Here is a 57,671-nt window from a genome sequence, read left to right on the forward strand (position 1 = left end):
GCGACCCGCTGTAGCCCAGGGCGTCGAGACGCTGCGTCATGCCGGCGAGCATCCGGCGGACGTCGTCCGCGGTGGGATGGACCGTCGTCCGCCCGTCGGCCACCCGCAGCAGCGGCGCGGTGAAGTACGCGGCGGTGGCGTCCGGGTCGCCGCGCTGGAAGCACGCGACGTAGTCCGTGTACGCGGCGCGCACCGACCGTTCGACCGCCACGGCGTCGGCAGGCGTGGTCATCGTCGGCTCCCTCCGTCGGTGGACGGTGTCGGTGAGCGGTGGCGGGTGAATGGCCTCGACGAAGGGGGCGCGGTCATCCGGTGCGGGCCCGCACGGACGGCCTGTCGGTGCCGGGCGCCGGGAACCCCAGCCACTGCCGGATCTCGGCACCCGCGGTGCCCAGGTCGGGCGGGCCCGACCGGTAGGTGGGCGGGGTCTCGGACATCCGGAGCGGGTTGCGCACCATGGGCACCCCGTCCACCGTGACGACGGGCTCCAGGCCGAGCCGGTCGGCCAGCTCCACGCCACCGGCGACGTCGTTGATCGGTCCGCACGGAAGACCGGCCGCCGACAGCAGCTCGAACCAATCCTGCGCGGACCTGCGCGACAGCGCGCCCGCCAGGATGCGACGCAGCTCGACCCTGTTCTCGTTGCGCAGGCGCATCGAGCGGAACCGTGGGTCGGCGCCGAGCTCGTCGAGGCCGAGGACGCGGCACAGCGTCGCGAACTGCCGGTCGTTGCCCGCGATGATGACGAGCTCGCCGTCGCCGGTGGCGATGGGCTCGTAGGGGTACAGGCTCGGGTGCTCGTTGCCCATGCGGCGGGGCACGACCCCGCCGGAGACGTAGGCGGAACTCTGGTTGATCATCGACGACAGCGCGGCCGACAGCAGGTCGATCTCGACGAGCTGACCGGTGCCCGTGCGGTCCCGGTGGCGGAGCGCGGCCTGGATGCCGACGGCCGCGTGCAATCCCGTCATCACGTCGAAGGCGGCCATCCCGGCCCGCAACGGCCGGCCGTCCGCCTCGCCGGTCAGGCTCATGAGGCCGGACACGGCCTGGATGAGCAGGTCGTACCCCGGCAGGTCCGCTCCGCCGCGGGTTCCGAAGCCGCTGATCGCGCAGTAGACGGTGTCCGGCCGGCGGGCGGCGACGTCGGCGTACCCCAGCCCGAACCGCTCGATCCCGCCCGGCTTGAAGTTGTGGATGACGACGTCGGCGCGCGCCGAGAGCGCATGCGCCACCGCGAGGTCGGCCGGATCGGCGAGATCGAGCGCGATGGAGCGCTTGTTGCGGTTGACCGCCTGGAAGTAGGTGGAGACGCCGTCCCTGACCGGTGGGGTGAAGGCCCGGGTGTCGTCACCGGCCGGGGACTCGACCTTGACGACGTCGGCCCCGAGGTCCCCGAGCAGCATGGCGCAGTAGGGCCCGGCGACGATCCGTGAGAAGTCGGCCACCACCAGGCCGGACAGCGGCCCCCGCGGCGTGGGCGCCGGGTGGAGATCGGACACCGGCGCGCTCACTCGAACTCGAGCCCGGCGTACTCGCCCGAGGACCGCCACTCCGCAAGCAGCTTGCTGAACGGCAGGATGCCGCGTGCGTACGGACCGTTGCGCCGGAACAGGGCCAGGTTGGGCTGGCCCTCGTTGTTGTAGTACGACGGCGTGCACGACTCGAGGAAGTCGGCCGACGCCGTCGACGAGCTGATGACGGTCTGCACCCACTCGTCCTCTGCGGCCTCGGTGATGTCGACCGTGGTGGCCTGCCGGTCGCGTGCCTCGCGGATGATGTTCGAGATGTGCTTCGCCATCTCGTCCAGCGGGTGGGTCTGGTTGGACGCGACGCCGGTCTGGAAGTACGACACGACGAAGAAGTTGGGGAAGTTGTGGGTCTGGGCCCCGAACAGCGTCGAGATCCCGTCCTTCCACTTGTCGCTGAGCGCCTGGCCGCTGCGCCCGAAGACGTCGTAGCCGAGGCGGGTCTTGAGGTCCTGCCGGATGCTCGCGAAACCGGTCGCGTAGACCAGCGTGTCGATCCGGTACTCCTCGCCCGCGACGACGATGCCGTTCTCGGTGACCCGGTCCGGGCCCTTGCCGTGGGTGTCCACGAGCGTGACGTTCGGCCTGTTGAACGCCTGCAGGTACTCGTCGTGGAAGCAGGGGCGCTTGCACAGGAACCGGTAGTAGGGCCGCAGTGCCTCCGCGGTCACCGGGTCGTGGACGATCTCCCCGACCCGGGCACGTATCGACTCCATGTGCTGGAAGTCGGCCAGTTCCATCGCCTCGGCCTGCGACCCGGTCACCGGCCTGGTCTTGCGCAGGTGGTGGAAGACGCGGGTCCAGGCGTCGTCGACCAGGTCGACGTCGGTCTCCTCACCGGCGATGCACGCAGAGAAGTTCTCGATCCGCGCGCGCTGCCACCCCGGCTCGAGCGAGGCGACCCACTCGGGATCGGTGGGCCGGTTCTCCCGGACGTCGACGATCGCCGGCGTGCGCTGGAAGACGAAGACGTGCTCGGCGTCCTTCGCCAGCATCGGGACGCACTGGACGGCGGTGGCGCCGCTGCCGATGACGCCGACGACCTTGTCGCGCAGCTTGTGCAGGTTGCCGTAGCTGTCGCCGCCGGTGTGCTCGTAGTCCCACCGAGACGTGTGGAACGACGTGCCCCGGAAGTCCTCGATGCCGGGGATCCCGGGCAGCTTCGGGTGCAGGAACGTCCCGAAGGTCATGCAGACGTACTTCGACCGGAACCTGTCACCGCGGTCGGTCGAGACGATCCACACGCCGTCGTCCTCGTTCCACCGGACGTCGGTCACGCGCGTCTGCAGCAGCGCGTCGCGGTAGAGGTCGAAGTGCCGCGCGAACATCTGGCAGTACCCGAAGATCTCCGGCCCCTTGGCGTACTTCTCGGTCGGCATGTAGCCGACCTCCTCCAGGAGCGGCAGGTAGACGTAGGACTCGACGTCGCACGCGATCCCGGGGTAGCGGTTCCAGTACCAGGTCCCGCCGAAGTCCCCACCCTGTTCGACGACGCGCAGGCTCGTGATGCCGGCCTGCCGCAGCCGCGCGCTGAGCAGCAGGCCCGCGAAGCCGCCGCCGATCACGGTGGCCTCGACCTCGTCGGAGACCGGCTCGCGCTCGATGCGCTCGACGTACGGGTCCTTGACGTACTCGGCCAGATCACCGTCGCGCGAGATGAACCGGTACTGGTTCGGACCGTCGGCGCGGATCCGCTTGTCGCGCTCCTGCTTGTACTTGCTGCGGACGGCGTCGACGTCGTAGCCCTCTACCGTCCACGCCGCATCGGCGTTGATCTCTGCCATTCCGTCTCCTCTGAACTGGCTCTCGGCCGCATGCGTCCATCCGTGCCGGGACGACCAGTGCGATACGAGCGTGGCCTAGAAGGATACATTCGATAGCTAGTTGGATCCAAGGGATTGCCGGACCCGGGGCGCTCCGGGATAGCACTTCGACAGTACGTAAACGTTTAAGGTTGTCGGTCACGCTACCGCAGCCCCGGTGGGAAACCAAGGACGCCCGTGAGTGAGGTGCCGGCTCGTCGCCACTCGCGGTGTGGGCTCGTCGCCACTCACGAGGTGTCGGCCCGTGGGAGCGTGGGTCGTGTGCGGGGGTCGCGAGGCCTGCGCACGTCCCGGGTCGGCCGGCACACTCGGCCGCCGCGGTCGGTGGTGGCGGACTGTCGGCAGTGGGCTCGATGCGTCGTCCTTGACCTGTGACGCGGCCCGCCCTACTCTGCCTTAAACGTTTAGCCCACATTGCCCAGTGTCGAGCCCCACCCACGAGCGGGCTCCGACCGACGACAGAGCGGGAGCCGGGATGACGGACGTGTCACGCGACGAGGCCGATGCCGTCGTCCGCGCGCTGGCGGAGTTCCGGCGCGGCCGGATGATCCTCGTCGTCGACGACGAGGACCGCGAGAACGAGGGCGACCTCATCATGGCGGCCCAGTTCGCCACGCCCGAGGCGATGGCGTTCATGATCCGGCACACCAGCGGCCTGATCTGCGTCGCGGTCACCGACGAGCGCGCGGACGAGCTCGACCTGCCCCTGATGACCACGGACAGCAGCGATCCGCGCGGAACCGCGTTCACCGTGACCGTCGACAAGACGGTCGGCACCACGACCGGTGTGTCGGCGACGGACCGCGCGGCGACGGTGCAGGCACTGGCCGATCCGGCCACCAGGCCCGCCGACCTGTCGCGGCCGGGTCACGTCTTCCCGCTCCGCGCACGCCGGGGCGGGGTGCTGCAACGGGCAGGACACACCGAGGCCGCCGCCGACCTGTGCCGCCTCGCCGGCCTGGAGCCCGCCGGTGTCCTCGCCGAGGTGACCAACCCCGACGGCACGATGACGCGCGGACACGACCTCGAGGCCTTCGCCGCCGAGCACGGCCTGACGACGATCGCCGTCGCCGACCTCGTCCGGTACCGCAGGAGCAAAGAGTCGCTGGTGCACCGCGAGTCGACCGGTCGGGTCCCCATCGGCGACCACGACTGGGCGGCCGTCGCCTTCCGGTCGGTGACCGACGGCGTCGAGCACGTCGCCTTCGTTCTCGGCGACGTCGACCAGCGGGGTGCCGACGGCGCCGGCTCGCCGGTACTGGTGCGCGTCCACTCGGAGTGCCTGACCGGCGACGTGTTCGGCTCCCGCCGATGCGACTGCGGCGAGCAGCTGGGCGTCGCGCTCGACCGGATCGGACGTGCCGGTCGCGGCGTCGTGGTCTACCTGCGCGGTCACGAGGGGCGGGGGATCGGGCTGGCGCACAAGCTGCGTGCCTACACGCTGCAGGATCGCGGGCTGGACACCGTCGACGCCAACCTCGCTCAGGGCCTGCCGGTCGACTCGCGCGAGTACGGCGTCGGCGCGCAGATCCTGCACGATCTCGGCGTCCGCGACGTCCGGCTGATGACCAACAACCCGGCCAAGTACCGCGGGCTGTCGGGCCACGGTGTGCGTGTGGTCGCGCGCGAGTCGATCGACGTCGCGCCGAACACGGCCAACCTCGCCTATCTCACGACGAAGCGGGAGCGGATGGACCACGCGTTGCGGCTGCCCGAGCACTCGAGCGTCGACGTCGCCACCGGAACCGCGTAGGTCGATCCTGTCCCGCGCCGCTGCGTCCGTCCCGGGCGGTAGTTAAACGTTACAGGCGGGCCGCCCCCTTCTCTGCCCGGCACCCGGGTGCCGGACCTGCTCATCGGAGGTTGACTGTGGAACTCACCGACCGGATTCCGGCGGCGGACGCGGTGCACGACGTCGTCGTCATCGGAGCCGGGCCGGGAGGGATCTGCGCGGCGATCCTGCTGGCGCGCCGGGGCATCACCGACGTGGTCGTCCTCGAACGGTCCGCCGGGATCGGCGGTACCTGGTACAACAACCGCTACCCGGGCCTCGCGTGCGACGTGCCGAGCGATCTCTACTCGTTCAGCTTCTTCCAGGACTTCGACTGGCCCCGCACGTTCGCCCGTCGACACGAGATGTGTGCCTACGTCGAGGAGGCGGCCGCACGCTTCGGCGTGGCCGACCGCGTCGTCCTGAACGCCGGCGTGGAGTCGGTGCGCTGGGATGACGCCGCCGGCCGCTGGACCCTCGTCACGTCCACCGGCGACACCGTCCGCGCGCGGACCGTGGTGGGAGCCGTCGGCATGTTCAACGAGCCGGTCCGGCCCGACATCCCCGGCCTCGACGACTTCGCGGGCGTACTGGTGCACACCGCCGAATGGCCCGGCGACGACGTCTCCTTCCTGGAGGGGAAGGCCGTCGGCGTCATCGGGGCCGCGGCCAGCGCCATCCAGCTCGTCCCGGCCGTCGCCCCGATCGCCGAGCGGCTCGAGGTCTTCCACCGCACCCCGCAGTGGGTGTTCCCGAAGGACGACAGGGTGTTCGACGACGCCGAGCGGGCCGCGCGGCGCAAGGACCCCGCCATCGTCGCAGCGCTGCGGAAGGAGAGCACCCAGTTCGTCGACAGGCTGTGCGACTACAACAACGAGGCCCTCATGGCCGAGCTCCGCGAGAAGGGCATCGCGAACCTCGACGCCGTGCGTGACGAACGGGTGCGTGCGGCGATGCGGCCCGTGCTCCCGATCGGCGCCCAGCGCACGCTGTTGTCGTCCGAGTACTACCCCACGTTCAACCGGTCCGACGTCGCGCTGGTGACCGACCCGATCGTCCGGGTGGAACGGGACGGGGTCGTGACGGCCGCCGACGGCCTGCACCGGCTCGACGTGCTGGTCCTCGCGACGGGGTACGCCGCCCACAAGTTCCTGTCGGTCGTCGACGTGGTCGGCCGGGAGGGCACGGCGCTGCGCGAGGTCTGGAAGGACGGCGCGTACGCCTACAAGGGCATGACCGTCGACCGGTTCCCGAACCTGTTCATGCTGTACGGGCCGAACACCAACGGCGGGTCGATCATCGACAAGCTGGAGACCCAGTCGCGCTACGTGGTCGGCAAGATCGCCCACATCCTGGAGCACGACCTCGCGGCGCTCGAGGTGCGCACCGACGCGGTCGTCGCCTACAACGAGAAGCTGGCGCGCGACCTCGACCGCATCCACGCCTGGCGCGTCGACGGCAGCCGCTACTTCCGAGCACCCTCGGGCCGGATCGTCACACAGTGCCCGTACAACCCGACCGAGTACGACGAGCTGACCCGGGTCGACGACCTGGACGACTACACGGTCACGCCGCGCGACGCCGTCGCGTAGCGGCTCTCGCCGTGTTCCCACGACCCGTTCGTCTCGCCCGGCGCGGCGTCGTTCGGGAACCGGTCCCCACTGGTGTCTGGAAAGGAATGTCGTCATGAAGATCGGTGCCTTCTTCAACTGGCAGAACCACCTGGACTGGGAGCGCTACAACTCCCGGGGCAGCGAGCCGCCCAAGGTCGCTGACGCCCAGATCTACGAGGAGGAGCTCCATCTCGCCGACCTCGTCGAGCCGCTCGGGTTCGACACCTACTGGGCCATCGACCACTACGTGACCCCGTACGGCATGACCGGCGGCGTCATGCAGCACCTGTCGCACATCGCGGGCCGCACGAAGCGCATCGACGTGGGCACGATGGTGCTGGTGCTGCCCTGGTACCACCCGATGCACGTCGTCCACCAGATCAGCGCGCTGGACAACCAGCTGCAGGGGCGCGGGCTGACCCTCGGCGTCGGGCGTGGGGCGGCGGTGCGGGAGTTCAGCTCGTTCGGCATTCCGATGGGCGATGCGCGCGGCCGGTACAACGAGACGCTCGAGGTCATCAACCTCGCGCTGACCCAGGAGTTCTTCTCCTTCCAGGGTGAGCACTTCACGATCCCGGAGACCTCGGTGCGCCCGCGCTTCCGCAACCCCGAGCGGCTGCGCGCCGGCATGAAGTCGGGCTGGGCCAGCCCGCCGAGCCTCCCGCTGGCCGCCAACGCGGGTCTCGGGATGCTGCTGACCAACCAGAAGAGCTGGGAGGACTACCGCAAGGACGTCGCGATGTTCAACGGCATCCGGCGCGAGAACGGCTGGGAGCCCGAGCAGCCCACCGTCGTCGTCCGCGCGGCGTGTGCGGAGGACTCGGCCGAGGCCTGGTCGCTCATGGCCACGTACGCGCTGGAGGGGCAGGCGAGCAGCTCGAACCACTACCAGCTCGACGACACCGAGCGGCTGCGCAACACCAAGGGATACGAGCAGTACGCGGCGGTGGGCGCGCTCACCTTCACCGACGAGCAGATTCTCGAGGCCGCGGCGAAACCGCAGGCGTGGGGGACACCGGACGAGGTGTACGAGCGGCTGCTGCACATCCAGGCGATGACCGGCGCCTCCGAGTTCGTCCTGAACTTCCGCTTCGGCACCATGCCGGTCGAGGCCGCGGAGCGGTCGATGCGGTTGTTCGCGCAGGAGGTGCTGCCCCGGCTGCACTCGCTCGACGCGAAGCTCGGCCCGGAGCTCGACGGAAGCCAGCCGGTCGAGTAGCGCGGCGGGCCGACGGGTCGTCGTGGCCCCGGTCGCGCGGACGGCGCAGGCACGCCGTCCGTGCCGTGGCCGGCCCGGCGGACGGGCCAGGGCCCGTGCCACCCGTCGCCCTCCCGTGTCCCGGGTGATCGTCGGCGGATCGGGAGGGCCCGCACAGTCGTGCGACATCGAACGAGCAGACCCCGCGGTCGAGGGCCGCGGCATCCCCGCGGACCGGCGTCGGCGCCGGCGCCGCGCGCCCGACGTCCGGCCGAAACCCGGACCGACCGACCCGACCGGAGGAACCCCGAATGACACCGGAACTGCTGCTCGACGGCCTCAGATTCGCCGAGTGCCCGCGATGGCACGACGGGAAGCTGTGGTTCTCCGACATCTACGCCCGTCGGGTCGTGACCGTGACCCCGGCGGGGGAGTCCGACGTGGTCGTGCAGCTGGGCGACGACGACCTCCCGGCAGGCCTGGGCTTCCTGCCGGACGGGCGGCTGCTGATCGCGAACCTGGCACGACCGGTCGTCCTTCGGCTCGACGCCGACGGCTCGGTCTCGACCCATGCCGATCTCTCCGGGATCGCCGTCGGCCCGCTCAACGACATGGTCGTCGACCCGGCCGGCCGGGCCTACGTCGGGGCCAGCGGCGTCGACGAGCTGAGCGCCCCGCGCCCGCTCGTCGGGACCGGGAGCATCATCCGCGTCGACCCGGACGGGTCCGCCCGCATCGTGGCGCCCGAGATGGACTCCCCGAACGGCCCCGTCATCACCGCGGACGGGAAGCAGTACGTGGTCGCGTCGCTGCCCGCGCGCGAGCTCACGGGATTCGACATCGCCGCCGACGGATCGTTGTCCGGACGCCGGGTCTGGGCCGATCTGCAGCCGGCCGCTCCCGACGGGATCACCGTCGACGCGGAGAACGGGGTGTGGATCTGTGCCCCGCTGCAACGGGAGTGCCGTCGCGTCCTCGAGGGCGGCGAGGTCACCGACGTGATCGCACTGCCCGACCGGCTCCCCATCGCGCCGTGCCTCGGTGGGGACGACGGGCGGACGCTGTTCATCCTGAGCGTGACGACGGACGCCTCCACCATCGCGGACATGACGTGCGAGTCCGTGATCGAGTCGGTGCGCGTCGACGTCCCGGCCCCCCGCTGAAGGAGCTCCGGTGGACTTCGGTCTCTCCTTCGCGCTCCAGCTCCCGAGGCCATGGACCGAGCACTCCGAGTCGGAGCTGTTCGGCTCGGCCCTGGACCAGGTCGAGCTCGCCGAGGAACTCGGCTTCGACTACGCCTGGGTGCTCGAACAGCATTTCCTCGAGGAGTACTCGCACTCGTCGGCACCCGAGGTGTTCCTGGCCGCCGCGAGCCAGCGGACCTCACGCATCCGGCTCGGCCACGGAATCGCGCTCCTGCCGCCGGCCTACAACCAGCCGGCGAGGGTGGCCGAGCGCATTTCCACCCTCGATCTCGTGTCCGGCGGACGTGTCGACCTCGGCTTCGGTGACTCGAAGTCACGCATGGAGCTGGAGGGCTTTTCCATCGAGCCGGCGGACCGGCGCGAGATGACGGTCGAGGCGGCCGAGCAGATCGCCGACATGATGGCGCTCGAGCCCTATCCCGGGTTTACCGGCCGATTCTTCGCGATGCCCGCCCGCAACGTCGTCCCCAAGCCGGTGCAGAAGCCGCATCCGCCCTTGTGGATGGCCTGTTCCGACGACGAGTCCGTCCGGGCGGCCGCCCGGCTGGGAGTCGGTGCGCTCATCCACACGTTCTTCGACGCGGACGAGGCCGAGAAAGTGGTGCGCGACTACTACGACACGTTCAGGAACGAATGCGTCCCGATAGGTCGTGCGGTCAATCCCGCGGTGGCCACGATGGAGCCCTTCTACTGTCACCGGTCGGCCACCGTCGCACACGACCGGGGGCGGGCCGCGCACGGCTTCTTCACCTATGCGGCACGGCACTATTACGCGTTCGGTCGGCACCGCCCGGGATTCACGAACCTCGCCGACAACTTCCGACGTGTCGAGAAGCTGGTCGGTGGGGACATTCCGGTGCGCGGCGGCCATTCCATCGGCACTCCCGGCGCAGTGGCCGACCGGCTGCACGCACTGGAGGCGGCCGGAGTGGATCAGGTGATCCTGTTGCACCAGGTCGGCGACCTCACCCACGAGCAGGTCGCCGACTCGTTGCGGCTCTTCGCCGCCGACGTGCTGCCGGGGTTCGCTCAGGACCGGGACCGGCTGCGCCCGCGGCAGGAGGAACTGGCCCCGTACGTGCGGGCGGCGTTCGAACGCAAGAGCTGGGCGAGCGCTCCCCGGCGTGCCGAGGTCGAGGTGTGCGACGCCTACGGCCTGTCCCGTCCCGATGTGGAGATGGCGATGCTCGAAAGCCTGCCGCCCGCGACGCGGGAAATCATTCTCGATCTCCAGAAGCTCAAAGCGGCGGCATTGCAACTCGACCCGTAACGCGCATTCGCGGACCCGGCAAAGCGGCGAATGGTATCATCCGCACGTGCCAGAACCTGCTTCCCGGCCGCGAACTCGCCGGAAGTCGCCGACCAAGGTCGCCACGCTGCACGCGGTGGCCGAACTCGCCGGGTGTTCGACCGCGACCGTCTCCAAGGCATTGAACGGGCTGCCGGTCTCGGCCGAGAACCTGCGCCGGGTGTATGCCGCGGCCGAGCAGCTGGGCTACGTACCGAACCTCGCGGCCCGCTCGATGCGCCAGGAAAAGACGATGACCCTCGGCATGGTGGTCAATTTCGAGGGTCATCCGCGCAGCGAGCTGTTGTACGTGTTCCAGGACCTGATCGCCAACATGGAATCGGCCGGCTACAGCGTCCTGCTGTCGATCGTCCGCAACGAGGGGCTGGACCTCGACACGTTGTTGCAGCGTTTCCTCGCGCACCGCGTCGACGGACTGTTCTACTGGCAGGCCCGGCCGTCGAACACGCTCGCCTGGTACGAGCGGTCGAACATCCCGGTGATCGCGGTCGGGTTCCGGGACCCGAGATGCGCGCAGCTGCCGTTCGTCACGGTGGACGGTGCTCCCGCGTTCGCCGCCGCCTGCAGGGACCTGAAGGCGCACGGGCACCGGGACTTCGCCGAGATCGTGGTCGACCGGGTGGCCCCCCTCCACAAGCTCTACCCGCGGATGCGCGGCGTGCGGTGGCGCGAGATCCGGATCGGGCACGACGAGCAGGACGTCCGGGACGCCGTCGAGGAGCACCTGACGGGCCCGGACGCGCCGACGGCGGTGTTCGCCGCGCCGCCGACGGCGACGACGCTCCTGTCGGCGGCCGGTGAGCTGGGGCTGCGCGTCCCGGAGGACCTGTCCGTCGTGTCGTTCTTCGACCTCGAGGACGCGCCACTGTTCCGGACTCCGCTGAGCGCGATCCGTACCGACTACGACAAGCTCGGAGCGGCCGTGGCGACGGCCATGCTCGACGCGCTGGCCGGCCGGGAGGTCGGCGACGTGCTGATCCCGGCGTCGACCCATTACATCCCGCGCGCCTCCACCGGCCCGGCCCGGGAGCGCGCCTGACGGGCAGGGATCACGCCGGCGCCGTGTGGGTCACCCCGTGATCTCGGTGAGGGCGGGCGCGAGCCCTTCCAGCTGCTGGATGCCGGTCTCGTAGCCGGGCAGGACGCAGTTCACCAGGACGTGGTCGGCACCCGCGTCGAGGTGCGCCCGGGCCCTGGCCGCGATGTCGTCGGGACGGCCGTAGGCCATCACCGCGTCGACGACCCGGTCCGCACCCGCGGCGATCTCGTCGCTCGTGTAGCCCAGGCGGGCGAGGTTGGCCCCGTACGGCGACCCGGGAAAGCCGAGTGCTCCGACGACGAACTGCCCTGCGGCGTCGCGGGCGGCCCGGCGGTCGGCCAGCGCGACGACCGTGAGCGCGACGACGAGCAACTTGTCCGGGCCCAACGTTGCGCGGACGGACGCGGTGTACTCGACCGGGATCAGCCCGGGGTGCGCGCCGTCGGCGGCGGACGCGGCGAGCTCGACCATCTTCGGACCGTTCGCCGCGATGATGCGCGCGTAGGTCTGCTCGGCCGTGGGCAGGCCCGGCACGGGGGTGGTCATCGCCCGGAGGTAGTCGCGCATGAGCGAGTAGGGCCGGGCGTAGCGCAGCCCGAGTGCCTCGGCCTGGTACGCCATGCCTGCTCCCAGCCCGAGGACGAACCGGCCCGGGAAGGCCTCCCCGAGTGTGGCGGCGGCGGCGTGCAAGGTGACGGCAGGACGGGCCCACATGTTGGCGACCGCGGAACCGAGGACGAGCTGCTCGGTGGCACCGAGCAGCGTGGCGATCTCGACGAGCGCGTCGTGGCCGCCCACGCCCTCCCGCGCCCAGGCCGCCCGGTACCCGGCCTTCTCCAGCCGTCGGATCCCTTCGATCTGCTGCGGCATCGGGACCGTCTCCATGCCGGTCGTCGGCACGCTGACCCCGATCGGTCCGAGTGCCGCGCGGGCGGCCTTCACGCGCCCCCGGCTCGCCTCGTGTGTCGTCTGCCCCATGACGGTCCTTCCCGTACCGAGAGTCGTGTCCAGCGCGCCGGAATGGTGCCCGAACGATTCCTGCGGCATCGACGTCGCAGATCGTGCGACCGTGATCGGGGACGCGCCGCGGATCACCGAATGTCACGAGTCTAACGGAATATCGGATCCATTTCGGGCCACTACGGATATTTTCATGAGCTGCCGTGCGCGACGACGCCGGTTCCCGCGGCGAATCCTCGGTACGCCGAACGGAGGATCGGCGCCCGGTGCCGTCGGGGTTGCGAACTCGGCTGCCGGGACCGCTCAATCGTCGTGAGCGCGTCGCCTCTCGTCCGCCGACGGCCCGAACGCGACGAGGAATCGGTCGACGAGCGAGTCGGCGAGCTGGTCGTCGATGGGCAGCAGGTTCGCGAGGTGGGCGATCATGAGCGGCCCCTGCAGGTGGGCGATGGCCTCGTCGACGTCGACGTCACCCTCGACGAGGCCCTCCTCGGCCGCCTGCCGGACGAGCTTGGCCAGCACGTTGTTGTGCTGCCACTCCATCCGCTCGCTGATGGCGCGGATCTCGGTCTCGTGCTGGCTGAGCATGATGAATGCGGGAAGCATGCGCGCCCATTCGGTGTGGCGCAGCGTGTCGACCGAATACCGCATCGCGGCGCGCAGTGAGGTCTCGACATCGGCCTCCGGGTCGGGTTCGGGTAGCCGGGGGATGGCGGTCTCGATGACGGCGGCCAGCAGGTCGTCGCGCGACTTCCAGTGGCGGTAGATGGTCGTCTTGGCGACACCGGACCGCAGGGCCACGGCGTCCATGGTGAGAGCACCGGGCCCTCCTTCCACGAGGAGGTCGGTGGCGGTCTGCATGACAACGGATCGCGTGCGCTCCACACGGGGGTCCATGGTGGAGACGGTAGCGGGTGTCGAACCCTCGTTCCGACCACGAGTCCGCCCTTGACAGGAACAACGAACACTACGCTACCGTAGCGTAGTGTTCATCCGCCGCGGCAGCCGCGGACGTCGAGTTACAGGGTGGTAGTCGATGACAGCAGTGGGAGAGACGACGTCGCTGGGAGCCACGCCCGAGGAGGTGACGGCGTCGCTGCAGAGGCTCTGGGACGAGCGCGGCGCGGCCGTGGGCCGGACGTTCACGGTCACGCCGTGCCCGTACTCGGCCGAGGAGATCGCCGCGCTCGAGGAGGACGGCCGGCGGCTCGCCTACCTGCCCCCCGAGGTGGCCACCCGGGCGGGCCGGCACTGGCTCGGCAAGATCTGGCCGTTGATGGAGTGCTTCAGCGTCCTCGAGGACAACGTCGTCAGCAATGTCGTCAACCCGTCGGGCTGGTTCGACTACGAGTCCCAGATCGACGCGCCGAACGTCAACCTCGACCAGGCCGCGCTGCTGGCCGAGGTCGAGCGCCAGGGTCGCACGCTGCTCACCGTCAACCAGTGGATCGTGGCGGCGCAGGACTCGCGCGTGCTGACCGGCAAGTACCTCGACGAGACCCGCTCCTGGGTCCGCGTCAACTCCGGCATCGACCCGGGCCGGATCCTGGCCGTGCACATCGACGGCCCGAACATGGCGGTCGACCTGACCGATGAGGACGCGGTCGACGGCTCGATGATCATGGCCTACGACCTCAGTCCACACGATGCCGTGGAGGGCTGCGGTGGTCGCACCTCGAGCGTGCCGCCGGAGCGCCAGAACCTCGTCGAGGAGCCGGCCGAGCGCGTGGCACGCTGGACGATGACCCCGTACTTCGCCACCCTCGACCTCGACAAGGAGTGGCAGCGCCAGGTCGACAAGTACCTGGAGCTCGGCTTCCACACCGCGATGCACTTCACCGAGGAGCAGTACGTCCGCACGCTGCCGAAGTTCGAGCGGCAGCCGAAGGAGTACCGCGGCCGGTTCGACATGCCGATGCTGGTCGACCCCCGGCTGTTCTGGCGCAACCAGTGTGTCCTGGGTGGCGTCCGCATTCCGCACTTCGATTACTGCACCGAGCCGATCCCGGCCGATGAGCGCTTCCGTGTCCCCGCCCGTCCCTACGCCGCCTGGTTCGGAGCGTGGGACCAGCGCTTCCCCGAGCGCATCGCGCCGCCGGACGCGCGCGCCCAGCTCGCCGAGGACGAGATCGGCGGCAACTCGTGGGAGATGGCGGCCGTCGAGATCCTCTGGCCCGAGTACGACCTGCGCGGTCAGTACTGGGACATCATCGGCTACGTGGTGCACGATGCCAAGATCAAGAACATCCCGGACACCGACTACGAGCGCACGCTCTCCTGCTACCACTACCGCCGTTCGGCGGAGATCCACCCGAACCTCCACCAGTGGGCCTTCGAGGTCTTCCGCCCGCTCGTGCGCGGTAGCAAGATCGTCACCTCCCCCAACTCCTGAGGGCTGATCTCGTGGAGACCAAGGTCTCGTACTGCCGGACCTGCGGTGCCAACTGCGGCATGCTGGTCGATGTCGAGGACGACAAGATCGTCCGCGTGAGGGCGAACGCGGAGAACTCCTCGTCGGCCGGTTACACCTGTGTGAAGGGCCGCAACGCGGTCGCGGGGCACAACAGCTCCGATCGCATCCTGCGCCACCTCCGCCGGAGACGGGACGGCGGTTTCGACGAGATCAGTCTGGAGACGGCTGTCTCGGAGATCGCGGACCGGCTCGGGTCCATCATGACCGAGACGGGACCCGAGTCGGTCGGCATCTACTGGGGCACCTATGCCTGGATGGCGTCGGCGACCATACCGGTGGCCAAGGCGTGGTGGCGGGCCATCGGGTCGCACAAGTCGTTCTCGCCCATCACGATCGACCAGGCGTCCAAGACGATTTCGTGGGAGCGGACCGGCTTCTACACGGGCGGCTTCCAGCGGGTCGAGGACGCCGACGTCTGGTTGGAGATCGGCGGGAACCAGCTCATCTCGCTGCAGAGCGTCGGCTGGTCCAACACGAACCCGTTCGTGACGCTGAAGGAGCACAAGAAGCGCGGGCTCAAGCTCATCGTCATCGACCCGCGCCGCACCGAGCTGGCCAAGGCGGCCGATCTCCACCTGCGTCCGCGCCCGGGCACGGACGCCGTGCTGCTCACCGCCATCCTCAACGTCATCTTCGACAAGGGCCTCGACCGGCCGGAGTTCTACGGCCGGTACGCGGACAACGTCGAGGCTCTCAAGGACTACGTCCGGGGGACGACGCCGGCGATGGCCGCGGAGTTCTGCGACGTCCCGGAGGAGGACATCATCACCGCCGCGGTGATGTTCGGCGAGGGCAAGGTCGGCGCGGCCAACGGCCACACCGGCACGGACATGGGGCCCGGCGGGAACCCGTGCGAGCAGCTGATCCTCTCCCTCAACATCATCTGCGGCCGCTTCGTCCAGGAGGGCGAGCAGGTGCAGAGCGATGCGATCGTGGGCGACTCCCCGCCGCGGCACGCCCAGGTCATTCCGCCCTCGCGGCACTGGGACAAGGGCTGGCGCAACCGTTTCGGGTACGGCCTGATGCCGAGCCCGTTCTCGGGTTTCGGGGAGGTCCCGTGCGGGCTCTACGCCGACGAGATCCTGGAGCCGGGCGAGGACCGCGTGCGGGCGATGTTCTCGATCGGCGGCAACCCGGTCAACGCCATCCCGGATCTGCCGCGGCAGATCGAGGCGGCCAAGGCACTGGACCTGCTCGTCAACATCGACCCGTACATGACCGAGACCTCGCGGCTCTCGGACTACATCATCGCGCCGACGATGATGTACGAACGGCCCGACGTCAACGTCATCTTCGGCCCGTTCGGCATCTACACGCCGGCCCTGGTCCCGCCGCCGGGCGACACGGTCGAGGAGTGGCAGTTCTTCTGGCTCCTCGGCCAGGCGATGGGGCTCGACATGGAGCTCGGCGTGCCGAACGACGCCGGCTTCGGTTGCTTCGGGTACGTCCCCCCGGGCAGGCCGGTGAAGCTGACGGGCCCGTTGCCGTCGAGCGATGAGGTGCTCGCGATGGTGGCCGACAACGACGCGCTGCTCGAGGAGCTCAAGAAGCACCCGAACGGCCTTGCGGCGCCGAGGCGGTCGGTCACGGTGCAAGGTCCGGCCCCCGGCATGGAGGACAACCGTCTGGACCTCTTCCCGCCGGAGTTCCCACAGGAGATGGAGGCGCTCAGGTCCATCCTGCAGGACTCGGAGCGCCGCCACTACCGACTGATCGTGCGGCGGGCCAAGGAGCTCTTCAACAACCAGGGTCGGAATCTGCCCGAGATCACCAAGGGGAAGACCAACCCGCTGTACATCCACCCCGACGATCTCGCGTCGCACGGGCTCGGGTCGGGCGACCGGGTGACCGTCACCAGCGACCACGGCACCATCGCCGTGGTGACGAAGGCCGACGACACCCTGCGCCGGGGGGTCGTCGCGCTCACGCACGGCTGGGGCGGCCTGGAGGGGGACGACCCGTTCGCCCCGGGCGTCGGCGCGAGCGTCAACGCCCTGATGAGCACGCGCGGCCCTGTGCAGCAGGTGCTGCACATGCCGATCATGACGGCCCTGCCCGTCGACATCGAGCCGCTCGCGGACGCCCCGGCGTCGCGGACGGACCCGGCCTGAAGGAGGAGCGATGGCTGAACACGAAGGCCCGTCCCCGGTCCGCGCAGTGCCGTTCGAGATCCATGTCCCGGACGCGGAGCTCGACGACCTCGCCGCGCGGCTGCGCGCTACCCGATGGGCGCCGGAGGCGGGTAACGAGGACTGGAAGTACGGCGCGACGGGGGAGTTCCTGCGCGAGCTCGTCGACGCCTGGCTCGCCTTCGACTGGCGCGCCCAGGAGAAGAAGATCAACGAGCTGCCGCACTTCCGGGCGGACTTCGACGGGACGCCGATCCATTTCGTCCACCAGCGGGGGAAGGGCCCGGCGCCGCTGCCGCTGATCCTCTCGCACGGATGGCCCTGGACCTTCTGGGACTGGTCGGAGGTCGTCGGGCCGCTCACCGACCCCGCCGCGTACGGCGGCGACCCGGCGGACGCCTTCGACGTCGTCGTCCCGTCGATGCCCGGGTTCGCCTTCTCGAGCCCGCTGACGGAGAAACCGGTCACGGTCCGCTGGATCGCGGAGCTGTGGGACCAGCTGATGACCGACGTGCTGGGCTACCCGCGCTACGGCGCCGTCGGCGGCGACTGGGGCGAGGTGGTCACGACCGAGCTCGACCGCGTGGCCAGGGACCATCTCGCCGGGCTCTACCTGTCGACCGCTCCGACGACGCTCATCGGCGGGATGCAGACGCTCAAGCCCGAGGAGTACGCCCCGGACGAGGCCGGCTGGTTCGACCACACCCAGCAGATGATGAGGACGATCCTGAGCCACGGGCACGTGCACATCCTCGACCCGCAGACGCTGGCGTGGGCGCTCAACGACTCGCCGGTCGGCCTCGCGGCGTGGCTGATGGAGCGCCGACGCGCCTGGAGCGACTGCAACGGTGACCTGAGCTCGACGTACTCCACGGAATTCCTGCTCACGACCATCAGCCTGTACTGGTTCACGCACAGCTTCGGCTCCTCGGTCCGCATCTACGCCGACGCCACCGCGGCGCTCGCGGACGGCACGGAACACGTCGAGACGCCGGTCGGCGTCGGCGTGTTCCCAGCGGACGTGTTCCTCGTTCCGCGCGAGAGGGTCGCCGCGGCGGCGAACCTGCAGCACTGGTCGGTCCAGCCGAAGGGCGGCCACTTCGCCCCGGCCGAGCAGCCGCAGGCCGTCGTCGAGGAGCTGCGCACCTTCTTCCGCCCGCTTCGCCACCGCAGCGAGTGACGACCCAGCGCCGACGCGCCGAGTAGCCGCTGCCGTCGTCGGGCGCGTCGCACACGTACGGGGTACGGCTCACGACCGGGCGCCCGGCACCTGGAGCACAGCGCTCCACCGGGCCGACCGATGATGAGCGACATTCCCGTTCGAATCGGTCCGGCCGGAAACGAAGGACAGCGGGTCGTATCGCCACCGGGCGCAGGACCGCGATCGGGAGGAGACGGGAGCGCCCGGGCCCGCCCGTCGGAATCGGCCCTGTGCTCACGCCGCCTCGCGGTGGCGCGGCGATACCGGACGAGGCCGTCTCAGGAACCCCGTGACAGCGGCCTGACCAGCCAAGATCCTCGACTCGTGTCGAATAGGATCCATCCTTGACGCTTTCGTATCCTGCGACTACTGTGCACCCCACCGTCGGGCCGCGTCAGAGGTCGAGTCGCTGCGGAGTACGCCCCAACTTCAATCGCGCGGGCGAGTTCTGTTCGCCGTGCGAGAAACGGAATGTGGCAGGCCATGAGAATGAGGACGAACTGTGTCGCCCTTGCGGCATTGGCAGTCTTGCTCGCCGGCTGCGGTAACGGCGGTGGCGCGTCGAGCGGATCGAGCGCGTCGGAGATTTCCGCGCCGGCTGTGAACGCCGTCGCCGCGGACTCGTCGAAGCCGCCGGTACTGGTCGGTTTCGAGAACACGATGACCGGCACGTTCGCGTTCCCCGCCTTCGCGGACGGTTTCGCGGCGGGTGTGAAGTACGTGAACGAGGAGCTCGGCGGGATCAACGGGAGCCCGTTGACGTCGACCCTCTGCGCGTCCGACGGCACGCCGGACGGTGCGGTCAACTGCGGCAACCAGTTCGTCCAGAGCGACGTCGTGCTCTCGGTCCTCGGGTTCGACTACGGCGCGGACGGCATCCTGCCGGTCCTCAAGGCCGCGGGCGTCGCGGAGTTCGGCTACCAGGCCATCACGCCGGGGATGAACAACGCGGTCGGGCAGGCCTTCTTCGCCTCCCCGTCGACCCAGGAGGCGTACTCCGCCGCCGTGGTCGCGCAAAAGGGCCTCGGGGTCAGGTCGCTGGCGACGGTCATGCCCGACCTCCCGCCGATGCACGACTACTTCGCGACGGTCGTCGAGCCCGCCGCCCGGAAGGTGGGGATCGCGATCCGCGCCTTCTACTACCCGGCGACCGGACCGGACTGGGCGAGCTTCGCCTCGTCGGTCGTCGCGACGCAGCCCGAGGGCATCACCCTCTATGTCGGTGACGCCGACGCGCTGGCGGCGATCCCGGCGTTCCGGGGCACCGGGTTCACGGGTGTCATCGACGCATCGACGTCGACCTCGGTCATCCCGAAGCTCTCGCCGCAGGTCCTCGAGAAGGTCATCTTCGTCAACCCGTTCTTCAACAACCTGTACGCGGACTCGGCGCTGAGCCCGAAGGTGAGGGCCGACCTCGCCGCGTTCAACCGGCACATCAAGCCGGACCCCGCGAGTTACACCTTCGCCCAGGCGGGCTTCTTCGACGCCGTGCAGGCCGCGGACATGCTGCGGCAGGTCGCTGCCAAGACCGGTGCTCCGCTGACCAGGCAGACCGTCCTGCAGAACATCGCCAGCACGAAGGGCGGGATGTTCTTCCGGGACGGCACCTACGACTGCTCGACGCCGAGCTGGCCCGGGACCACGTCGTGCACCAGCGGCTTCAACTACGCCGAGGTGGGAGCGGACAAGAAGCTCACGCCACTGGCGAACTCGCCGGTGGACGTCTCGTCGGTCCGGGTCACCGGCTGACGGCTCGTGCACCACGGCCGAGGTCCGGCCCGCGCGCCGCGAGGCGGGCGTGGCCGGACCCCGGGGAACGCGCCGGCGCCCGGGCTGCGGCACCGACTTCGTCCTGATCCGAACCGCAGGGAAGAGACATGACCCCCTATCTGCTGTTCCTGTTCCTCGGGTTGAGCCTCGGCGCGGTCTATGCCTCGATGGCGTTGAGCATCACCCTGACCTACCAGGGCTCAGGCGTGATCAACTTCGCCGCGGGTGCGATGGCGACCGTTCCGTTGTACGTCTACGACGACCTGCGCAACGGTCTGTTCAGCCTCCCCCTGCCGGGCGTGCCCTCGATGGAGGTCGGTGAGCAGCCGGTGTGGCTGGCGATCCTGCTGGGCATCGCCGTCGCCGCCGTGCTGGGCCTGCTGGTCGAGGTGCTGATCTCCCGCCCGCTGCGCAGGGCGCCGGTGCTGGCGAAGGTGGTCGCCGCCGTCGGCGTGATGCTGACTATCCAGGCCTGCGTCGCGCTCAAGTTCGGCAGCGACGCCCGGTCGCTGACGGCGGTGCTGCCCACGGGGACCATGCGGATCGCCGGGATCCAGGTGCCGACCGACCGGCTCTGGTTCGCGGGGATCGTCGTCCTCGCGGGCGTCGCCCTCGCGATCTGGTTCCGCCGGTCGCGCGTCGGGCTCGCGGTGCAGGCGGCGGCGGAGAACCAGCGCGCGGCCGAGTTCGCGCGGCTGTCCCCCAACGTTCTGGGGATCGTCACGTGGGTCGTGTCGTCGGTGTTCGTGGCGCTCTCGATGATTCTCGCGGGGCCGGCGATCGGCGTCCTGACCCCGGGCAACATGACCCTGCTCGTCGTCCCCGCCCTCGCCGCGGCGCTGATCGGTCGGATGAGCTCGCTGTGGGCGGCGCTCGCGGGTGGCCTCGCCATGGGCGTACTGGTCGCCGAGCTGCAGTTCCTGTCCCAGACGAAGACCTGGTGGCCGGAGTGGGCCAAGCAGGGGCTGACCGACGCGGTGCCGTTCGTCGTGATCGTGGTCGTGTTGTTCGTGGTGGGCCGGTCCATCCCCATGCGCGGTGACGACGAGCAGTTGAAGCTGCCGGCCGTCCGGCTGCCGCGGAACCGTCCGCTCGTGATCGCGGCGCTGCTGGTCGGCGGCGTCGCGCTCGTGACGCTCACGGACGGCAGCTACCGGTTCGGCGTCATCAACAGCCTGGCCCTCTCGCTCATCGCCTTGTCGCTCGTCGTCCTCACCGGGATGGTCGGGCAGATCTCGCTGGCCCAGGCCGGGCTGGCCGGCGCGGCCGGGCTGGTGGTGTCCAAGCTCGGCACCCACCTCCCGTTCCCGCTACCGATGATCATCGGGGCCCTGGTGGCGATGGTGATCGGCGTGCTGATCGGCCTGCCCGCGTTGCGGATCCGCGGCGCGCAGCTGGCCGTCGTCACGCTGGCTGCGGCCGTCGTCGTGCAACAGTTCGTGCTCGGCAACCGGCTGTTCGTCTCGACCGAGAACGCGATCCCGGATCCGCAGCTGTTCGGCCTGGACCTCGGCGTGCGCGAGGGCACGACCATCGCGCGGGTGCCGTTCGGGCTGCTCGTGCTCGCGGTCGTCGCGGTGACCTTCGTCCTGGTGTGCAACGTGATCCGCAGCGGGACCGGGCGCAGGATGCTGGCCGTGCGGTCCAACGAGCGCGCCGCGGCGTCGGTGGGCATCAACGTGTCCGCGGTCAAGCTGACGGCGTTCGCGCTGGCGTCGTTCCTCGCGGGGCTGGGCGGCACGCTGATCGGCTACAGCCGTGGAGTGCTCTCCGTTGAGTCCTTCGGCGTCCTCGTCGGCCTGTCGATCCTCGCGGTCGCCTACATCGGTGGCATCGCGAGCGCGAGCGGTGCCTTCGTCGCGGGCGCGATGGGCGCTGTGGGCATCGTCTTCGTCATCCTCGACCGGAACCTGGATCTGGGTCCGTACTACTCGGTGATCACCGGACTGGGCCTGCTCCTCGCGGTGCTGTTCAACCCGCTCGGCGTCGCCGGTGGGATCCGCGCCGAGTACGACAAGCTCCGTGCGCGACTGCGGCGGGGCCGTCGCCAGGACCCGCTCGTCCCCGTCCGCGACGTGACGCGGGGGGACCCGGTGCTGCGCCGGCCCGCCACCCGGACGATCGGCGAGGTCTGCCTGCGGACGTCGGACGTGCGGGTCACCTACGGCGGGGTGAAGGCGGTCGACGGGGTCGACATCGAGGTCCGCGCCGGCGAGATCGTCGGCCTGATCGGCCCGAACGGCGCCGGCAAGACCAGCTTCATCGACGCGATCTCGGGGTTCACCCCGGCCACCGGCACGGTGGAGCTCGGCGGCCGGGACGTCAGCTCGTTGCCCGCCCACCGTCGGGCCCGGCTGGGGCTCGTCCGCACCTGGCAGTCGATGGAGCTCTTCGACGACCTCTCGGTGCTCGGCAACGTCCGCGTCGCCGACGACGTCCGGCACCGGTCGTTCGCCTTCGTCCGTGACATGTTCCGGCCGTCCCGGACGCCGTCGGGGACCGTGACCGACGCGATGACGCTGCTGTCGATGACCGACTCGAGCGACGGCCGCCCGGAGGAGCTCCCGCTGGGACGGCAGAAGCTGCTCGGCGTGGCGCGGGCGCTCGCGCTGACGCCGCAGGTCCTGCTGCTCGACGAGCCGGCCGCGGGCCTGGACACCCCCGAGAGCATCGAGTTCGGCAACGACCTGCACCAGATCGCGGCGACCGGCGTCGGCTGCCTGCTCGTCGACCACGACATGCACCTGGTGTTCGGCGTGTGCGACCGGGTCTACGTGATCGAGTTCGGCAGGCCGATCGCCGTCGGCACGCCCGAGGAGATCCGGAGGAACCCGAAGGTCCTCGCCGCCTACCTCGGCGGGGAGCACAGCGAGCTCGACGACGTCGAGCCCGTGACGCCCGAGCCGACCGCGATCGGAGGACTGTGATGAGCACCGTGATCCGGGCGAGCGGCCTGCACTGCGGCTACGGGACGCTGCCGGTGGTCCGGGATCTCGATCTGACCGTCGACGCCGGTGAGGTCGTGTGCCTGCTCGGGGCCAACGGCGCGGGCAAGACCACGACCCTGCTCACCGTCGCGGGTGCGCTCCCGCCGCTGGGTGGCGACCTGCAGGTACTCGGCAGCCCGGTCACGAAGGCGCGGCCCTACGCGGTCGCGCGCCGGGGCCTGAGCATGGTGCCCGAGGGCCGGGGCCTGTTCTACAAGCTCACCGTGGCCGAGAACCTGCGGCTGCGCCGGCACCGCGGGTCCACGGTCACGATGTCGGAGGTGCTCGACCGGTTCCCGGCGCTGCGCCCGCTGACGAACCGGCGCACCGGGCTGCTGTCGGGGGGAGAGCAGCAGATGGTCGCGCTGGCGGGGGCGCTCATCGCCGACCCGCAGGTGGTGCTGCTCGACGAGATGTGCCTGGGGCTTGCGCCGATCATCGTCGAGCGGCTGCTGCCGATGGTGCGGCGCATCGCCGAGGAGCACTCGATGGGCGTCCTGCTCGTCGAGCAGCACGTGCTCGCGGCGCTGCGGATCGCCGACCGCGGCTACGTCCTGGCCCACGGCCGCGTCGTCGCCGAGGGTTCGGCGGCCGAGCTCCGCCGCGACGCCGAGCAGCTCGAGGCGAGCTACCTCGGCGACGACCCGGCCACCGCGCCCGCCGACCGGGCGACGCCGGTGACCGTGAGCGCGTCCGAGACGACCTCCCGTGAGCGGCGATAGTCGCCATGGCGACCATCGCCGCTCACGAGCCTCGTCGTGCACAAGGCGAGGCCCGTCCATCGTGAACAGAGGACAGACATGAAGATCGGAATCCAGGCCTACGTCACCGCGTACGGCATCGATCCGGTGACCCTCGGCAAGGCGATCGAGGACGCCGGGTTCGACTCCTACTGGGCGCCGGACCACGCCGCCGTCCCGGTCGCCCCCGCGACGCCGCTGCCGCTACCCGGAGGGCGGTTCCCCGACGTCTACGGGCAGATGGTCGACCCGTTCGTCTCGCTCAGCGTGATGGCGACGGCCACGACCGCCCTCCGGCTCGTGACCGGGGTCTGCCTGGTGCCGGAGCGGAACCCGCTCATGCTGGCCAAGCTCGTCAGCAGCCTGGACCTCTTCTCCGGCGGACGGGTGATCTTCGGCGCCGGCACCGGGTACGTCCCCGAGCTCACCGAGGTGTTCACGCCGCACCACGCCACCCCGTGGAAGCTGACGATCGAGTCCATCGAGGCGATGAAGCTGCTGTGGACGAACGGCCGCGGCGCCTACGACGGCGACCTGGTCAGGTTCCCCGAGGTCATCTGCGACCCGCTGCCGGTGCAGCGGCCGCATCCGCCGGTGGTGTTGGGGGCGCGGCCGACGCCGGTGTCGGCGCGGCGGGTGGCGGCGGTGGCGGACGGGATCTATCTGACGGTGGTGACGCCGGAGGAGGTGGCGGGGGCGCGGGCGGCGATCACGGCTGAGTGTGAGCGGATCGGGCGGGATCCGGCGGAGATCGAGATCTCGGTGAGTGTGCATGATCCGAGTCCGCGCTTCCAGCGGGAGTTCGGGGAGGCGGGGGCGGATCGGCTGGTGGTGATGTTGCACAACCATGACGGCAAGCCGTTGCCGCGGGAGGAGTGGGCGGGACGGCAGATGGAGAACATCCTGGCCCCGGCGCCGTCCCCGGAGGAGACCCTGCGCTCGCTGGAGCGGGTCCGCGAGCTCGCGGAACTCTGATCCGCCATGCCCTTTGCTGTTCGGCCGATACCTGTGAAGGACGGGACAGATGACCGATCTCGATGACCTGCCCTCGCTCGCTGCGGAGGGGCCGGCGCCGATTGCCGGTGTCCGCGGGAGGCCGCCCGCGGAGCTGCGGGCGCTGGAGGACGCGATCGTCGAGCGTGTCCGCGAGTGCGCCGCGGCCGACGACTTCGCGGAGCGGGCGCGGGTGGCCGACCGGGACGGCGCGCTCGCCGTCGAGAACCTGCGGCTGATGCAGGAGATCGGTGTGACGGGCATGCCGATCGACCCTGCCCTGGGGTCCTCCGGTGCTTCGCTCTCCGCGGCCGTGCGTGTCATGGAGGAGCTGGCCTACCGGGACGCCTCGACGGCGCTGGCGATCAACATGCATTGGGGTGGTGCCCGCGGGCTGGCCCAGATGCCGTCCTTTCCCCGCAGGGACGAGGCGTGCGCGGCGATCGCGCGGCACGAGGCGACGATCTGCGGCGGCTTCTCGATATCCTCCGAGGGGCTGGACTCCCGCAAGTCCGGGGTGGTCTGCCGCGACGAGGGCGACGTCTACGTGTTCAACGGGCGCAGCGGATACGCGTCGATGAGCGAGGCGGCCGGCTACGCCATGCTCGGCGCGATCCTCGAGGGCAGCGATCCGGACGATCCGACGTATGTCCTGACCGTGGGTCGGATGGGCGAACCAGGGCTGATCAACCACCACAACTGGAACGCGATGGGCATGCGCGCCACGGGCAGCAGTGATCTCGAGTGCCGGGACCTCGCCGTGGTGAAGGACGACTGCCTCGTCGGCCAGATGAAGACGTTCCAGTTCCGGCGCCCGATCGACACCGCGTACAACACGTTCGGCATCGGGGCCATCTGGGTCGGCCTGTCGCGGGCGGCCTTCGACTTCACGGTCGACCACGCGAAGCGGCGCTACGGATACATGGCCAGCAGCTCGCTGGAGTCGGTGAAGGCGTCCTACCGGGCCGACGAGCCGTGGGCGCAGGCCGCCATCGGGAGCATGGACCACTGGCTCGGCACCGGCCGGGCGCTGCTGCGCGACATGGTGGATCGGCTCGACGATTACGACGACGACGAGCTGATGGGCCGCGACCATGTGCGGACCCTGTACCACCTGCGCCGGATGTCCGAGGAGGTCGCCCTCGGCGCGATGAAGACCTGTGGGGCGCACGGGTACGTGAAGTCCCGGACGCTGGAGCGCATCTTCCGCGACCTGATCGGGGGCGTCGTGATGGCGTGGAAGACCGACGACCTCCAGCACAAGCTCGGCGTCGGCGCGCTGGGGCGGCCGATCATGATCAGCGGCCCGGGCGGGACCTAGTTCCTGGATGGTATGGATCCAATATTGACCAATATGTATACATTAATCTAGGGTGGGGGCATGGAACCAGGGGCCGGCGTGGCCAGACCGACACCGCGTGCGAGTGCGACCACCCGCCCGTTCTGGGACGGCTGTCGCCGGGGGGTGCTGCTCGTCCAGCGCTGCCGCGCGTGCGCGGCGCACACGTTCACCCCGCAGGACTTCTGCCGGACCTGCCTCAGCTGCGACCTCGACTGGGTCGAGTCGGGAGGTGAGGGGGTCATCGTCACCTACACCACCATCTGGCGGCCGCAGACCCCGGCGTTCGAGGTGCCCTATGTGGTGGCGGTCGTCGCACTGACGGAGGGCTACGAGATGCTGACGAACATCGTCGACAGCGAGCCGGCGGAGATCCAGGTCGGCGCCAAGGTGCACGTCGCGTTCCGCGACGTCGCGCCGGACGTCACGCTGCCGTGCTTCACGGTGGTGGCCTCGTGATCTCCCCGGGCACGGCGACGATCGTCGGCGCGTACAACACCAAGCAGGCGCGGGTGCTCCCGGGCGAGACGTCCTACAGCATCACGCTCAAGGCCGTCCAGGGCGCGCTGGCCGACGCCGGGCTCGGGTTGAGCGACGTCGACGGGCTCAACGTGCTGCCCGGGCTGCAATACCGCAACGGGTCCGACGCCTTCGGCTACGCGTTGGGCATCCCGACGTTCTGGGTCGGCACCGCCGCTCCCGGACCGGCGTCGGTGGCCGAGGCCGCGCTCGCGATCGAGGCGGGGATGTGCACCACGGTCGTGATCGCCAGCGGCCAGGCGCAGGTGCACACCGACAAGGACTCGGTCGCGCCGTGGACCCGGCCGGAGAACGAGTTCGTCGAGTGCTGGGGCCTGATGACGCCGGCCGAGTTCGCGCTGGCGGCCCGCGAGTACATGCACCGGTTCTCGGTGACGCAGGAACAGATCTCCTACGTGGCAAGCGTGATCCGCAACAACGGTTCGCGGAACCCGGAGGCCGTCTACTACGGTCGCGGTCCGTTCACGACCGAGGACATCCTCGCCTCCCGCATGATCGCCGACCCGTACCACCTGCTCGACTGCTGCACCACGGGCGAGGGCGGTTCGGCTCTCGTGCTCACGAGCGCGGAGCGCGCCCGGGACCTGCCGAACCGGGGGGTCCGCGTGCTGGGCGGCGGCTGGGACAGCTGGGGCCCCACCTACACCCACCCGCCGACGTACGACCAGACGGCGATGTGGGGCCGTAAGGCCGCCGACGCGGCGTTCGCACGGGCGGGGCTGGAGCGCGAGGACATCGACGTCTACGAGTTCTACGACAACTTCTCGTGGGAGATCATCCGTTACTTCGAGGCGCTCCGGTACTGCGACGTCGGCGAGGGGGCGGACCTCGTCGCGAACGGTGCGATCGAGGTGGGCGGGCGGTACCCGGTGGTGACCGACGGGGGCACGATGTCGCACTCGCACACCGGTGAGTCGCAACGCATCCAACGGGTGGTGCAGGCGGTGCGCCAGCTGCGCGGGACCAGCGCGGCCAACCAGGTCGAGGGCGCCGAGACCGCGGTCGTGGCGCAGATCGGCGACGTCGTCGTGCTGGGCGCGGCGTAGCGTCCGGGCACGACCACGACGGCCCCCTGGTCCTCGGTGCGGACCAGGGGGCCGCGTCGTGCGGGGGGTGCGGCCGGGCGGCGCTCGGGCACGCCGGCGGCCGGAGCGCAGGCCGGCCGCCGGTGGTTCACGCCTCCTGGCGGATCAGGTCGGCGGCGCGCCAGGCCAACGCCATCGTCGGGGCCGCGGTGTTCCCGGCGGGCTGGGCGGCGAACACGGAGGCATCGACGATCCGCAGGCCCTCGACGCCGCGCAGCCGCAGGCGGTCGTCCACGACGTCGTCCGGGTCCGGGCCCATGGCTGCGGAACCGATCGCGTGGTAGATGCCGAGCGGGCTGTCCTGCGCCAGCCGGACGACCTGCTCGGCGGTCGAGACCGCCGGCCCCGGCTGGTCCTCACCCTCGATCAGTTCGGCGAGCGGGTCCTGCGCGACCATCTCCCGTCCCCAGTCCAGGATCCGTGCCGTCGCCGCTCGGTCCTCGTCGGTCTCGACGTATCGCGGTCGGATGACGGGCCGGTCCTCCGGGAGCGGACCGCCGAGGTGGATCGAGCTCCGTGTGGTGGGCCGGATCGGGTACCCGACGAACGTCGCTCCGGCGTAGCTCGCCAGCTTCATCCTGTCCGCGGCGGTGTCGAGCGCCATCGGCATCCAGATCCCCTGGACGTCCGGGCGGTCCAGGTCCGGGGCGGTCCTGAACGCGCAGACCAGGTCGTACCCGGCCGTGGCGATGGGCCCGCCCCGGGTGAGGAGGTACCGGGCGCCCTGCAGGGCCTGCTTCGGCACGCTGTTGAGCTCGTGGGTCCGGCCGATCCGGCCCTTCAGCCGCACCTGCAGCTTCACGCCGCGCTGCTCGATCACCCGCTCGCCCACGTTCGGGCTTTCCACGCGCAGCGCGACGCCCGCGGCCGCCAGCGTCTCGGCGCGGCCGATGCCCGAGCGCTCCAGGAGCAAGGGGGTCTCGATCGTCCCCGCGGACACGATGACCTCGCGCCGCACGATGTGGTCGCGGTAGCCGGACCGGCCCCGGGCACGGACGCCGACGACGCGGCGTCCGTCGAAGAGCAGGTATCCCACGCGGGTACCGGTGAGCACGGTGAGGTTCGGCCGCTTCGCGGCGGGCCGGAGGAACGCGGTCGCCGCGCTGACCCGGATCCCGTTCTTGATCGTGGACGGGGTGAACCCGATCCGTTCGCTGTCGTCCTCGTTGAAATCCCGGGTGTACCGGAGTCCCATTTTCTCCGCGGCACCGACGATGGCGTCACAGACGAGCTCACTCCGATCGCCGATCGTCACGCCCACCGGGCCACCGACGCCGCGGACATCGGATGCGCCGATTCCGTGGTCTTCCATCGCCGTGAAAACGGGCAGCATTTCGTCCCATCCCCAGCCGGTGTTTCCGCGCCGGGTGATGGCGTCGTAGTCCGGCTGCGCACCGCGGATGTACATCATTCCGTTCACGGCGGTGGAACCGCCGCGCACCTTTCCGCGGGTCCAGGACTCGCCGTTCTGACCAGGGCCGACGGGCTGCGTCGGGTAGTGGTAGCAGTAACGGCTGCTCTGCAGCGTGAAATAGAATCCCTTCGGAACGTGCAGCATCGGGTTGCGGTCATGGCCGCCGTACTCCACCAGGAGGACCTCGACCGAGGGGTCTTCGGTCAACCGATCGGCGAGAACACAGCCGGCCGCTCCCGCGCCCACGATGATGTAGTCGTAAAATGTCACGAGTTACAGCCTCCAACGATTCCTGTGGGCAATCCGTGGATCGCCCCGACCGCTCGACGCGCCATTCGTGATCGTCGGGTCGGATGCCGGACGGCGACGGTAGCGCATGGATTCAGCGACGGCAATATTGGATCCATCATGGCGGTGGCGCTCCGTACGGCGGCCGACCGCGGCGGCGCGATGGAGCTGCCGGGCGACCCTTGACCTGCAGGCGGGGCGCGCCTAGTCTCCGACCTTAAACGTTTACCCAGGACGCGCGAGCCGGGTGCGGCAGCACCCGGCACATCTCGGGCGCGACCACCGCGCGGTTGCGGAGCCGACCCGGGGCGCGAGGCGACGGACCACGCGACGCGAGCTTTCCACGTCGGACACCGGTACCGGCGGATGTCGACCGATGCCGGTCCCGACCGGCGGGCACGACGTCCGGATGCGAAGAAGTGCAGGGGAGAGGGAGCTCGATGAGGCGGTTCACGATGACGATCGACGGTCGTGGAGTCGAGTCGGCGCAGCACTTCGACGTGATCGACCCGGCGACCGAGCAGGTCTGCGGCCGCGCGCCCGAGTGCTCACCCGAGCAGCTGGACGCGGCGTTCGCGGCCGCCTCGACGGCGTTGCGTGGCTGGAGCGGCCTCGCGCCGGAGCGCCGCGGGAAGGCGCTCGCCGCCGCAGCCGACGCGCTCGAGCGTCAGACGGCCGAACTCGCCGCCGTCCTCACCGCGGAGCAGGGCAAGCCGCTCGCACAGGCACGCGCCGAGATCGGCTCGGCGGTCCGCTGGCTTCGCCACTTCGCCGGGTTCACGCCGAACCGCGAGGTCGTCCAGGACGACGACGTGGCGTTCGCGGAGGTGCTCCGCCGGCCGCTCGGTGTCGTCGCAGCCATCACCCCGTGGAATTTCCCCGTCAGCCTGGCCTTCTGGAAGATCGCCCCGGCGCTGGCCGCGGGCAACACGGTCGTCGTGAAGCCGTCGCCGTACACCCCGCTGACCACCCTGCGCATCGGCGAGCTGCTGCGCGGTGTCCTCCCCGACGGCGTGCTCGGCGTCGTCAGCGGCGGTGACGCGCTCGGCGCCCGGCTGACCCGGCACCCGGCCCCGCGGAAGATCAGCTTCACCGGGTCGACCGCGACCGGCCGGAAGGTCCTGTCCGCCGCGGCGGACGACCTCAAACGGGTGACCCTCGAGCTCGGCGGCAACGACCCCGCGATCGTCCTCGACGACGTCGACGTCGCCGAGATCGCACCGAAGCTGTTCCGCACGGCGTTCGCCAACAGCGGGCAGGTCTGCGTCGCCGTCAAGCGGATCTACGCGCCGCGACAGCTGTACGCGGACCTGGTCGACGCGCTGGCGCACGAGGCGGTCACGGCGCGGACCGGTGACGGGCGGGACCCGGAGACCCTGCTCGGGCCGGTCAACAACCGTCCACAGCTGGACCGGGTGGCCGCGCTCGTGTCGGACGCGCTGAGCCGTGGCGCCGTCGCCGCGGCGGGTGGGTCCCGGCTGGCCCGCGACGGCTACTTCTTCGCGCCGACCGTGCTGGCGGGCGCGGAGGACGGCATGCCGGTCGTCGACGAGGAGCAGTTCGGCCCGGCGCTCCCCGTGGTCGCCTACGACGATGTCGACACCGTCGTGGAGCGGGCGAACGCGTCGCACTTCGGGCTCGCGGGCTCGGTGTGGGGCGAGGACGTCGAGCGGGCCGCGCGGATCGCCGGCCGGCTCGACTGCGGAACCTCGTGGGTCAACGCGCACATCGCGCTGGCACCCCACATCCCGTTCGCCGGCGCGAAGTGGAGTGGCGTCGGGACCGAGAACGGGCGGTGGGGCTACGAGGAGTTCACGCAGCTCAAGGTCGAGTACGTCGCCGGCGGGTCCCCGGCGCGCCGGCGCAGGAGCGAACCGACGACGGCCGCGGGCCGGCACTGACCGGAACCGCATGGATCCGATCCGGCGTTGACAAATTCCCATCAATGAACCCTCGGGTTGACTGACGAAAGGTCGTCCGGTGTCAGAACGGAACCTGCCGAAGATCATCAGTGTGGACGACCACGTGGTCGAGCCCCGCAACCTGTTCGAGACGTGGTTGCCGACGAAGTTCCACGACCGCGCGCCGCGGGTGGAACGTCGGTGGATCGACATGACGACCGACGCGTACCACGACACCGAGGCCGCCGAGGGCGAAGGCCTTCCCGGTGACGTCTGGATCTACGGCAACTCGATGTACGTGCCCCGCCGGCCCGTCCTGATCCTGAAGGACGTGGAGACCTCCGCGGAGCTGCGCGACAAGGAGCCGGTCACCTACGACCAGATGGACCCCGCCTGCTACGTGCCGGAGGAACGGCTCAAGGTGATGGACTCCCAGCACGTCGAGGCCTCGCTGGGATTCCCGTCGTTCCCGCGGTTCTGCGGACAGGCGTTCAGCGAGCAGTTCCCCGGGGACCGCGAGCTCGGCCTGGCCTGCGTGCGCGCGTACAACGACTGGATGGTCGAGGAGTGGTGCGGGGACTCCGGCGGCCGCCTGGTCCCGGTGCAGGTCGTGCCCCTGTGGGACGCCGAGCTGGCCGCGGCCGAGATCCGGCGCAACGCGGCGCGCGGCGTGCGGGCCGTGACCTTCAGCGAGATCGTGGGTCATCTCGGGTTCGACAACATCCACCACCGCAACTGGGACCCGTTCTTCGCCGCGTGCGAGGAGACCGGGACCGTGGTGTGCATGCACATCGGGTCGGCGTCGCTGATGATGACGCCGCCCCCGGACTCCGCGACCGTGGTGGTGCCGATCCTGCAGTTCACGAACTCGTTGTCGTCGATGGCCGACTTCGTGTTCTCCGGGGTCCTCGACCGGTTCCCGGCCCTCAAGCTGGCGTACTCCGAGGGCCAGGCCGGCTGGATGCCGTACGCGCTGGAGCGGATGGACCACGCCTACAAGCACCACACGTGGGCACTCGGCGAGCACGAGCTCCAGGAGCTCCCGTCGACCTACGTCCGGCGCAACATGTACGGCTGCGTGTTCGCGGACCGGCACGCGATCAAGAACGCCCGGGAGATCGGGATCGACCGGCTCATGTTCGAGGTCGACTTCCCGCACGCCGACGGCCCCTACCCACACACCTACGAGCACCTGGCCTCGCAGTTCGAGGGCATCGACGAGGAGACGACCTACCAGATCGTGCGCGGCAACGCGATCCGCCTCTTCGAGCTCGATCTGGACAGGGACCGCGCCGGGGCAGTCGCCGTCGCCGCCGCCGGATCCTGAGACCCGGCACGGCGCCGCACCCTCGAACGGAAGGGACGTCGCCCGTGGGAACGCTCATGGGCAGCCCGGTGTTCGGGCTCGACCTCGCCCCGAGTCCGGCCCAGCAGTCCTCTGCCGGGCACAGCGCGGGCGCGGGCCTCGCGGCGGGTGTGGCGCTCCTGATGTGCCCGATGCTCGACGACCGCGAGCGCACTCCCTCGAGCACCGCGCTCGACGGCGTGGGCGTAGGGGCCGGACGGCGAACCGGGTGGGATGGACGGCGCCGCTGGGCGAACGGTGGGGCGGGACGGACGTCGGCCCGTACACAGCGCCGGCGCGGGCGGGGGACTTCGCCCGGGGTTGGCGCCGGCGTACCCGGACGTCGGCGCGGTGGGGACGTTCCGGGACGAGGTCGTCGAGCACGCGGGGCGGATCTGGCCGGAGGGTGGGGACGCCGAGCTGCACGTCCGGCCCGGTGGCTACCACTGCGTCGAGATCGTCGCACCGAGGCGGAGGTGTCGCGCCGGGCGCCGGCGGCCCGCGCGGAGTGGATGGCGCGCAACTTCGCCAGGTCGCGGTGACGTGCCGTCGGGCGCGACCGCAGGGCAGGACAAGAACGTCCGCACGGAGTCGAGGGAGTGAACGAATGAGCGGCAGTCCCTACAGCAGCGCGATCGGTTCGACCGTGCTGTTCGAGAACGACCGGGTCCGGGTCTGGGAGATGATCCTGCAGCCCGGGGAGCACTGCGAGTTCCACGAGCACCACAACGACCACGTCATCCTCTACGCGCAGACCGCGACGATGCGCGGCCAGGAGCTGGGGGACGACGACTGGGGCATCGTGCAGGACACCGAGCCGGGTTTCGTCCTGTACCGCACGGTGGGCAGCGGAGGCCCGCTGCCGCCGCACCGGCTCAGGAACCTCGGCGAGGCACCGGTGACCCACTACATCGTCGAGCTCCTCGAGCCGTCGCCGAGCCCGACGTCGCAGCCCTGGCTGCACAACGACCGCGGCGCGTTCCGGCCGGTCCCGACGTCGTCGTGATCGACGTCCGCGGGGTCCATCATCTGGGCCTGACGGTCGGCGACCTCGCCACGGTGTCCGCGTTCTACGCGTCCGCCGGCTACCAGCCGGCCGACCGCATCTCGCTCACCGGACCGGACGGCGCGGTCGGCAACGGCCTGGACGCCGCGAGCCTGGAGATCGCGTTCCTGCTCGGGCCGACGCTGATGCTGGAGCTGGTCGAGTTCGACCCACCGGCACCCCGGCGGGTGTCGGCCGCGGACCCCGGGTTCGGCAGCGTCCCGATCGGACGGCCGGGGGCCGGTCAGGACCCGGACGGGCGGCCGGTCACGTTCGGCACGGCGGAGCGCGGGCTCTTCCTCACCAGCGCCGCGCCGGAGCGGACGGTTCGCCTGCTCGACGCGCTCGGGTTCGACCGCGACGGCGACGGTGCGGTCGCGGGACACGGCGTCCACGTCGACGTGGTCGGCGTGGCGGCCCCGGGCCGGACGCCGGCCAACGCCCCCGGTCGGGTCCACCTCTGCTGCGAGGTGGCCGACATGCAGAAGGCGTGCGACGAGCTCGCTGCGGCGGGCTTCGACCTCGTGTCGGCACCCCGTGTCAGCGGCCACCTGTCGTGGGTGTTCGTGGCCCACCCCGAGGGCCCCGGCGTGGAGCTGCTGGAGATCGGCACTCCCTGACCCGGCCGCACCGCGGCAGGGCGTCAGCCCGCCTGGGCGGGGGTGTCCGCGTCGTCGTCGGCGATCCCCGCCGGCGACGACGTCGTCTCCTCGGTGACCTGCCCACCCGGGTGCAGCAGCGCCGCGACCAGCGACACCGCCAGCGCGATCGCCATCCCGATCAGCACCGCCCTGGTCGCGACGGCGAAGTCCGCGGCGACGGCCGCCTCGATCTGCTGCCGCAGCGCGGCCGGGACACCCGCCAGGTCGCCGCCACCGCCCCCCGTCCCCGAGGAGGCGAGGCGCGCCGCCGTCGCCGGCGGGACGCCGAAGGCGCCCAGCGAGGTCTCCAGCCGGCTCACGAACACGTTGCCCAGCACCGTCCCCAGTACCGCGAGGCCGAGCGCCGAGCCGTAGTTCCGGACGGTCTGGGTGACGCCGGTGACCTCGCCGTACGACGCGTCGATCGCGCGGTTCGTCGCATCCGTGCTCGCGGGGCCGAGGAGCAGGCCGATGCCCGCGCCGGCCACGACGATGCACCACCACTGCGCCCCGAGGCTGAGGTCGGTGACCTTCCAGGCCCAGCACAGGAACCCGACCGTCGCGACCACGCAGCCCGCCACGACGGCCGGCTTCGCGCCGCGGCTGTCGAGGATCCGCCCGCCGACCTGGGCGGCGGGGGCGAACCCCGCGAAGAACACCAGCAGGTAGAGCCCCGCGTTGCTGGCGCCGTAGCCCAGCGAGACCTGCGAGTACACACTCGCGAAGAAGAACACCGGGACGAACGCGATCATCGAGAAGAACAGCACGAGGTTGTCGGAGAGGAACGCACGCTCCCGGAAGATCCGCACCTTGATCAGCGGCACCGGCGTGCGCAGCTCGAGCACGACGAACAGGCCGAGCGCCAGCAGCCCACCCACGATGCAGACCCAGGTCAGCGGGCTGTCCCAGCCCCAGCTGCGCGCCTGCTCGAAGCCCAGCACCGACAGCGCCATCCCGATGGCGACGACCGCCGCCCCGCGCCAGTCGATCGGCTCGCGGCGCACCACGGGGACGATGCCGGCGGCCAGTGTGAGCGCCAGCGCGACGACGGCGACCGGGATGTTGATCCAGAAGATCGCCCGCCACGTCCACTGCGTGAGGTAGCCGCCCGCGATCGGGCCGATGGCGGTCAGGCCGCCACTCACGCCGAAGAAGATGGCGAGTGCCTTGCCCCGCTCGCGCAGCGGGAACGCCGCCACGACGACCGCCAGCGCGGCGGGGATCATCAGCGCCGCGGACAGCCCCTGGGTCGCCCGGAAGACGATCATCCAGGTCTCGGCGAACGAGCCCTTCGGCGTGAACCCGCACAACGTCGACGACACCGCGAAGCCGACGATGCCGATGAGCACGATGCGGCGCGACCCCAGGACGTCGGCGAGCCGCCCGCCCAGGGCGAAGCCCGCGGCGAGTGCGAGCAGGTAGCTGTTGACGGTCCACGTGACGCCACTGCTGGACAGCGAGAGCTCGGACTGGATGTTCGGCGCCGCGATGGCGACGATCGTCTGGTCGATGAACGTCATCGCGACGGCGAACATCATCGCCGTCAGCGCGAGCCACTTCGAGCGCGCGGCCGAGCTGCCCACGGGTGCTGCCATCGCCATCGTCCGGAGCTCCGATCCGTCGTGGAGAAGGGTGCGTCCCCGAGGATCTCGTTCGGGCCGCCGATTCCGTGACGGTGCCGAAAAGATGTGCGGCCGCGCAAGGCCGTCCGGCGCACGGTGCCGACGCCACCGGGACGCCCGGGCCCGCCCGCGCCGCGGGGACCGCGTCGCGGACGGGCGTGCGGTCGTGCTCAGGGGCCGGCGCCGCCGGTCCCGACGGTGTCGTGGCCGGGTGCGGGGCCGGTTCGCGGCAGGACGGTCAGGGCGACGACGACCGCGCCGACCAGCAGCGCCGCGGCGACCGTCAGGCCCAGCGCGTAACCGTCGGTCAGGGCGGCGGGCGTCGAGCGGGGCCCGGTTCGGGCCTGCGCCAGCGTCCCGACGACCGCCAGCCCGAGCGAGGCGCCGATCTGGCGTGAGCTGGTGAGCAGCCCGGACGCGACGCCGGCCGCCCGCGGTCCGACGCCGGCGGTCGCGGTCGAGACGACCGGACCGAGGCAGAGCCCGAAGCCGATGCTCGCGACGATCGAGGGACCCAGCACGTCGGTGGTGAACCCGCCGTCGGGGGAGATTCGGCCGAACCAGGCGAACCCGGCCGCGGTCAGCAGCCCACCGGCCACGAGCAGCGTCCGGGGGGCGAACCGGCGGCCGAGCCGTACGGCCGCGACCGACCCGACGACGACGCCCGACACGAACGGCACGAACTCCACCCCGGTCAGGGCGGGACCGGCCCCGACGACGCGCTGCAGGTAGAGCGACACGAGGTAGAACGCCGACGCCATCGCGGCACCCACGAGCAGGTTGTAGACATCGGCCCCGGCGACGGAACGGTCGGCGAGCAGGCCGGGCGGCAGCAGCGGCGTGCGCGTCGTGCGTTCGACGTGCACGAACGCCACGAGCAGCGCGGCAGCTCCGGCGAGTGTCGCGAGCGTGGTCGCCGACGCCCAGCCGAGGGCCTCGGTGCGGACGACGCCGAACACCAGCAGTGACAGGCCGGCGGTGGCCAGGACCGCACCCCGGACGTCGGGACGGCCGCCTCGGGCGGGGGCGCCGTCGGCCGGTCCGGGAACGCCGTCGACCCGGCCGGGGTCCCCGTCCGCGCCCCACGCCAGGACGAGCGCGACGGCGACCATCGGCACGTTCACCTCCATCACCCAGCGCCAGCCCGCGTACTGGGTGAGCAGCCCGCCTGCCAGGACGCCGACGGCGCCGCCCGCCGCGTTCACCGCGCTCCAGACGCCGAAGGCCCGCACGCGCGCCCGGCCCGACGGGAACGTCGCGCTCAACGCGGCGAGCGCCGCGGGTGCCATCGCGGCGGCACCGACCCCCTGGAGGGCGCGGGCGGCGACGAGCTCCCAGGGAGCCTGCGCGAGCCCACCGAGCAGTGCGGCCACGCCGAACAGCACGAGTCCCGCACGCAGGACGCGCCGTCGTCCCCAGCGGTCGGCGAGGGTGCCGCCCATCAGGAGCAGCCCGCCGAAGGTGAGCGCGTAGGCGTGGACCACCCAGGTCAGGCCGACCGGGTCGAACCCGAGCCCGTCCGCGATCCGGGGGAGCCCGACGTTGACCACCGACAGGTCCAGCGACACCGTGAACTGCACGACCGACACCGCGGCGAGCGTCCGCCCCGCGCGGCCCGCGGCCCGGGAGCCGACGCCGTCGCGCGTCGCCGCGCCCGCGGTCATCGGGGCCGTCCTGGTTCGCGGACGTGCTCGTGGGTCGTGCCGCTGCGGCGGGTGACGGCCAGCAGGTCGCCGGGGTCGCGCACGCTCACCCGGTGCCAGGTGGCCGCGGGGACGACGACAGCGGAGCCGGGCGCGGTCAGCGCGACGACGGTCTCGCGGCCACCGTCGGCGGCGCGGACATGGACGTCGAACCCGCCCGACATCGCGCACAGCACCTCGTCGCCGTCGGCGTGGCGCTCCCACACGTCGGAGTGCAGGTCCGCGTCGCTCCGGGCACGCACCGCGGCGACGGTCCAGCGCCCCGGGGCGGTGCCGCCACGCCGGGGAGCGGCCTCGGCGGCACCGTCGCCGTGGAGGTGGATCACGGCGTCGGCGAGGGTGGTCGGAACGAGGACGGAGTTGTTTTGGAACATGTTCCGAAAGTAGCACCGCGAGGATCGGGACGCGACCGGAATCCGGGTTCGCGGCGGCGCGGGACGGCCAGCATGATGGGCCGATGCCTCCCACCGACGCTCCGCGCGGCCGCACCGGCCGGCCGCCGGTCACGTCCCGCGCGGACATCCTGGTCGCGGCCAGGCGGCTCATCGACCGGGACGGCTGGGAGAAGCTGACCGTCCGCCGGCTCGCCGCGGAGATGGGGATCGGCGCCACGACGCTCTACCACCACGTGCGCGACAAGGAGGACCTGCTCCTGTTGCTGCTCAACGAGTACGCGGACCGGATCCCCCGGCCGCCGGCGGCGGGGGAGCCGCGCGAGCGCATCGTCGCGGGGTGGGTCGCGATCCACGACACGCTCGGCGCGTGGCCGTGGGCGGCGGAGGTCCTCACCGTCGACGGGTTCCTCACCGGACTCGGCGACTCCGCGCTCGTCCAGGTGGAGGCGATCCTCGCCGCGGCGGCCGAGCACGGTTGCTCGCAGGAGGAAGCCGTCGACCTGTTCCGCAACATCTGGTACTTCACGGTCGGCGAGATCCTCGTCCGCGCCCGGTCGGGTGGGGCGCGGGGCGCGGACGAACGTCGCGACGGGTTCCTCGCCGGCATCGACGCGGCGGCGCTGCCGCGGCTGGCCGCGATCGGCGACCGCTGGCCGGGGCTCTCCGCACGGGACACCTATCCCGACGCGGTGCGGGCCTTCGTCGACGGCCTGCTCGCGCAGGCGGAAGGTCGGTCCTAGCTGTCCTCGCGCCGCGGGGAGAGCGGCAGGAGGAGCGCCGACGGGTGCCGCGCGTCGTGGTGGACGGCCTGCACCGCCTTGCGCAGCTCGACCGCTGTGTCCAGCGGTTCGCCGGTGTTGGTGTTGCGGTCCCAGCGCGGGAAGTCGCTCGACGTGACGTGCAGCCGGACGGCGTGGCCGGGCAGGAACGCGTGCGCGAGGTTGCCGAGCCGGATCGTCAGCTCGTGGACCGTGCCGGGCTCGATCGGGCCGGGCTCGTCGAACGAGTCGCGGTAGCGGGTCCGGACGAGGCCCTCGGCGAGGTTCTGCGTGAAGCCGTCCGGGTGGACGTCGCTGAGCACCGCGACGAAGTCGGTGTCGGGGGCGTCGGTGGCCGCGAAGAGCCGCACGGCGACGGCGCCGACGACGTCGAGCTGCGTGTCGAGGACCTCGCCGGTGTAGACCAGGACGTCGGCGCGGTCCTGCTTGACCCGCTGGTCGGCGACGCCGCCGCCGACGAAGCGGCCGCCCGCCGTCGGCACCGGGTCGGCGGGGTCGTAGACGTAGGTGTCGGTGGGGTCGGCCGTGGGCGGGGTGTCGCCGAGCGTGCCGCCTGCCGTCGCGGTGCCGTCGCCGCCCAGGTACAGCGTCGTCCCGACGATGCCGGCGGGGGGCCAGGACTCCACCTCTCGCCACCGGTTCTCGCCCATCACGAACAGGGTCACCCTGGCCATCGGCAGGCCGGGCCGGTCGTCGGCGAGGATGTGGTCGAACCAGCGGCGCTGCACCTCGATCAGCGGGAGCGCGGCCTCGGGGCCGAAGTCGATGTCGCCGGTGCCGCCCGAGGTCGGCTGGTTGTAGGGCAGCAGGTGTGCCCACGGGCCCATGAACAGCGCCTGCCGTTCGCGGGTGGCCGCGGACAGGCCGGTCGTCGAGATGCCGGTGAAGTAGTGCGGGGTGTCGGTGTTGGCGATGTCGTACCAGGAGCCGATGTGCAGCATCGGGATGTCGATGTCGTGCAGCCGGCGGCGCAGGTCCACCGCCCACCAGTACGGGCCGTCGGTCCGGTGGTGCAGGACGTCGGCCAGGAACGGCGCGCCCTCGCCGAAGCGGTCGATCCAGTCGCGCAGCGGCAGGTGGCGCAGCGCGTCGTCGGTGAGGGGGCCGAAGCGGATCGACGGGTCGGCCTTCAGTGCCTCCAGCGCCGCGAGCCGCTCGGTGTCGCCCCGCCGGGTCAGGACGTCGTCGGCCATGTTCATGAAGTAGCTCAGCGTCCACGACAGCTCGAGGGCGCCGTCGTGGTACCAGTAGTTCTCGTACGCGGCCGCCTGCGCGGAGAGCGGGACCGCCGTGACCAGGTGCGGCGGGCGCTCCACGGCGGCGAGGTACTGCGAGACCGCGCCGTAGGACTGCCCGAACGTGCCGACGCGACCGTTCGACCCCGGCAGCGTAGCCGCCCACTCGACGGCGTCGTAGCCGTCGCGACCCTCGTAGGCGAACGGGTACCAGGCGCCCTCGGAGCCGAACCGGCCCCGGGTGTTCTGCACGACCGTGAGGTATCCGTGCGACGCGTAGTAGTGCGCCTCGTTGAACGGCTCGGCGAGGTCGTTGAGCTGCTTGCCGTACGGGGTGCGGCGCAGCAGGACCGGCAGCGGGCCGGGGCGCTGCGGCCGGTACACGTCGGCGATCAGCACCTTGCCGTCGCGGGTCGTCATGGGGACGTCGGTCTCGCGGACGACCTCGTACCGACCCCGTGCTGACTCCAGACCCACGTCGCCTCCTCGGCCGCGCCCGTCGCGGTCAGGCGTTGACAGAAGCATAATGAGAATGATTCTGTCAAACCCTTCTGCGGCGCTGCGGACAGCGGGTGCGACCTCGGCGTCCGGAGGTGGCCGCGCGACCTCAGCACCGAAGGAGCTCCGCCATGGTCCCGCCCCCGCACATCGTGTTCGTCCACGGCTTTCTCGACGACGGCGCGACGTGGACCCCGGTGATCGACGCGGTCGACCTGCCCGCGGACCGCGCCGTCACCGTCGACCTGCCGGGGATGGCGGGTGCCCCCGAGCACCCCGGACCGTTCACGCTCGACGGCTACGTCGACGAGGTCTCCGCCGTCGTCGACCGGATCGAGGGGCCGGTCGTGCTCGTCGGCCAGAGCATGGGCGCGCAGGTCGCCGAACTGGTCGCGGCACGCTCCGACCGCGTCGCGGGGCTGGTCCTGCTGACCCCGATGCCGTTGCGGGGCACCCAGCTCCCGGACGAGGCGGTGGCCCCGTTCCGCGCGCTGGGCGGCGACCTGGAGGGCCTCACGGGCACCCGCCGGGCACTGAGCGCGAACTTCCCCGACGCCGAGCTGGCCCGGCTGAACGAGTACGGGGTGCGCATCCCGCCGTCGACGACCGCGGCCGTCGTGGACATCTGGAACCTGGGCACCGGCGGCGAGCGCGCGGAGAGCGCGTACCCCGGCCCCGTCCTGGTCGTCCGCGGTGCCGCCGACCCGCTGTGCACCGAGGACCTGGTCGCCGCCGAGGTCGCACCACGGTTCCGCGACGTCCGTGTGGCGGTCGTCGAGGGCGCCGGGCACTGGCCGCACGTCGAGCAGCCGGCGGCACTGGCCCCGCTTCTCGACGAGTTCCTGGGCCGCGCACGGCGCGACGTCGACACCGCGGTCGGCGGCTGACGGACACCGGCCCGCACCGGTCTGCGCCCGTCCCGGGCCGGTGCGGGCCGGGACGGACCCGTGTGGACCCGGGCGAGTCCCTCGCCCCAGGGCGGTCCCTACCTCTGCGAGTGGGGCAGGCCCCCACCGGTCCGGGTGCGCCCTCCCTCGTGAACCGGATGCGCGCTCGTCATCCTCGGAGGGTGCGCCGCCCGCCGGTCCGCTCGCCGGCGGTCCCGTCGCCGAGGCGGCCGACGGGGGAGGACCACCACGATGACACCGACGACCCGCCGGGCGGCCGTGGCCGCGCTGGCGCTGATCGCGACGGCGGCGCTCACGGCCTGCACCACGCAGGTCGCGGGCATCGCCGCGGCCCAGGCCGGTCCGGCGGCGGGCAGCAGCACCGCGGTCGCCGACCCGACCGCGCAGGCCCGCTACTACGGCCAGCACCTCAGCTGGGGCCCCTGCGCCCCGTTCGCCCAGGACGACAGCGAGCGCACCCTCTACTCCGGCGCCGGACTCGACTGCGCGACGCTGACCGTCCCGCTCGACTACTCCGCGCCCGACGGCCGCACCGCGAAGGTCGGCGTCCTGCGCCACCGGACGGACGGGGCCAAGATCGGCTCGCTCGTCGTCAACCCGGGTGGGCCGGGCGGGTCCGGGATGTCGCTCGCCGCCCAGCTCGGTCCGGCACTGGCCGGCGGCCCGTTCGACGTCGTCGGGTTCGACCCGCGCGGCGTCGGGGCCAGCACCCCGACGATCGACTGCGCGACCGACCGCGAGCGCGACCGCAACCGCGCCGAGAACTTCTTCGACACCTCACCCGCCGGTGTGGCGCACGCCGACGAGGAGAACCGCAAGGCCGCGGCGGAGTGCGTCGAGCGCTCCGGCGGCGCGGACGTCATCGCCAACTCCGGCACCCGCGACGTCGCCCGCGACATGGACGTCCTGCGGGCCGCCCTCGGCGACGAGAAGCTGACCTACCTCGGCTTCTCCTACGGCACCCGGATCGGCACGACCTACGCCGAGCTGTTCGGGCGCAACGTCCGGGCCATGGTCCTCGACGGTGCCATCGACCCGATGGAGGACCCCGTCGCCTCGGGCGTCGCGCAGATGGCGGGCTTCCAGCAGGCCTTCGACACCTTCGCCGCCGCGTGTGCCGCAGCCGCAAACTGCCCGCTGGGCACCGACCCCGCACGGACGACGCAGGCGTTCCAGGCGCTGGCCCGGCCGCTGATCGACAAACCCGCGCCGGTGCGCGGTGACAGCCGGACGCTCTCGTTCTCCGACGCCGTGACGGCCGTCGTCGCGTCGCTCTACAGCCCGGAGCAGTGGCCGGGCCTGACCGCGGCGCTCACCGACCTGAAGGCGGGCGACGGCACCGCGATGATGGCGCTGGCCGATGCGTACAACGGCCGCACCCCGGCCGGCACCTACGACAACGACCAGGAGGCGCTGTCCGTCGTCAACTGCGCCGACGGCGACCGGATCAGCGACCGCGCGGTCATCGCCGACGCGACCCGCCGGGTGAACGAGGCCGCGCCGTTCCAGGACCCGGGCCGGCCCGCGCCGGCCTCGCCCGGGGTGTGCACCTACCTGCCCGTGGAGCCGGCCGCACCGCACGTCCCGCAGGTGGCGGGTCTGCCGCAGACGCTCGTCATCTCGACGACCGGCGACCCGTCCACGCCCTACCAGGGCGGGGTGAACCTGGCGAAGGCCCTCGGGGCGCGGCTGCTGACCGTCGAGGGCACCAAGCACACCGCCGCCCTGCAGGGCAACGAGTGCGTCGACGACGTCGTCGGGAACTACCTGGTCAACCTGCAGCTGCCCAGCGCCGACGCCCGGTGCGCGGCGAAGACGAGCTAGACGCCCCCTGGCGCGACGCCAGGAGCGAGCGGCGGCCGTCCGGACGGGTTCCGGGCGGCCGCCGCTCGTCCGTGGGCGGCGTTCGCCCGTTTTCGCCGACCTGTGCCACCGCCCGGCGGCGACCCGCGGCCACACTGTTCGCGGCCGAACCGCGCGCCGGTCGCGGCAGCGCTCCTCGATCGTGAGAACATCGTCGATAGCCGGACCGGATCCGACCGGGAGTTGCCAGCGCCACGTGAACTGCGTGATGTCGCGCGACACGTATCGGTGGCGGCACACACCGCAATGGTGATGTGATCCGGTGGACACGGTGCCGACCAGGCACCCACATGACTACAGAAGGAGATTCAGGTGGCGGATGACGCTGCGTCGTCAGTCCTGTCGATCCAGGGCGAGCAGCAGCAGCAGGAGACCGGATACGTCAAGGCCTCGGAGGAGGACGTCGACCTCTACGTCGACCGTGTCTCCGACGAGGTGCTGGCCTGCCGCGAACGTGGTCGGCACCTGTTCCCGACGATTCGGCAGGCGGGGATCCATTTCACCGACGTCGATCGTGACGGCCTGTTCATCCGGCGGCTGACCTGCACGTGCTGTGAGCTCGCGGTCAAGGTCGAGAAGTGGGAGGGCGTCCGGCAGCGGGGCCGCACCCGGTTCGCCCGGGTCGCCTCGAACCTCGAGTACCGCACGGGCAGCGACGGTCAGGTCTACCTGGCGCCGAGTGGTCGGGGACACATGACCCCGCGCCAGATCGGCGACTCGGTGGCGTCGAAGGCGCTCGCGGGGCAGAGCATCACCGCCTTGCGCAAGGCGGCCGCGAAGGCTGCCGCGGAGGCCAAGGCGGCGTCCGAGGCGCCCACCACCAACGCGCGGAAGGCCCCCGCGGCCGCCGAGAAGCCCGCCGCGGCCGAGGCGAAGAAGCCGGCGCGCAAGCCGGCGGCCCGCAAGCCCGCCGCTCGTCGTACCTCGGGTGGTCGGGCTCGGAAGGAGTCGTGATCGATGGGAATCCGTGAGATTCGGTACTGCGACGTCAGCGGGACCGAGGAGGACGTCGAGACCCACGAGCTCAACATCGACCAGATGCACGTCCGGATCGATCTGGCCGGCGTGGAGTACCGGAAGCTGCTCGCGCTCCTGCAGCCCTACCTCGACGCGGGCACGATCGAGGCGTCGGTCCCGGGGTACGGGACGGGCCGACCGGCGGCGCGCACCAGCACCGGGCTGACGGCCGAGGAACGGACCCAGCTGCGCCTCTGGGCCGAGGCGCAGGGCATCGAGGTGCCCTCGAACAACCGGTTCAAGCGGTCTCTCGTCGAGCGGTGGCGCGCGCGCGACAACGAGGGGGCCGCCGACTCCGGCGAGTACGGCGACGACGAGTACGACGAGTACGACGGCGACGACGAGTACGACTCGGACGAGGACGGCTCCGCCGAGCACGAGTCCGACGAGGCCGCGGCCAAGGCCTGACCGGCCGGGCCGTGACGGCCCGCGACCGCACCGGCCCCGCGCCCCCCGCAGAGAGGGGAGCGCGGGGCCGGTCGGCGCTCCGGGCCCCGCCGGCTCTAGATGTTGCGACCCAACACGTTGTTGACGGCGTGGTGGCTTGATCAAGGGGAAGGCCTCCTGGCGGAGTGGGTGTGTCTGACGCACCTGCTCGAACCCGGAGGCCTTCCGTGTCGCACCGTAACGCCCGCACCACCATGCACGCCCGCAGGCTCATCATCGAACGCCGCCACGCCGGCTGGCCCGCCGCCCGCATCGCCGAACAACTCGGCGTCTCCCGCGCCACAGTGCACAAATGGCTTCGCCGCTTCCGCGAGGAAGGCTGGGCCGGGCTCGCCGACCGATCCTCACGCCCGCACAGCACCCCGACCCGCACACCCGCTCACGTGGAGGCCCGGATCCTGGCCCTGCGCGACACCGCACGCCGCGGCCCGGTCTATCTGGCCGGACAGCTGGGGCTGGTCGCCTCCACCGTCGGGCGAGTGCTACGCCGCCACCAGGTCGCCCCGCTGGCCGCGATCGACCCGATCACCGGCCAACCAGTGCGGCGTCGCTACTCCGGGATCCGCTACGAACACCGCGCCCCCGGAGACCTGCTCCACATCGACGTGAAGAAACTCGGCCGGGTCCCCGACGGCGGCGGCTGGCGACTGCACGGTCGCCGAGAAGAGGTCCGCGGCCGCGGGATCGGCTACGACTACCTCCACGTCGCCGTCGACGACCACACCCGCCTGGCCTATGTCGAGGCGCTGCCCGACGAACGTGACGTCACCGCGGCCGGGTTCCTGCACCGGGCCGTGGCCTGGTTCCGGGCCCGCGGGGTGCGGGTACTGCGGATCCTCACCGACAATGCCCTGGTCTACCGGCGCGGACACAACTGGCGAGCCGTGTGTGTCGCGCTCGGGCTGCGGCGGCGGTTCACCAGACCGGGCTGCCCGTGGACCAATGGCAAAGCGGAGCGGTTCAACAGGACCCTGCTCACCGAGTTCGCCTACGCCCGCCCGTGGCTGTCCAACACCGACCGACTCGACACCCTGGACAGCTGGGTCCAGCACTACAACACTCGACGTGCTCACTCCGCCATCGGCGGCCGGCCCCCGATCACCCGCCTCGCCTCGTGATCGTCAACAAGGTCCTGGGTCACTACATCTAGAGCACCCGCACCCGCAGCCGCCGGAACCCGCGGCCCTTGTTCTCGACCTTGACGACCTCGACGCGGCCGATCAGCTTCGTCGACGCGACGTGCGTGCCGCCGTCGGCCTGCTGGTCGAGGCCGTCGATGTCGACGACGCGGATCGTCTCCAGGTCCTCGGGCAGCAGGTCGGCCGCCGTCCGGACGAGGTTCGGGATCGCGAACGCCTCCGCGCGCGGCAGCAGCCGGGCCGCGATCGGCCGGTCGAGGGCGATCTCGGCGTTGACGGCCTCGGCGACCCGGTCCTTGAAGTCCGGCGGCACCTGCGGCAGGTCGAAGTCCATCCGGGCGGTGAGCGGCTCCATGTTGCCGCCCGTCACCTTGGCGCCGAAGTCGCGGAACACCACCGCCGTGAGGACGTGCAACCCGCTGTGGGTGCGCATCAGGCCGGTGCGGCGCTCGTCGTCGATCGCACCGCGGACCGCGGTCCCCGCCGCCGGGACCGGGTCGCCCTCGGCGGGGACGAGGTAGAGGTCGTCACCGCGGACGGTGCCGACGATGCGCGTCCGCACCCCGCCCCACAGCAGCACGCCCTCGTCGGGCGGCTGGCCGCCGCCACCGGGGTAGAACGCCGACCTGTCGAGCACGATCCCGCGCTCCGGGTCGACGGCCACGACCGTCGCGGTGAAGTCGCGGACGTCCGGATCGGCCAGGTCGAGTCGGTGGGTGTGCCCGTGCCGGGTGACGTCGTCGGCAGCCATGACGGCGACCCTATGCCCTGGCTCACGGCGACCGCGCTGAACCGGTCCGGCGCGCGGACCGTCCGGGGACACGTGCGTTCCGACCGATTCCTGTGCTCTGCTGGGACCGGACCCGACGACAGGGAGCGGCGATGACCGGGCGACCTCACGTGCTCCTCTCGGCGGCGGTGTCCCTCGACGGCTGCATCGACGACGTGAGCCGACGGCGGTTGATCCTGTCCAACGATGCCGACCTCGACCGGGTCGACGAGGTGCGCGCCTCGGTCGACGCGATCCTCGTGGGTGCCAACACGATCCGCACCGACGACCCGCGCCTGCTGGTGCGTTCCGCGGCCCGCCGGGCGGCCCGCGTCGCGACCGGGCGGGCGCCGTCCCCGGTCAAGGTGACCCTGACCCGCACCGGCAAGATCTCGCCCGACTCGCGCTTCCTGACCACGGGCGACGGGGACCGCGTCGTCTACGCGCCGACGTCGGCCGTGGCGGACGTGCGCGAGCGGGTCGGCGCGGCGGCGACCGTCGTGGGCGCGGGGGATCCACTCGACGTGACCGTCCTGCTCGACGACCTGCACCGGCGCGGCGTCCACCGGCTCATGGTCGAGGGCGGCTCCGAGGTGCACACGCTGTTCATGTCGTCGGGGCTCGTCGACGAGCTGCACGTGGTCTTCGCGCCGTTCCTCGTCGGCCAGCCCGGCGCCCCGCGGTTCGTCAACGCCGCGGTGTTCCCGCAGGGCCCGGGGAACCGGATGCGGCTCGTCGAGGCGCGGCCGATCGGCGACGTGGTGCTGCTGCGCTACGTCCCCGTCGACGCCGGCTCACGTGCCATCTGACGTCGCGGCCGAACGACCAGACGAGCGCGGCCAGCGCGGTACCGACGACGGCCGTCGCCACCGGGACCGGCAGCAGCTGCGCGGAGGCCACGACGAGCGCGATCCCCTGCGCCGCGGCGACGATCTTCGCGCCGCGGGTCGGGGGCACCGGCGCGCGCATCCAGGCGACCACCGCGGTGCCGGCGACGTAGGCGTACCGCATCGCGCCGATCGCGAGCACCCACGCCCCGAGCAGCCCCGCGACGTGCACCGCGAGCACGGCGATCAGCCAGGCGTCGGCTTCCATGTCGAAGCGCGCCCCGAACGCGGACGCGGTCCCGGTGCGCCGGGCGACGCGGCCGTCGACGGCGTCGAGTGCCAGCGCCAGCCCCGCGAGGACCACGAGGACGGCCACGTCCACGGCGTGTCCGGCCACCCCGTCGGCGACCAGCGCCGTCACCCCGCCGCCGAGCACCGCGCGCAGCCCGGTGACCCGGTCGGCGGGCCGGGGCCCGTCGTCCCGGCGCCGCGCGAGCAGCACCGCGAGCACGACGGCGTGCGCCGCGCCGACGGCCCAGCCGACCGGACCGAGACCGGTCGTCACGGCGAGCACGCCGAGCAGCACGAGCTCGCCCCCGAGCACCGTCGTCGCGATCATGGTCCGTCCCGCCCCCTCTCGTCCCCCGACGGATCCGCGCAGCGGACGGTTCACCATGGCAGGGTCCGGCCGGTCGGGCGCCGACGCACCGCGGTCAGCGGGTGTGCGCGACACGATGCGCGCAACCCCATGGCTCTCCGGCCGCCGTGCCACGACGATGGGGTTGCAGACGGGGGGTGCGCCGGGACCGGGCGCCGTCCTGCGCCGCGACCGCAGCCGGTGAGGGGAGGCCGATGTCCGAGCAGTCCACCGCACGCGCCCTGTGGCTGCGTGCACCCGGGGAGGCGGAGATCCGGCCCGTCGAGCTCGCGCCGCCGGGCCCGGGCGAGGTGCTGGTCCGGACGAGTCACACCGGGGTGAGCCGGGGGACCGAGGCACTGGTGTTCCGCGGCGGGGTCCCGGCGAACCAGCACGAGGTGATGCGCGCGCCGTTCCAGGAGGGCGCCTTCCCCGCGCCGGTGAAGTACGGCTACCTCAACGTCGGCGTCGTCGACGATGGGCCCGCGGACCTGCTGGGGCGCAACGTCTTCTGTCTCTACCCGCACCAGACGCACTACGTCGTCCCGGCCACCGCCGTCACCGTCGTCCCCGACGACGTGCCCCCCGCCCGGGCCGTGCTGGCCGGGACCGTCGAGACCGCGGTCAACGCGCTGTGGGACGCGGCGCCGCTGGTGGGCGACCGGATCGCGGTCGTCGGCGCGGGGATGGTCGGGTGCGCGGTGGCCGCGGTCCTGGCGGGCCTGCCGGGTGCGCGGGTGCAGCTGGTGGACCCGGTGCCCTCACGAGCGGCGATCGCCGACGCCTTCGGGATCGGCTTCGCGACACCGGAGGCCGCCGACGGCGGCTGCGATCTCGTCCTGCACACCAGCGCGACGTCCGCGGGCCTCGCGCGGTCGCTGGAGCTGCTGGTCACCGACGGGGAGGTCGTCGACCTCAGCTGGTACGGGGACCGGCCGGTCACCTTGCCGCTCGGCGAGGCGTTCCACTCCCGGCGGCTCACGATCCGCAGCAGCCAGGTCGGCACGGTCGCGCCCCGGCGTGCGCACCGGGGATTCGCCGGACGGTTGGCGGTGGCGCTGCGGCTGCTCGCCGACGACCGGTTCGACGCGTTCGTCACCAGTACCGGGAGCTTCGACGAGCTGCCCGTCACACTCCCGCGGGTCCTCACCGGTGAACCGTCCGGGCTCCTGCACCGTGTGGAGTACGGGGGAAGGAGCTGACGTTGTTCGCCATCACCGTCCGCGACCACTTCATGGTCGCCCACAGCTTCCGCGGCGAGGTGTTCGGCCCCGCGCAGGCGCTGCACGGCGCGACGTACGTCGTCGACGCCGTCTTCCGCCGCGCCGAGCTCGACGACGACGGCATCGTCGTCGACATCGGGCTCGCCACCGCGCAGCTGGGCGAGGTGCTCGGGGAGCTCAACTACCGCAACCTCGACGACGAGCCCGCCTTCGCCGGGCACAACACGTCGACGGAGTTCCTGGCCAAGGTCGTCGCCGACCGGCTCGCCGACCGGGTGCACGCGGGCGCGCTGGGGGAGGGCGCCCGCGGTCTCGCCGGGATCGGCGTGACGCTGCACGAGTCGCACGTGGCGTCCGCGAGCTACGAGCGTGCACTGTGAGCACCCGGTGAACCGGCCGGTCACGGTCGTCGTGCTGCCCGCCGGCATCGACGACCCCGCGCGTCCCTCCGGCGGCAACGTCTACGACCGGCGGCTGTGCACCACGCTCGCCGCGCACCGGCCGGTCTGCGAGATCGAGGTCGACGGGGCGTGGCCGCGGCCCGGACCGGGCGCCCGCACGGCGCTGGCGTCCGCGCTCGCCGCCATCCCCGCGGGCACCGTCGTGCTGCTCGACGGGCTGGTGGCCTGCGGGGTGCCGGAGGTCGTCGTCCCGCACGCCGCCCGGCTGCGGCTGGTCGTGCTCGTCCATCTCCCGCTGGGCGACGAGGCGGGCGCGGCGCCCGGGCTGGCGGCCGCCGAGCGGCGCGTCCTGCACGCGGCCGCCGCCGTCGTCACGACGAGCGAGTGGACCGCGGGACGCGTCGTGACCGGGCACGGGGTCCCGGCCGCGCGGGTGCACGTCGCCGAGCCCGGTGCGGATCCCGCCCCGCTCGCGGCCGGGTCCGGGGACGGCGGCAGCCTACTGTGCCTGGGGTCGGTGACTCCGACCAAGGGACAGGACGTGCTGGTCGAGGCGCTGGCGGCCGTCGCGGACCGGCCGTGGACCTGCCGGGTCGGCGGGACGCTCGACCGCGCACCCGCGTTCGCCCGCCGCGTCCGGGAGCGGGCGCGGCTGCACGGGCTGGCCGACCGCGTGTCGTTCGAGGGGCCGCTCGCCGGTCGCGCCCTCGACGCCGCGTTCGACGGTGCCGACCTGCTGGTGCTGCCGTCGCGGACCGAGGCGTTCGGGATGGTCGTGCGCGAGGCGACCGCCCGCGCGATCCCGGTGCTGGCCACCGACGCGGGGGGTGTCGGTGAGGCGCTGGGCGAGGGTGGGCTGCTCGTCGAGCCCGGCGACGCGGGGGCGCTCGCGCGCGGTCTGCGCCGCTGGTTCGACGACGTCGGCCTACGGGAGGCCCTGCGCCGCAACGCGATGGTGGCCCGGTTCGCCGTCCCGGGGTGGGACGTGACCGCGGCCAGGGTGGCCGCCGTGCTCGACGCGCTCACGCCGGTTCCGGTGCTGGTCCGATGACCGTCGCCGTCGCGGCTCCGGCCCATCCGGTCACCGCCCCGGCCCGGTTCGCGATCCTGCGCCGCCACGCCGGTGCCCTCGGCGGGATCGTCGTCCTCGCGGTCGTCGCCTGGCAGCTCGGCGCGGGCCCACTGCTCGACGGGCTGCGCGCACTCAGCCCGCAGGTGGTGCTCGTCGCGCTCGCGACCGGACTGGTGACGACCGCGTGCAACGCCGGCCGCTGGCGGCTCGTCGCCGGTGGCCTGGGCCTGCCGCTGCGGTTCCGGCCCGCACTGGCCGACTGCTACCAGGCCACGTTCCTCAACTCCGTGCTGCCGACCGGCGTGCTCGGCGACGTCGGGCGCGCCGTCGGGCACGGCCGTGCGATCGGTGCGGTGGCCCGGTCGGCCCGCGCGGTCGTCCTGGAACGGTCCGCGGGTCAGGTCGTCCTCGTCGTCATCGGGTCGGCGGTGCTGCTGACCAGGCCGGACGCCTTCTCGGTCCTGCTGCCGGGCCGGGCGGCCGTGGAGATCGTCGGCGCGCTCGCCGTCGCCGGGGCCGCCGTCGTGCTCGCGGTACCGCGGCTGCGGTCCGCGGTCGCGACGCTGCTCGCCGACGCCCGGACCGGTCTGCTCGCCCCACGCATCTGGCCGGGCGCGTTCGGGCTCTCGGCCGTCGCGCTCGCGGCGAACGTGACCCTGTTCGTCGTCGCGGCGCGTGCGACCGGGGCGACGGCACCCGTCGGGCAACTGCTGCCGGTCGTCCTCGTGGCCCTGTTCGCGTCCGGCCTGCCGATCGGGATCGGCGGGTTCGGGCCGCGCGAGGCCGTCGCCGCGCTCGGCTTCTGCGCCGCCGGCCTCCCGGCTGCCGACGGTGCGTCCGCCTCGATCGTCTACGGCCTGCTGACGTTCGCGTCCACGGTGCCGGGGGCGCTCGTGCTGCTGGCGCGCCGCGGGCGCGCGGCCGCCGCGACCGGCCACACGGCCGGATGACGGCGTTGCGCACCGCGCTCGGCCGCGTCTGGAGCGTCCTCGCCGTCGCGCTCGTGGCCGCGGCCCTCGTCGCACCCGACGCGTTCACCGACCTGCGCCCGGCCGCATTCGTCCGGATCCCGCTGGAAGGGCTCGTGCTGGGCGCGGTGCTGCTCGTGCTGCGTGGCCGGGCCCGCCGGGTCGCCGCCGTCGTGTCCGGGCTCGCGCTCGGCGCGCTGACGGTGCTGCGCCTGTTCGACCTCGGATTCTCCGCCGTGCTCGACCGGACCTTCGACCCGATGACCGACGCCGGGCTGCTCGTGGGCGGCGTCGACTTCGTGCGGTCGACCGCGGGCGGCGCCGCGGCGGTCGGGACCGTGATCGGCGCGGTCGTGCTGGGGCTGCTGGTCGTCGGCGTCGTGACGGCGGCGGTGCTGCGCACGGCACGGGTCGTGGCCGGCCGTCCGACCCCGTCGGCCCGGGTCGTCGCCGTGCTGACCGTTGCCTGGACGGTCCTGGCGGTGCTCGGCACGCAGGCCGCGGGGCTGCCCGTCGCCTCGCGGGACGCGGCCGCGCTCGCCGCGACCCACGTCGGCCAGATCGGGGCCGACATCCGCGACCACCGCGAGTTCGAGGCCGCCGCCGCGGCCGACGCCTTCCGCGACGCCGCGCCCGCCGACCTGCTGACCGCGTTGCGCGGCAAGGACGTCGTGCTGACCTACGTCGAGAGCTACGGACGCTCCGCGCTCGCCGATCCCCAGGTCGACGCCCTCCTGGACGCCGGGACGCGTGACCTCGGCGCCGCCGGTCTCGTCGCACGCAGCGCCTACCTGACCTCGCCGACGTCCGGCGGCGGCAGCTGGCTCGCCCACTCCACGCTCGAGAGCGGCGTGTGGATCGACAACCAGGCCCGGTTCGACGACCTCGACGCGACCGGCCGGCTCACGCTGGGCAGCGCGTTCCGCCGCGCGGGCTGGACGACCGCAGCCGTCCAGCCCGGCACCACGTCCGGGTTCCCGGACGCGGACTTCTACGGCTACGACACAGTCCTCGACGCACAGCACCTCGGCTACCGGGGACCGAACTTCAGCTTCGCGCCGATGCCCGACCAGTACACCCTCGCCACCTTCGAGCAGCGGCTGCGCGCGCCCGGGCACGCGCCGCTGATGGCCGAGATCACGCTGGTCTCCAGCCACGCGCCGTGGACGCCGCTGCCCCGGCTGCTGCCGTGGGACCAGGTCGGCGACGGCTCGGTCTACGACTCGATGTCCGGGCCCAGCCTGCCGCCGCAGGCCATCCTCACCACCGACCCGGCCGTCGTGCGGGCCGACTACCTCGCCTCGATCCGGTACACGCTCTCGACGCTCGTCTCCTACCTGCAGACCCACGGCGACCCGAATCTCGTCATGGTGTTCCTCGGCGACCACGAGCCGGCGCCGGTCGCCACCGGGAACGCCCCGGACCACGACGTGCCCGTGACGATCGTCGCGCGCGACCCGGCCCTGCTCGACCGGATCGCGAGCTGGGGCTGGGAACCCGGGCTGCGACCGTCGGCGCAGGCCCCGGTCTGGGGGATGGACGCCTTCCGGGACCGCTTCCTCACCGCGTTCGGCCCGGTCGAGAGTCAGTCGCGGTAGGCCGGGGCCCGCCGCGGCGCCTCGCGGGGCAGGCTGCGCAGCAACGGGATCGTCCGCGGCGCCACCACCTCCGAGAGCACGACGACGCTCGTCGAGCGGGCCACCACCCCGGACCGGTTGAGCTCGAGCAGGGTGCGCTGGAGGTCCTCGTGCGACGACGCCGCGAGCCGGCACAGCACGTCCGACGCACCCGTCGTCGCGTAGGCCTCCAGCACCGCGGGATGCGCGGCGAGCTCGTCGGCGACGGCGTCGAGGGCACCCTGGGCGATCTCCAGCGTCACGAAGGCGTGCACGCCGAACCCGGCCGCGGCGAGGTCGACGTCCGGGCCGTAGCCGGTGATCACACCCTCGCGTTCGAGCCGGTCGACCCGCGCCTGCACCGTGCCGCGGGCCACCTGCAGCAGCCGGGACAGCTCCAGCGCGCCGGCGCGGGGGTGCTCACGCAGCGCGGCGAGCAGGTCGACGTCCAGGGCGTCGAGGTCGGTCATGTGGGCGGACTGTACAGCTCACGACGGAACGAGCTGCCTGATCTGTACAGCCGGATCAGCCGCGGGTGCGTCGGTTGCGCGGCTGCCGTGACTGCGCTGTCCTGTGCACACCCGCGCCAGGAGGTGTCATGAGCATCGACCACGACCTCGACCCGGCACAGCTGCGGCGCCTGCTCGGCCTCGTCGAGCACGACACCGGCGCCGATCCGTTCCCCGTCACCGGCTGGGACGCGGTGGTGTGGGTCGTCGGCAACGCGGCGCAGACCGCGCTGTTCCACCGGCTCGTCCTCGGCATGGACCTCGTCGCCTACTCCGGGCCCGAGACCGGCAACCCCGACCACCACGCCTACGTGCTGCGCGCCGGTGAGGTGCGGTTCGTCGTCACCGGTGGGGTGGCGCCGACGAGCCCGCTGCACGACCGGCACCGCCGCCACGGCGACGGCGTCGCCGACATCGCGCTGGAGGTCCCCGACGTCGACCGCTGCATCGCCCACGCACGCGCGGCCGGTGCGACGGTGCTCGTCGAACCGCACGACGTCGCCGACGCGCACGGCACCGTGCGCACCGCCGCGATCGCCGCCTACGGCGACACCCGGCACACCCTCGTCGACCGCTCCCGCTACACCGGTCCCTACCTGCCGGGCTACGTCGCGCAGGACGCCCCCGCGCTCGGCCGGCCGGTGTTCCAGGCGCTCGACCACGTGGTCGGCAACGTCGAGCTCGGCCGGATGGACGAGTGGGTCGCGTTCTACACCCGTGTCATGGGCTTCACGAACATGGCCGAGTTCGTCGGCGCCGACATCGCGACCGAGTACTCCGCGCTGATGAGCAAGGTCGTGGCCAGCGGCGACCGGCGGGTGAAGTTCCCGCTCAACGAGCCCGCGCGGGGCCGCAGGCGCTCGCAGATCGACGAGTACCTCGACTTCCACGGCGGGCCGGGTGTGCAGCACCTCGCGCTGGCCACCGACGACATCCTCGCGACGGTGGACGGCCTGCGCGCCAAGGGGATCGATTTCCTGCCGACGCCTGCGTCGTACTACGAGGACCCGGCCCTGCGGGCCCGGATCGGTGAGGTCCGAGTCCCGGTCGACGAGCTCGCCGCCCGCGGCATCCTCGTCGACCGCGACGAGGACGGGTACCTCCTGCAGATCTTCACCGCCCCGATCGGCGACCGGCCCACGGTGTTCTTCGAGTTCATCGAGCGGCACGGCTCGCTGGGCTTCGGCAAGGGGAACTTCAAGGCGCTCTTCGAGGCGATCGAGCGCGAGCAGGCCCGCCGCGGCAACTTCTAGCCGTCCGCGGTCCCCTGTGAGGGGAGGAGGACCTGCTGGGCGTCGGCGATGCCGGCGTCGGCACGTCGGCGTCGGCACCGGGTGCGGCGGAGGCATGACGTGCGCGCAGCAAGCCGGCACGTCCTCGGCTCGGGGCTCGCGCTGCTCGAGGAACGGTCGATGCGGGCGAGGGCGGGCCTGCCGTCCGATCGGGACCTCGACCGGCGGTTTCCCCTACCTCGCCCGCATCGCCGCGGCCGGCGACCACCCCCATTCCACTGCATGGGCCGCCGACCCGGACCGCCTCGGCGCACCGCCGCAGACGTTCGAGGCGATCCTCGACTGGCTCCTCGACGGGCTGGAGACCCTGTCGTGAGTGGCGACCGTCGCCACTCACGGGGTCAGCGGTCGAGCCACGTCGTCGCGTAGAACATGTCCCGCGACAGGTAGCGGTCGATGCCCTTGACGTCCTTCTTCGTGATCGTCGCCAGATAGGCCCGGCTGATCCACACGACCGCGAGGTCCTTGTTCACCTGGTCCTCGACCTGCTGGTAGTCCTTCGTGCGCTGCGCGTCGTCGCCGGTGACGGCCGCGTCGGCCAGCCACGTGTCGACGTCGGGGTTCGAGTACCGGCCGAAGTTCCCGCTCCCTCCGGTCCCGACGATGCGCTGCACGCCCGGGAACGGGTTGTCCAGCGGCGCGACGGTGGTGCTGAGCTGGAAGTCGCCGCTCTGCACGACGGCCGAGGAGTACTGCGCCAGGTCGTAGGTCTGGACGGTCACCGTGATCCCGATCGCGGCCATCTGCGCCTGCACGAACTCCGCGAACGGCTGCCGGCTGGTCGTCGTCTTGAACGTGAAGTCCGGGTTCCCGCCCTTCGCCCGGTAGGCGTCGACCAGCTGCTTGGCCCTGCCCGGGTCGTAGGCCGGCCACTCGCCCGACGCGCCCTGGGTGTGGAACGGGCTGCTCGTGTCGAACAGGCTGTTGGCCGTGGTGAGCCGGTTGTTGTACTGGCTCGCCGACAACGCCTTCATGTCCATCGCCCGGATGACCGCCTCGCGCATGCCGCGGTCGTCGAACGGGGCCTTCGTGAAGTTGAAGAACAGGTACTCACCGGAGTTTCCCGGGCCGTAATAGACCTGCAGCTGCGGGTTGTCCAGCCCGCGGACGATCTCCTGGTTGTAGGCCGCGAACGCGAGGTCGATGTCGCCGTTCTGCGTCGAGGCCGTCCGGGCGTCGGTGTCGGGCAACGGACGGAACTCCAGTCCGTCGAGGTAGGGCATCCCCTGCTGCCAGTAGTGCGGGTTGCGCGCCAACGTCATCTTGGAGTCGCGGACCCAGCTGGTCAGCGTGAACGGACCCGCGCCGACGGGGTGCGCGCCGATGTCCTTGCCGTACTTCTGCAGCGCCGCCGGCGAGATGATCATCCCGAGGGTGCCGCTGAAGCCGCTCTGGGCGAAGACGATCGGGAACGACGCCAGCGGCGACCGCAGCGTGAACCGCACTGTCAGCGGGTCGACGGCGGTCATCGAGGCGATCATCGCGGCGTACTGGTGGGCGGGCGAGGTCGCCTTGTCGATGTGGCGCTGGGTGTTGACCACGACCGCGTTCGCGTCGAAGGCCGTGCCGTCGGAGAACGTGACGCCCGGCGTCAGCGTCATCGTCCACGTCGTGCCGCCGTCGGACGTGGTCATGCTCCTCGCGATGAACGGCTCGATCTTGCCGTCGGGGGAGAGCTTCAGCAGCGAGTCGAACACGGCGTTCTGCGCCATGTTCGTGTTCTGCACCGTCGGGTCGAAGGTGACGGCCTCGCGGTCGGCGCCCAGGATCAGCGTGCCGCCGTGCTTCGGTGTGCCCTCCTCGGCAAGGTTCCCGCCGTAGGGGTCGATCGCCTTGATCGGCCCCGACCCGCCGGCCGATCCACCCCCGGCCGACCCGCAGCCGGTGACGACGAGCAGCACCGCCGCCACGGCGGCCACCACCCCCGCCCACCGTGCCCGTCGCCGGCCCGCTGTTCGCAGGCCTGTTCGCTGCTGCATCGCCCACCCACTCCTCGTCGAGTCCGGCAGTGACACCCGGGGAGGTTCTCCGAAGCCCAACGGGCCGCCGGGCACGGCCCGGTCGGTCAGGCGCCGCTCCCCGCGATCGCCGGGGCCGAGACGCCGACGCCGCCGCGCGTCGTCGCGCCGTAGCGGGCGATCTCGGCCGGCAGGTCGAGCGGGACCCCGCGCCGGGTCCGTGCCTCGTACGCGGCGTCGTCGAGCCGGTCGGCCGGGACGAGCCACGCGACCTCGAACTCGATCCCGTCGGGGTCGCGCGCGTAGATGCTCTTCGTCGTGCCGTGGTCGGTGGCCCCGACCAGCGCGCCCGCCCCGGCGAGGACCTCGGCGAGCTCCGCGAGCTCACCGAGCGTCCGCAGCTCCCACCCCAGGTGGTAGAGCCCGACCGTGGTGGTGCCCGCCGACGAGTCGTG

46 protein-coding genes and 2 pseudogenes (1 of these 48 only partly in view) are annotated in these 57,671 nt (G+C 71.9%); 33 read left to right on the forward strand and 15 right to left on the reverse strand.

Going from position 1 to position 57,671, the window contains the following annotated elements:
• The 3 genes and pseudogenes from PSD17_RS25225 to PSD17_RS25235 form a co-directional block, all read right to left on the reverse strand.
• Nucleotides 1-232: pseudogene (locus PSD17_RS25225) on the reverse strand (hypothetical protein); the annotation flags it as partial.
• Between the two features lie 73 nt (nt 233-305).
• Nucleotides 306-1,502 carry a CaiB/BaiF CoA transferase family protein gene (locus PSD17_RS25230; protein WP_013673541.1) on the reverse strand — a complete coding sequence of 399 codons (1,197 nt, stop codon included), beginning with the start codon at nt 1,500-1,502 and terminating at the stop codon, nt 306-308.
• Nucleotides 1,503-1,510: 8 nt separating this feature from the next.
• On the reverse strand, nt 1,511-3,313 hold the full coding sequence (locus PSD17_RS25235) for a flavin-containing monooxygenase (RefSeq protein WP_339124830.1): 1,803 nt from the start codon (nt 3,311-3,313) through the stop codon (nt 1,511-1,513).
• Between the two features lie 514 nt (nt 3,314-3,827).
• Between PSD17_RS25235 and PSD17_RS25240 the strand changes: the two genes are divergently transcribed.
• From PSD17_RS25240 to PSD17_RS25265, 6 genes are all read left to right on the forward strand, one after another.
• Nucleotides 3,828-5,105 (forward strand): bifunctional 3,4-dihydroxy-2-butanone-4-phosphate synthase/GTP cyclohydrolase II, encoded by a 1,278-nt coding sequence (locus PSD17_RS25240; protein ID WP_339124832.1) that lies wholly within the window; start codon nt 3,828-3,830, stop codon nt 5,103-5,105.
• Between the two features lie 116 nt (nt 5,106-5,221).
• Nucleotides 5,222-6,715, forward strand: a complete 1,494-nt coding sequence (locus PSD17_RS25245) for a flavin-containing monooxygenase (protein ID WP_339124834.1) — start codon at nt 5,222-5,224, stop codon at nt 6,713-6,715.
• 94 nt (nt 6,716-6,809) lie between these two features.
• A complete protein-coding gene (locus PSD17_RS25250) occupies nt 6,810-7,955 on the forward strand; it encodes an LLM class flavin-dependent oxidoreductase (protein ID WP_339124836.1) in 1,146 nt (381 codons plus the stop codon).
• 290 nt (nt 7,956-8,245) lie between these two features.
• A complete protein-coding gene (locus PSD17_RS25255; protein ID WP_013673546.1) occupies nt 8,246-9,097 on the forward strand; it encodes an SMP-30/gluconolactonase/LRE family protein in 852 nt (283 codons plus the stop codon).
• Between the two features lie 10 nt (nt 9,098-9,107).
• Entirely contained in the window at nt 9,108-10,409 is a 1,302-nt protein-coding gene (locus PSD17_RS25260; protein WP_339124839.1) for an LLM class flavin-dependent oxidoreductase, read from the forward strand.
• Nucleotides 10,410-10,524: 115 nt separating this feature from the next.
• Nucleotides 10,525-11,487: a LacI family DNA-binding transcriptional regulator gene (locus PSD17_RS25265; protein WP_041759367.1), complete on the forward strand. Its 963-nt coding sequence runs from the start codon at nt 10,525-10,527 to the stop codon at nt 11,485-11,487.
• Between the two features lie 30 nt (nt 11,488-11,517).
• Here PSD17_RS25265 and PSD17_RS25270 read toward each other — a convergent pair whose 3' ends face one another.
• Both PSD17_RS25270 and PSD17_RS25275 read right to left on the reverse strand, forming a co-directional pair.
• Nucleotides 11,518-12,465 carry a TIGR03620 family F420-dependent LLM class oxidoreductase gene (locus tag PSD17_RS25270; RefSeq protein ID WP_013673549.1) on the reverse strand — a complete coding sequence of 316 codons (948 nt, stop codon included), beginning with the start codon at nt 12,463-12,465 and terminating at the stop codon, nt 11,518-11,520.
• A 285-nt stretch (nt 12,466-12,750) separates the two neighbouring features.
• Nucleotides 12,751-13,344 (reverse strand): TetR/AcrR family transcriptional regulator, encoded by a 594-nt coding sequence (locus PSD17_RS25275; RefSeq protein WP_339124842.1) that lies wholly within the window; start codon nt 13,342-13,344, stop codon nt 12,751-12,753.
• A 139-nt stretch (nt 13,345-13,483) separates the two neighbouring features.
• Here PSD17_RS25275 and PSD17_RS25280 point away from each other — a divergent pair, with 139 nt between their 5' ends.
• The 10 genes from PSD17_RS25280 to PSD17_RS25325 all read left to right on the forward strand — a co-directional run bounded on the left by PSD17_RS25280 (nt 13,484) and on the right by PSD17_RS25325 (nt 27,665).
• Nucleotides 13,484-14,839: a hypothetical protein gene (locus tag PSD17_RS25280; RefSeq protein WP_339124843.1), complete on the forward strand. Its 1,356-nt coding sequence runs from the start codon at nt 13,484-13,486 to the stop codon at nt 14,837-14,839.
• 11 nt (nt 14,840-14,850) lie between these two features.
• Nucleotides 14,851-17,031, forward strand: coding sequence for a molybdopterin-containing oxidoreductase family protein (locus PSD17_RS25285; protein ID WP_339124844.1), 2,181 nt, complete (start codon nt 14,851-14,853; stop codon nt 17,029-17,031).
• Between the two features lie 10 nt (nt 17,032-17,041).
• A complete protein-coding gene (locus PSD17_RS25290) occupies nt 17,042-18,229 on the forward strand; it encodes an epoxide hydrolase family protein (RefSeq protein ID WP_339124845.1) in 1,188 nt (395 codons plus the stop codon).
• Between the two features lie 621 nt (nt 18,230-18,850).
• Complete coding sequence (locus PSD17_RS25295) at nt 18,851-19,999, forward strand: ABC transporter substrate-binding protein (RefSeq protein WP_041759372.1); 1,149 nt, start codon at nt 18,851-18,853, stop codon at nt 19,997-19,999.
• Nucleotides 20,000-20,127: 128 nt separating this feature from the next.
• Nucleotides 20,128-22,947 (forward strand): branched-chain amino acid ABC transporter permease/ATP-binding protein, encoded by a 2,820-nt coding sequence (locus PSD17_RS25300; RefSeq protein WP_339124846.1) that lies wholly within the window; start codon nt 20,128-20,130, stop codon nt 22,945-22,947.
• The gene (locus tag PSD17_RS25305) at nt 22,947-23,729 is read left to right on the forward strand and encodes an ABC transporter ATP-binding protein (protein WP_013673556.1); all 783 of its coding nucleotides are present in this window, start codon (nt 22,947-22,949) and stop codon (nt 23,727-23,729) included. Before PSD17_RS25300 ends, PSD17_RS25305 begins: the two co-directional genes overlap by 1 nt.
• 78 nt (nt 23,730-23,807) lie before the next feature.
• On the forward strand, nt 23,808-24,722 hold the full coding sequence (locus PSD17_RS25310) for a TIGR03619 family F420-dependent LLM class oxidoreductase (protein WP_013673557.1): 915 nt from the start codon (nt 23,808-23,810) through the stop codon (nt 24,720-24,722).
• Nucleotides 24,723-24,771: 49 nt separating this feature from the next.
• Nucleotides 24,772-26,061, forward strand: coding sequence for an acyl-CoA dehydrogenase family protein (locus PSD17_RS25315; protein ID WP_339124847.1), 1,290 nt, complete (start codon nt 24,772-24,774; stop codon nt 26,059-26,061).
• Nucleotides 26,062-26,121: 60 nt separating this feature from the next.
• A complete protein-coding gene (locus PSD17_RS25320; RefSeq protein ID WP_013673559.1) occupies nt 26,122-26,538 on the forward strand; it encodes a Zn-ribbon domain-containing OB-fold protein in 417 nt (138 codons plus the stop codon).
• On the forward strand, nt 26,535-27,665 hold the full coding sequence (locus PSD17_RS25325) for a thiolase family protein (RefSeq protein ID WP_339124849.1): 1,131 nt from the start codon (nt 26,535-26,537) through the stop codon (nt 27,663-27,665). Before PSD17_RS25320 ends, PSD17_RS25325 begins: the two co-directional genes overlap by 4 nt.
• A gap of 127 nt (nt 27,666-27,792) precedes the next feature.
• On the opposite strand, the gene PSD17_RS25330 is transcribed toward PSD17_RS25325, so the two are convergent.
• Nucleotides 27,793-29,388, reverse strand: a complete 1,596-nt coding sequence (locus tag PSD17_RS25330; RefSeq protein WP_339124850.1) for a GMC family oxidoreductase — start codon at nt 29,386-29,388, stop codon at nt 27,793-27,795.
• A gap of 458 nt (nt 29,389-29,846) precedes the next feature.
• Between PSD17_RS25330 and PSD17_RS25335 the strand changes: the two genes are divergently transcribed.
• The 4 genes from PSD17_RS25335 (at nt 29,847) to PSD17_RS25350 (ending at nt 34,317) form a co-directional block, all read left to right on the forward strand.
• Complete coding sequence (locus PSD17_RS25335; RefSeq protein ID WP_339124852.1) at nt 29,847-31,307, forward strand: aldehyde dehydrogenase family protein; 1,461 nt, start codon at nt 29,847-29,849, stop codon at nt 31,305-31,307.
• 79 nt (nt 31,308-31,386) lie between these two features.
• Entirely contained in the window at nt 31,387-32,634 is a 1,248-nt protein-coding gene (locus tag PSD17_RS25340) for an amidohydrolase family protein (protein WP_339124853.1), read from the forward strand.
• Nucleotides 32,635-33,259: 625 nt separating this feature from the next.
• Complete coding sequence (locus PSD17_RS25345) at nt 33,260-33,658, forward strand: hypothetical protein (protein ID WP_013673563.1); 399 nt, start codon at nt 33,260-33,262, stop codon at nt 33,656-33,658.
• Nucleotides 33,655-34,317 (forward strand): VOC family protein, encoded by a 663-nt coding sequence (locus PSD17_RS25350; RefSeq protein ID WP_339124854.1) that lies wholly within the window; start codon nt 33,655-33,657, stop codon nt 34,315-34,317. The genes PSD17_RS25345 and PSD17_RS25350 overlap by 4 nt, the downstream gene beginning before the upstream one ends.
• 23 nt (nt 34,318-34,340) lie before the next feature.
• Here PSD17_RS25350 and PSD17_RS25355 read toward each other — a convergent pair whose 3' ends face one another.
• The 3 genes from PSD17_RS25355 to PSD17_RS25365 form a co-directional block, all read right to left on the reverse strand.
• The gene (locus PSD17_RS25355) at nt 34,341-35,933 is read right to left on the reverse strand and encodes an MFS transporter (RefSeq protein ID WP_339124855.1); all 1,593 of its coding nucleotides are present in this window, start codon (nt 35,931-35,933) and stop codon (nt 34,341-34,343) included.
• Between the two features lie 197 nt (nt 35,934-36,130).
• Complete coding sequence (locus PSD17_RS25360) at nt 36,131-37,624, reverse strand: MFS transporter (RefSeq protein ID WP_339124856.1); 1,494 nt, start codon at nt 37,622-37,624, stop codon at nt 36,131-36,133.
• The gene (locus tag PSD17_RS25365) at nt 37,621-38,037 is read right to left on the reverse strand and encodes a hypothetical protein (RefSeq protein WP_339124857.1); all 417 of its coding nucleotides are present in this window, start codon (nt 38,035-38,037) and stop codon (nt 37,621-37,623) included. Before PSD17_RS25365 ends, PSD17_RS25360 begins: the two co-directional genes overlap by 4 nt.
• A gap of 83 nt (nt 38,038-38,120) precedes the next feature.
• On the opposite strand from PSD17_RS25365, the gene PSD17_RS25370 reads away from it, so the two are divergent.
• Nucleotides 38,121-38,798 carry a TetR/AcrR family transcriptional regulator gene (locus tag PSD17_RS25370; protein ID WP_013673568.1) on the forward strand — a complete coding sequence of 226 codons (678 nt, stop codon included), beginning with the start codon at nt 38,121-38,123 and terminating at the stop codon, nt 38,796-38,798.
• On the opposite strand, the gene PSD17_RS25375 is transcribed toward PSD17_RS25370, so the two are convergent.
• Nucleotides 38,795-40,549 (reverse strand): CocE/NonD family hydrolase, encoded by a 1,755-nt coding sequence (locus PSD17_RS25375; RefSeq protein ID WP_339124859.1) that lies wholly within the window; start codon nt 40,547-40,549, stop codon nt 38,795-38,797. The genes PSD17_RS25370 and PSD17_RS25375 overlap by 4 nt on opposite strands.
• A gap of 152 nt (nt 40,550-40,701) precedes the next feature.
• On the opposite strand from PSD17_RS25375, the gene PSD17_RS25380 reads away from it, so the two are divergent.
• The 5 genes from PSD17_RS25380 to PSD17_RS25400 all read left to right on the forward strand — a co-directional run bounded on the left by PSD17_RS25380 (nt 40,702) and on the right by PSD17_RS25400 (nt 45,923).
• Nucleotides 40,702-41,457 (forward strand): alpha/beta fold hydrolase, encoded by a 756-nt coding sequence (locus tag PSD17_RS25380; protein WP_339124861.1) that lies wholly within the window; start codon nt 40,702-40,704, stop codon nt 41,455-41,457.
• A 252-nt stretch (nt 41,458-41,709) separates the two neighbouring features.
• Nucleotides 41,710-43,302 (forward strand): alpha/beta hydrolase, encoded by a 1,593-nt coding sequence (locus PSD17_RS25385; RefSeq protein WP_339124862.1) that lies wholly within the window; start codon nt 41,710-41,712, stop codon nt 43,300-43,302.
• Nucleotides 43,303-43,653: 351 nt separating this feature from the next.
• Nucleotides 43,654-44,295 (forward strand): hypothetical protein, encoded by a 642-nt coding sequence (locus tag PSD17_RS25390; RefSeq protein ID WP_158703322.1) that lies wholly within the window; start codon nt 43,654-43,656, stop codon nt 44,293-44,295.
• A 3-nt stretch (nt 44,296-44,298) separates the two neighbouring features.
• Complete coding sequence (locus PSD17_RS25395) at nt 44,299-44,766, forward strand: Lsr2 dimerization domain-containing protein (RefSeq protein WP_013673575.1); 468 nt, start codon at nt 44,299-44,301, stop codon at nt 44,764-44,766.
• Between the two features lie 206 nt (nt 44,767-44,972).
• Nucleotides 44,973-45,923: an IS481 family transposase gene (locus PSD17_RS25400; protein WP_339124864.1), complete on the forward strand. Its 951-nt coding sequence runs from the start codon at nt 44,973-44,975 to the stop codon at nt 45,921-45,923.
• A gap of 28 nt (nt 45,924-45,951) precedes the next feature.
• Here PSD17_RS25400 and PSD17_RS25405 read toward each other — a convergent pair whose 3' ends face one another.
• The gene (locus PSD17_RS25405; protein WP_103379658.1) at nt 45,952-46,695 is read right to left on the reverse strand and encodes an alanyl-tRNA editing protein; all 744 of its coding nucleotides are present in this window, start codon (nt 46,693-46,695) and stop codon (nt 45,952-45,954) included.
• Between the two features lie 131 nt (nt 46,696-46,826).
• Here PSD17_RS25405 and PSD17_RS25410 point away from each other — a divergent pair.
• Nucleotides 46,827-47,420: pseudogene (locus PSD17_RS25410) on the forward strand (RibD family protein); the annotation flags it as partial.
• Here PSD17_RS25410 and PSD17_RS25415 read toward each other — a convergent pair.
• Entirely contained in the window at nt 47,401-48,159 is a 759-nt protein-coding gene (locus PSD17_RS25415) for a CDP-alcohol phosphatidyltransferase family protein (RefSeq protein WP_339124866.1), read from the reverse strand. The pseudogene PSD17_RS25410 and the gene PSD17_RS25415 sit on opposite strands and share 20 nt — an antisense overlap.
• 233 nt (nt 48,160-48,392) lie before the next feature.
• On the opposite strand from PSD17_RS25415, the gene PSD17_RS25420 reads away from it, so the two are divergent.
• The 5 genes from PSD17_RS25420 to PSD17_RS25440 are packed head-to-tail and all read left to right on the forward strand — an operon-like array spanning nt 48,393 to nt 53,439.
• On the forward strand, nt 48,393-49,379 hold the full coding sequence (locus PSD17_RS25420) for a zinc-dependent alcohol dehydrogenase (RefSeq protein ID WP_013673579.1): 987 nt from the start codon (nt 48,393-48,395) through the stop codon (nt 49,377-49,379).
• Nucleotides 49,380-49,381: 2 nt separating this feature from the next.
• Complete coding sequence (locus tag PSD17_RS25425; RefSeq protein ID WP_103379656.1) at nt 49,382-49,780, forward strand: 6-pyruvoyl trahydropterin synthase family protein; 399 nt, start codon at nt 49,382-49,384, stop codon at nt 49,778-49,780.
• Nucleotides 49,781-49,787: 7 nt separating this feature from the next.
• Nucleotides 49,788-50,852, forward strand: a complete 1,065-nt coding sequence (locus PSD17_RS25430; protein ID WP_041759376.1) for a glycosyltransferase family 4 protein — start codon at nt 49,788-49,790, stop codon at nt 50,850-50,852.
• Nucleotides 50,849-51,823, forward strand: a complete 975-nt coding sequence (locus PSD17_RS25435) for a lysylphosphatidylglycerol synthase transmembrane domain-containing protein (protein WP_103379655.1) — start codon at nt 50,849-50,851, stop codon at nt 51,821-51,823. Before PSD17_RS25430 ends, PSD17_RS25435 begins: the two co-directional genes overlap by 4 nt.
• Nucleotides 51,820-53,439 carry a sulfatase-like hydrolase/transferase gene (locus PSD17_RS25440; RefSeq protein WP_339124869.1) on the forward strand — a complete coding sequence of 540 codons (1,620 nt, stop codon included), beginning with the start codon at nt 51,820-51,822 and terminating at the stop codon, nt 53,437-53,439. The genes PSD17_RS25435 and PSD17_RS25440 overlap by 4 nt, the downstream gene beginning before the upstream one ends.
• On the opposite strand, the gene PSD17_RS25445 is transcribed toward PSD17_RS25440, so the two are convergent.
• The gene (locus PSD17_RS25445; RefSeq protein WP_103379653.1) at nt 53,427-53,927 is read right to left on the reverse strand and encodes an Lrp/AsnC family transcriptional regulator; all 501 of its coding nucleotides are present in this window, start codon (nt 53,925-53,927) and stop codon (nt 53,427-53,429) included. The genes PSD17_RS25440 and PSD17_RS25445 overlap by 13 nt on opposite strands.
• 128 nt (nt 53,928-54,055) lie before the next feature.
• Between PSD17_RS25445 and hppD the strand changes: the two genes are divergently transcribed.
• Entirely contained in the window at nt 54,056-55,219 is a 1,164-nt protein-coding gene (gene hppD / locus PSD17_RS25450; RefSeq protein ID WP_339124871.1) for a 4-hydroxyphenylpyruvate dioxygenase, read from the forward strand.
• A 380-nt stretch (nt 55,220-55,599) separates the two neighbouring features.
• On the opposite strand, the gene PSD17_RS25455 is transcribed toward hppD, so the two are convergent.
• Nucleotides 55,600-57,180: an ABC transporter substrate-binding protein gene (locus PSD17_RS25455; RefSeq protein ID WP_339124873.1), complete on the reverse strand. Its 1,581-nt coding sequence runs from the start codon at nt 57,178-57,180 to the stop codon at nt 55,600-55,602.
• 143 nt (nt 57,181-57,323) lie between these two features.
• Nucleotides 57,324-57,671, reverse strand: the 3' portion of a protein-coding gene (locus tag PSD17_RS25460) for a VOC family protein (protein ID WP_339124874.1). It continues 186 nt past the right edge of the window; only the last 348 of its 534 coding nucleotides appear in the window; the start codon falls outside the window, past its right edge; it ends in the stop codon at nt 57,324-57,326.

The sequence above is a fragment of the Pseudonocardia sp. D17 genome, assembly GCF_036984265.1.
In the GTDB taxonomy this organism is placed as follows: domain Bacteria; phylum Actinomycetota; class Actinomycetes; order Mycobacteriales; family Pseudonocardiaceae; genus Pseudonocardia; species Pseudonocardia benzenivorans.

What these genes read in the sequence shown, in the direction of transcription:
- PSD17_RS25385 (WP_339124862.1), top strand. Translation starts at nt 41,710, where the DNA reads ATGACACCGACGACCCGCCGGGCGGCCGTGGCCGCGCTGGCGCTGATC.
- PSD17_RS25415 (WP_339124866.1), bottom strand. Translation starts at nt 48,159, where the DNA reads ATGATCGCGACGACGGTGCTCGGGGGCGAGCTCGTGCTGCTCGGCGTG.
- PSD17_RS25240 (WP_339124832.1), top strand. Translation starts at nt 3,828, where the DNA reads ATGACGGACGTGTCACGCGACGAGGCCGATGCCGTCGTCCGCGCGCTG.
- PSD17_RS25420 (WP_013673579.1), top strand. Translation starts at nt 48,393, where the DNA reads ATGTCCGAGCAGTCCACCGCACGCGCCCTGTGGCTGCGTGCACCCGGG.
- PSD17_RS25300 (WP_339124846.1), top strand. Translation starts at nt 20,128, where the DNA reads ATGACCCCCTATCTGCTGTTCCTGTTCCTCGGGTTGAGCCTCGGCGCG.
- PSD17_RS25250 (WP_339124836.1), top strand. Translation starts at nt 6,810, where the DNA reads ATGAAGATCGGTGCCTTCTTCAACTGGCAGAACCACCTGGACTGGGAG.
- PSD17_RS25290 (WP_339124845.1), top strand. Translation starts at nt 17,042, where the DNA reads ATGGCTGAACACGAAGGCCCGTCCCCGGTCCGCGCAGTGCCGTTCGAG.
- PSD17_RS25380 (WP_339124861.1), top strand. Translation starts at nt 40,702, where the DNA reads ATGGTCCCGCCCCCGCACATCGTGTTCGTCCACGGCTTTCTCGACGAC.
- PSD17_RS25315 (WP_339124847.1), top strand. Translation starts at nt 24,772, where the DNA reads ATGACCGATCTCGATGACCTGCCCTCGCTCGCTGCGGAGGGGCCGGCG.
- PSD17_RS25235 (WP_339124830.1), bottom strand. Translation starts at nt 3,313, where the DNA reads ATGGCAGAGATCAACGCCGATGCGGCGTGGACGGTAGAGGGCTACGAC.
- PSD17_RS25405 (WP_103379658.1), bottom strand. Translation starts at nt 46,695, where the DNA reads ATGGCTGCCGACGACGTCACCCGGCACGGGCACACCCACCGACTCGAC.
- PSD17_RS25365 (WP_339124857.1), bottom strand. Translation starts at nt 38,037, where the DNA reads ATGTTCCAAAACAACTCCGTCCTCGTTCCGACCACCCTCGCCGACGCC.
- hppD (WP_339124871.1), top strand. Translation starts at nt 54,056, where the DNA reads ATGAGCATCGACCACGACCTCGACCCGGCACAGCTGCGGCGCCTGCTC.
- PSD17_RS25320 (WP_013673559.1), top strand. Translation starts at nt 26,122, where the DNA reads ATGGAACCAGGGGCCGGCGTGGCCAGACCGACACCGCGTGCGAGTGCG.
- PSD17_RS25435 (WP_103379655.1), top strand. Translation starts at nt 50,849, where the DNA reads ATGACCGTCGCCGTCGCGGCTCCGGCCCATCCGGTCACCGCCCCGGCC.
- PSD17_RS25345 (WP_013673563.1), top strand. Translation starts at nt 33,260, where the DNA reads ATGAGCGGCAGTCCCTACAGCAGCGCGATCGGTTCGACCGTGCTGTTC.
- PSD17_RS25310 (WP_013673557.1), top strand. Translation starts at nt 23,808, where the DNA reads ATGAAGATCGGAATCCAGGCCTACGTCACCGCGTACGGCATCGATCCG.
- PSD17_RS25370 (WP_013673568.1), top strand. Translation starts at nt 38,121, where the DNA reads ATGCCTCCCACCGACGCTCCGCGCGGCCGCACCGGCCGGCCGCCGGTC.
- PSD17_RS25270 (WP_013673549.1), bottom strand. Translation starts at nt 12,465, where the DNA reads ATGGGGCAGACGACACACGAGGCGAGCCGGGGGCGCGTGAAGGCCGCC.
- PSD17_RS25395 (WP_013673575.1), top strand. Translation starts at nt 44,299, where the DNA reads ATGGGAATCCGTGAGATTCGGTACTGCGACGTCAGCGGGACCGAGGAG.
- PSD17_RS25355 (WP_339124855.1), bottom strand. Translation starts at nt 35,933, where the DNA reads ATGGCAGCACCCGTGGGCAGCTCGGCCGCGCGCTCGAAGTGGCTCGCG.
- PSD17_RS25255 (WP_013673546.1), top strand. Translation starts at nt 8,246, where the DNA reads ATGACACCGGAACTGCTGCTCGACGGCCTCAGATTCGCCGAGTGCCCG.
- PSD17_RS25275 (WP_339124842.1), bottom strand. Translation starts at nt 13,344, where the DNA reads ATGGACCCCCGTGTGGAGCGCACGCGATCCGTTGTCATGCAGACCGCC.
- PSD17_RS25280 (WP_339124843.1), top strand. Translation starts at nt 13,484, where the DNA reads ATGACAGCAGTGGGAGAGACGACGTCGCTGGGAGCCACGCCCGAGGAG.
- PSD17_RS25335 (WP_339124852.1), top strand. Translation starts at nt 29,847, where the DNA reads ATGAGGCGGTTCACGATGACGATCGACGGTCGTGGAGTCGAGTCGGCG.
- PSD17_RS25440 (WP_339124869.1), top strand. Translation starts at nt 51,820, where the DNA reads ATGACGGCGTTGCGCACCGCGCTCGGCCGCGTCTGGAGCGTCCTCGCC.
- PSD17_RS25445 (WP_103379653.1), bottom strand. Translation starts at nt 53,927, where the DNA reads ATGACCGACCTCGACGCCCTGGACGTCGACCTGCTCGCCGCGCTGCGT.
- PSD17_RS25305 (WP_013673556.1), top strand. Translation starts at nt 22,947, where the DNA reads ATGAGCACCGTGATCCGGGCGAGCGGCCTGCACTGCGGCTACGGGACG.
- PSD17_RS25360 (WP_339124856.1), bottom strand. Translation starts at nt 37,624, where the DNA reads ATGACCGCGGGCGCGGCGACGCGCGACGGCGTCGGCTCCCGGGCCGCG.